The 57,671-nt window shown below is 47.0% G+C and carries 50 protein-coding genes, 1 tRNA gene and 1 pseudogene (2 of these 52 only partly in view); 28 read left to right on the top strand and 24 right to left on the bottom strand.

Features of this window, described 5'->3' with window-relative positions; translation table 11 throughout:
• A protein-coding gene (locus KDX31_16095; protein ID UTW02845.1) for a sodium ion-translocating decarboxylase subunit beta crosses the window boundary here: on the top strand, window positions 1–1,147 show its 3' portion. Its footprint begins 155 nt before the window's first position; only the last 1,147 of its 1,302 coding nucleotides appear in the window; its start codon lies off the left edge, out of view; its stop codon occupies window positions 1,145–1,147.
• A gap of 257 nt (window positions 1,148–1,404) precedes the next feature.
• Here KDX31_16095 and KDX31_16090 read toward each other — a convergent pair whose 3' ends face one another.
• On the bottom strand, window positions 1,405–2,328 hold the full coding sequence (locus KDX31_16090; GenBank protein UTW02844.1) for a histone deacetylase family protein: 924 nt from the start codon (window positions 2,326–2,328) through the stop codon (window positions 1,405–1,407).
• A 321-nt stretch (window positions 2,329–2,649) separates the two neighbouring features.
• Here KDX31_16090 and KDX31_16085 point away from each other — a divergent pair, with 321 nt between their 5' ends.
• Window positions 2,650–4,290, top strand: a complete 1,641-nt coding sequence (locus KDX31_16085; protein UTW02843.1) for a response regulator — start codon at window positions 2,650–2,652, stop codon at window positions 4,288–4,290.
• 19 nt (window positions 4,291–4,309) lie between these two features.
• Here KDX31_16085 and KDX31_16080 read toward each other — a convergent pair whose 3' ends face one another.
• Both KDX31_16080 and KDX31_16075 read right to left on the bottom strand, forming a co-directional pair.
• Complete coding sequence (locus KDX31_16080; GenBank protein ID UTW02842.1) at window positions 4,310–5,302, bottom strand: NAD(P)-binding protein; 993 nt, start codon at window positions 5,300–5,302, stop codon at window positions 4,310–4,312.
• A gap of 1 nt (window position 5,303) precedes the next feature.
• Window positions 5,304–5,606 (bottom strand): hypothetical protein, encoded by a 303-nt coding sequence (locus KDX31_16075; protein ID UTW02841.1) that lies wholly within the window; start codon window positions 5,604–5,606, stop codon window positions 5,304–5,306.
• 403 nt (window positions 5,607–6,009) lie between these two features.
• Between KDX31_16075 and KDX31_16070 the strand changes: the two genes are divergently transcribed.
• The 10 genes from KDX31_16070 to KDX31_16025 all read left to right on the top strand — a co-directional run bounded on the left by KDX31_16070 (window position 6,010) and on the right by KDX31_16025 (window position 14,094).
• Entirely contained in the window at window positions 6,010–6,933 is a 924-nt protein-coding gene (locus KDX31_16070) for a catechol 2,3-dioxygenase (protein UTW05421.1), read from the top strand.
• Between the two features lie 232 nt (window positions 6,934–7,165).
• Window positions 7,166–8,626 carry a 2-hydroxymuconic semialdehyde dehydrogenase gene (locus tag KDX31_16065; GenBank protein UTW02840.1) on the top strand — a complete coding sequence of 487 codons (1,461 nt, stop codon included), beginning with the start codon at window positions 7,166–7,168 and terminating at the stop codon, window positions 8,624–8,626.
• 7 nt (window positions 8,627–8,633) lie between these two features.
• Window positions 8,634–9,431: a 2-oxopent-4-enoate hydratase gene (gene dmpE / locus KDX31_16060; protein UTW02839.1), complete on the top strand. Its 798-nt coding sequence runs from the start codon at window positions 8,634–8,636 to the stop codon at window positions 9,429–9,431.
• On the top strand, window positions 9,428–10,225 hold the full coding sequence (gene dmpH / locus KDX31_16055; GenBank protein ID UTW02838.1) for a 2-oxo-3-hexenedioate decarboxylase: 798 nt from the start codon (window positions 9,428–9,430) through the stop codon (window positions 10,223–10,225). Before dmpE ends, dmpH begins: the two co-directional genes overlap by 4 nt.
• A gap of 9 nt (window positions 10,226–10,234) precedes the next feature.
• The gene (locus tag KDX31_16050; protein ID UTW02837.1) at window positions 10,235–10,462 is read left to right on the top strand and encodes a tautomerase family protein; all 228 of its coding nucleotides are present in this window, start codon (window positions 10,235–10,237) and stop codon (window positions 10,460–10,462) included.
• Window positions 10,456–11,373, top strand: coding sequence for an acetaldehyde dehydrogenase (acetylating) (locus tag KDX31_16045; GenBank protein ID UTW05420.1), 918 nt, complete (start codon window positions 10,456–10,458; stop codon window positions 11,371–11,373). The genes KDX31_16050 and KDX31_16045 overlap by 7 nt, the downstream gene beginning before the upstream one ends.
• Complete coding sequence (gene dmpG, locus KDX31_16040; protein ID UTW02836.1) at window positions 11,373–12,422, top strand: 4-hydroxy-2-oxovalerate aldolase; 1,050 nt, start codon at window positions 11,373–11,375, stop codon at window positions 12,420–12,422. The genes KDX31_16045 and dmpG overlap by 1 nt, the downstream gene beginning before the upstream one ends.
• Window positions 12,423–12,481: 59 nt before the next feature.
• A complete protein-coding gene (locus KDX31_16035) occupies window positions 12,482–13,258 on the top strand; it encodes an SDR family oxidoreductase (protein UTW02835.1) in 777 nt (258 codons plus the stop codon).
• A 94-nt stretch (window positions 13,259–13,352) separates the two neighbouring features.
• Window positions 13,353–13,778, top strand: coding sequence for a hypothetical protein (locus KDX31_16030; GenBank protein ID UTW02834.1), 426 nt, complete (start codon window positions 13,353–13,355; stop codon window positions 13,776–13,778).
• Window positions 13,771–14,094 (top strand): 2Fe-2S iron-sulfur cluster binding domain-containing protein, encoded by a 324-nt coding sequence (locus KDX31_16025; GenBank protein UTW02833.1) that lies wholly within the window; start codon window positions 13,771–13,773, stop codon window positions 14,092–14,094. Before KDX31_16030 ends, KDX31_16025 begins: the two co-directional genes overlap by 8 nt.
• A gap of 74 nt (window positions 14,095–14,168) precedes the next feature.
• Here KDX31_16025 and KDX31_16020 read toward each other — a convergent pair whose 3' ends face one another.
• Window positions 14,169–15,089 (bottom strand): LysR family transcriptional regulator, encoded by a 921-nt coding sequence (locus KDX31_16020; protein UTW02832.1) that lies wholly within the window; start codon window positions 15,087–15,089, stop codon window positions 14,169–14,171.
• Between the two features lie 153 nt (window positions 15,090–15,242).
• Here KDX31_16020 and KDX31_16015 point away from each other — a divergent pair, with 153 nt between their 5' ends.
• The 5 genes from KDX31_16015 (at window position 15,243) to KDX31_15995 (ending at window position 22,955) form a co-directional block, all read left to right on the top strand.
• Window positions 15,243–16,199: a glycosyl hydrolase gene (locus tag KDX31_16015; protein UTW02831.1), complete on the top strand. Its 957-nt coding sequence runs from the start codon at window positions 15,243–15,245 to the stop codon at window positions 16,197–16,199.
• Window positions 16,200–16,247: 48 nt separating this feature from the next.
• Window positions 16,248–18,695, top strand: a complete 2,448-nt coding sequence (locus KDX31_16010; GenBank protein UTW02830.1) for an MMPL family transporter — start codon at window positions 16,248–16,250, stop codon at window positions 18,693–18,695.
• Window positions 18,696–18,745: 50 nt separating this feature from the next.
• Window positions 18,746–20,338, top strand: coding sequence for a DUF1302 domain-containing protein (locus KDX31_16005; protein ID UTW05419.1), 1,593 nt, complete (start codon window positions 18,746–18,748; stop codon window positions 20,336–20,338).
• Between the two features lie 30 nt (window positions 20,339–20,368).
• Window positions 20,369–21,679 (top strand): DUF1329 domain-containing protein, encoded by a 1,311-nt coding sequence (locus KDX31_16000; GenBank protein UTW02829.1) that lies wholly within the window; start codon window positions 20,369–20,371, stop codon window positions 21,677–21,679.
• A 313-nt stretch (window positions 21,680–21,992) separates the two neighbouring features.
• Window positions 21,993–22,955, top strand: a complete 963-nt coding sequence (locus KDX31_15995; protein UTW02828.1) for an oxidoreductase — start codon at window positions 21,993–21,995, stop codon at window positions 22,953–22,955.
• Window positions 22,956–23,018: 63 nt separating this feature from the next.
• On the opposite strand, the gene KDX31_15990 is transcribed toward KDX31_15995, so the two are convergent.
• Both KDX31_15990 and KDX31_15985 read right to left on the bottom strand, forming a co-directional pair.
• Window positions 23,019–24,728, bottom strand: coding sequence for a sigma-54-dependent Fis family transcriptional regulator (locus tag KDX31_15990; GenBank protein UTW02827.1), 1,710 nt, complete (start codon window positions 24,726–24,728; stop codon window positions 23,019–23,021).
• Window positions 24,729–25,001: 273 nt separating this feature from the next.
• Window positions 25,002–26,072, bottom strand: coding sequence for an aromatic ring-hydroxylating dioxygenase subunit alpha (locus tag KDX31_15985; GenBank protein UTW02826.1), 1,071 nt, complete (start codon window positions 26,070–26,072; stop codon window positions 25,002–25,004).
• A gap of 381 nt (window positions 26,073–26,453) precedes the next feature.
• On the opposite strand from KDX31_15985, the gene KDX31_15980 reads away from it, so the two are divergent.
• Together KDX31_15980 and KDX31_15975 are read left to right on the top strand one after the other, a co-directional pair.
• Complete coding sequence (locus KDX31_15980) at window positions 26,454–26,633, top strand: hypothetical protein (GenBank protein UTW02825.1); 180 nt, start codon at window positions 26,454–26,456, stop codon at window positions 26,631–26,633.
• Between the two features lie 306 nt (window positions 26,634–26,939).
• Window positions 26,940–27,899 (top strand): diguanylate cyclase, encoded by a 960-nt coding sequence (locus KDX31_15975; protein ID UTW02824.1) that lies wholly within the window; start codon window positions 26,940–26,942, stop codon window positions 27,897–27,899.
• 300 nt (window positions 27,900–28,199) lie between these two features.
• Here the strand turns inward: KDX31_15975 and KDX31_15970 are convergent.
• From KDX31_15970 to KDX31_15955, 4 genes are all read right to left on the bottom strand, one after another.
• Window positions 28,200–28,276: transfer RNA gene (locus tag KDX31_15970), tRNA-Arg, on the bottom strand.
• A gap of 130 nt (window positions 28,277–28,406) precedes the next feature.
• Window positions 28,407–28,682, bottom strand: coding sequence for a hypothetical protein (locus tag KDX31_15965; protein UTW02823.1), 276 nt, complete (start codon window positions 28,680–28,682; stop codon window positions 28,407–28,409).
• 153 nt (window positions 28,683–28,835) lie between these two features.
• Complete coding sequence (locus tag KDX31_15960; GenBank protein ID UTW02822.1) at window positions 28,836–29,102, bottom strand: transposase; 267 nt, start codon at window positions 29,100–29,102, stop codon at window positions 28,836–28,838.
• A gap of 514 nt (window positions 29,103–29,616) precedes the next feature.
• Entirely contained in the window at window positions 29,617–29,865 is a 249-nt protein-coding gene (locus tag KDX31_15955; protein ID UTW02821.1) for a helix-turn-helix transcriptional regulator, read from the bottom strand.
• Between the two features lie 73 nt (window positions 29,866–29,938).
• On the opposite strand from KDX31_15955, the gene KDX31_15950 reads away from it, so the two are divergent.
• The 4 genes from KDX31_15950 to KDX31_15935 all read left to right on the top strand — a co-directional run bounded on the left by KDX31_15950 (window position 29,939) and on the right by KDX31_15935 (window position 32,897).
• On the top strand, window positions 29,939–30,604 hold the full coding sequence (locus KDX31_15950) for a hypothetical protein (protein UTW02820.1): 666 nt from the start codon (window positions 29,939–29,941) through the stop codon (window positions 30,602–30,604).
• Between the two features lie 98 nt (window positions 30,605–30,702).
• Window positions 30,703–30,996, top strand: a complete 294-nt coding sequence (locus KDX31_15945; GenBank protein ID UTW02819.1) for a hypothetical protein — start codon at window positions 30,703–30,705, stop codon at window positions 30,994–30,996.
• The gene (tnpB, locus tag KDX31_15940) at window positions 30,996–31,346 is read left to right on the top strand and encodes an IS66 family insertion sequence element accessory protein TnpB (GenBank protein UTW02818.1); all 351 of its coding nucleotides are present in this window, start codon (window positions 30,996–30,998) and stop codon (window positions 31,344–31,346) included. The genes KDX31_15945 and tnpB overlap by 1 nt, the downstream gene beginning before the upstream one ends.
• A gap of 24 nt (window positions 31,347–31,370) precedes the next feature.
• Window positions 31,371–32,897: an IS66 family transposase gene (locus KDX31_15935; protein UTW02817.1), complete on the top strand. Its 1,527-nt coding sequence runs from the start codon at window positions 31,371–31,373 to the stop codon at window positions 32,895–32,897.
• A 305-nt stretch (window positions 32,898–33,202) separates the two neighbouring features.
• Here the strand turns inward: KDX31_15935 and KDX31_15930 are convergent, their stop codons facing one another.
• The gene (locus KDX31_15930; GenBank protein UTW02816.1) at window positions 33,203–34,021 is read right to left on the bottom strand and encodes an ImmA/IrrE family metallo-endopeptidase; all 819 of its coding nucleotides are present in this window, start codon (window positions 34,019–34,021) and stop codon (window positions 33,203–33,205) included.
• Window positions 34,014–34,358, bottom strand: a complete 345-nt coding sequence (locus KDX31_15925; protein ID UTW02815.1) for a helix-turn-helix transcriptional regulator — start codon at window positions 34,356–34,358, stop codon at window positions 34,014–34,016. The genes KDX31_15930 and KDX31_15925 overlap by 8 nt, the downstream gene beginning before the upstream one ends.
• Window positions 34,359–34,648: 290 nt before the next feature.
• Here KDX31_15925 and KDX31_15920 point away from each other — a divergent pair, with 290 nt between their 5' ends.
• Window positions 34,649–36,340 carry a ThiF family adenylyltransferase gene (locus tag KDX31_15920; GenBank protein ID UTW02814.1) on the top strand — a complete coding sequence of 564 codons (1,692 nt, stop codon included), beginning with the start codon at window positions 34,649–34,651 and terminating at the stop codon, window positions 36,338–36,340.
• A 3-nt stretch (window positions 36,341–36,343) separates the two neighbouring features.
• Window positions 36,344–36,841, top strand: a complete 498-nt coding sequence (locus tag KDX31_15915; protein ID UTW02813.1) for a Mov34/MPN/PAD-1 family protein — start codon at window positions 36,344–36,346, stop codon at window positions 36,839–36,841.
• A gap of 115 nt (window positions 36,842–36,956) precedes the next feature.
• Here KDX31_15915 and KDX31_15910 read toward each other — a convergent pair whose 3' ends face one another.
• The 5 genes from KDX31_15910 to KDX31_15890 form a co-directional block, all read right to left on the bottom strand.
• Window positions 36,957–37,295 carry a hypothetical protein gene (locus KDX31_15910; GenBank protein UTW02812.1) on the bottom strand — a complete coding sequence of 113 codons (339 nt, stop codon included), beginning with the start codon at window positions 37,293–37,295 and terminating at the stop codon, window positions 36,957–36,959.
• Window positions 37,296–38,211: 916 nt separating this feature from the next.
• Window positions 38,212–40,413 carry a hypothetical protein gene (locus KDX31_15905; GenBank protein UTW02811.1) on the bottom strand — a complete coding sequence of 734 codons (2,202 nt, stop codon included), beginning with the start codon at window positions 40,411–40,413 and terminating at the stop codon, window positions 38,212–38,214.
• Between the two features lie 933 nt (window positions 40,414–41,346).
• Window positions 41,347–42,597 (bottom strand): type II toxin-antitoxin system HipA family toxin, encoded by a 1,251-nt coding sequence (locus KDX31_15900; protein UTW02810.1) that lies wholly within the window; start codon window positions 42,595–42,597, stop codon window positions 41,347–41,349.
• Window positions 42,584–42,838 carry a helix-turn-helix transcriptional regulator gene (locus tag KDX31_15895; GenBank protein ID UTW02809.1) on the bottom strand — a complete coding sequence of 85 codons (255 nt, stop codon included), beginning with the start codon at window positions 42,836–42,838 and terminating at the stop codon, window positions 42,584–42,586. The genes KDX31_15900 and KDX31_15895 overlap by 14 nt, the downstream gene beginning before the upstream one ends.
• Before the next feature lie 662 nt (window positions 42,839–43,500).
• On the bottom strand, window positions 43,501–43,863 hold the full coding sequence (locus tag KDX31_15890) for a hypothetical protein (GenBank protein ID UTW02808.1): 363 nt from the start codon (window positions 43,861–43,863) through the stop codon (window positions 43,501–43,503).
• Between the two features lie 148 nt (window positions 43,864–44,011).
• On the opposite strand from KDX31_15890, the gene KDX31_15885 reads away from it, so the two are divergent.
• Both KDX31_15885 and KDX31_15880 read left to right on the top strand, forming a co-directional pair.
• A protein-coding gene (locus tag KDX31_15885) for an IS3 family transposase (protein UTW02807.1) occupies window positions 44,012–45,171 on the top strand; the annotation gives its coding sequence in 2 pieces (ribosomal slippage) (window positions 44,012–44,276 and window positions 44,276–45,171; 1,161 coding nt in all).
• 3 nt (window positions 45,172–45,174) lie between these two features.
• Window positions 45,175–45,315, top strand: a pseudogene (locus tag KDX31_15880) (integrase core domain-containing protein).
• Window positions 45,316–45,500: 185 nt separating this feature from the next.
• Here KDX31_15880 and KDX31_15875 read toward each other — a convergent pair.
• The 7 genes from KDX31_15875 to hutC form a co-directional block, all read right to left on the bottom strand.
• Window positions 45,501–45,686 (bottom strand): hypothetical protein, encoded by a 186-nt coding sequence (locus tag KDX31_15875; GenBank protein UTW02806.1) that lies wholly within the window; start codon window positions 45,684–45,686, stop codon window positions 45,501–45,503.
• 42 nt (window positions 45,687–45,728) lie between these two features.
• Window positions 45,729–45,968 carry a hypothetical protein gene (locus tag KDX31_15870; GenBank protein ID UTW02805.1) on the bottom strand — a complete coding sequence of 80 codons (240 nt, stop codon included), beginning with the start codon at window positions 45,966–45,968 and terminating at the stop codon, window positions 45,729–45,731.
• 94 nt (window positions 45,969–46,062) lie between these two features.
• Window positions 46,063–50,901, bottom strand: coding sequence for an NAD-glutamate dehydrogenase (locus KDX31_15865; protein ID UTW02804.1), 4,839 nt, complete (start codon window positions 50,899–50,901; stop codon window positions 46,063–46,065).
• Between the two features lie 58 nt (window positions 50,902–50,959).
• The gene (gene hutU / locus KDX31_15860; GenBank protein ID UTW02803.1) at window positions 50,960–52,633 is read right to left on the bottom strand and encodes a urocanate hydratase; all 1,674 of its coding nucleotides are present in this window, start codon (window positions 52,631–52,633) and stop codon (window positions 50,960–50,962) included.
• Window positions 52,634–52,644: 11 nt separating this feature from the next.
• Window positions 52,645–53,586: a formimidoylglutamase gene (locus tag KDX31_15855; GenBank protein UTW02802.1), complete on the bottom strand. Its 942-nt coding sequence runs from the start codon at window positions 53,584–53,586 to the stop codon at window positions 52,645–52,647.
• Window positions 53,573–54,820: an imidazolonepropionase gene (gene hutI, locus KDX31_15850; protein ID UTW02801.1), complete on the bottom strand. Its 1,248-nt coding sequence runs from the start codon at window positions 54,818–54,820 to the stop codon at window positions 53,573–53,575. The genes KDX31_15855 and hutI overlap by 14 nt, the downstream gene beginning before the upstream one ends.
• 626 nt (window positions 54,821–55,446) lie before the next feature.
• Window positions 55,447–56,157 carry a histidine utilization repressor gene (gene hutC / locus KDX31_15845; protein UTW05418.1) on the bottom strand — a complete coding sequence of 237 codons (711 nt, stop codon included), beginning with the start codon at window positions 56,155–56,157 and terminating at the stop codon, window positions 55,447–55,449.
• A 283-nt stretch (window positions 56,158–56,440) separates the two neighbouring features.
• Here hutC and KDX31_15840 point away from each other — a divergent pair, with 283 nt between their 5' ends.
• Window positions 56,441–57,671, top strand: the 5' portion of a protein-coding gene (locus KDX31_15840; GenBank protein UTW02800.1) for a YjiH family protein. The gene runs 98 nt beyond the window's last position; the window shows 1,231 of its 1,329 coding nt (coding positions 1–1,231); the start codon lies at window positions 56,441–56,443; the stop codon falls past the right edge of the window.

Genomic DNA, 57,671 nt, shown 5'->3' with positions numbered 1-57,671 from the left:
TATGGCCAACATTCCGGAAGCGGGTCTTGCTTTCTCAGCCGTTGAGAATGCTCTGCATCTGGGTGGTCCGGAGATGCTCCAGGCGCTGGCTGCTGCATTAGATATCAGCAGTACAGAGCCTGAAGCCTTGAAGCATGCCTATCATGTGGCGGATTCAGCTTCTCATACAGCAGCTGTTTATGCCGCCAATGATCATGGCTTTAACAACGGTATGTTGTATAACTTCTATACCGTTGCGATTGCGTCTGGTGCAGCGCCACTGCTGATCTTCATGGGTGTTGGTGCTATGACCGATTTCGGTCCTCTGCTGGCTAACCCTAAGACTCTGTTCCTGGGTGCTGCTGCGCAGTTTGGTATCTTTGCTACGGTACTGGGTGCGGTCGGTCTGACCACTCTGGGATTGATGGATTTCACAATCCAGGACGCCGCGGCAATCGGTATTATTGGTGGTGCAGATGGTCCGACAGCGATCTATGTAGCTTCTCTGCTGGCTCCGGACTTATTAGGTGCGATTGCGGTCGCTGCATACTCCTATATGGCGCTGGTACCAATGATTCAGCCGCCGATTATGCGTGCGCTGACGACTGAGGCTGAGCGTAAGATCTCGATGGTTCAGCTGCGTCATGTGCCTAAGACTGAAAAGATCATGTTCCCGATCGTGTTGCTGATGTTGGTAGCCTTACTGCTGCCTGATGCGGCACCACTGCTGGGTATGTTCTGTTTCGGTAACCTGATGCGTGAATGTGGTGTGGTGGATCGCCTGAGTGATACTGCTCAGAATGCTCTGATCAACATCGTAACCATTTTCCTGGGTCTGTCTGTTGGCTCAAAACTGTCAGCGGACAAGTTCCTGGATCTGGAAACTCTGGGCATCTTGTTACTGGGTGTTGTCGCATTCGGTATCGGTACTGCCTGTGGTGTGCTGATGGCGAAGGTCATGAATAAAATGGCCGGTGGTGACTCCATCAACCCGCTGATTGGCTCTGCCGGTGTATCCGCAGTACCAATGGCCGCCCGTGTATCAAACAAGCTGGGTCTGGAGGCAAATTCCCAGAACTTCCTGCTGATGCATGCGATGGGACCCAACGTAGCCGGTGTAATCGGATCGGCGGTTGCTGCCGGTGTAATGATCAAGTTCGTAGGCTAAGCTAAGCGCTTCGACACTTAAAAAGGCTGCCGATTGGCAGCCTTTTTTGTGTCTGAAGCCAAGACCGGAAAGTAAGCTTTCCTCGTTAGACGCGACTACGTCGCTCGCTAGAACGCCGCTTTGCGGCTGCTAGTCGTTAGATTAAAAAAACCGCCATCAGGCGGTTTTTAGTTTTTTCTAGCAAGGAAAACGAAGTTTTCCGTCTAACCACTAGCAAGTCGCGTAGTGGCGTTCTGCTTTTATACGTTCTGCTTTTATTAATATCCTGCCAGTACTTCCAGATGTGCCTGTACGCTAAACGCCAGGGCTACCGGATTGTAACCCCCTTCAAGCACTGAGACGATACGTCCACCGCAGGTGGTGCGTGCGGCATCTGTCAGTAACTGCGTTGCCCAGCGGTAGTCCTCTTCGGTGAGGTTAAGATCGGCCATAGGATCCTCATGATGCGCGTCAAATCCAGCTGAGATAAAGAGGATATCAGGCTTATGTTTCTGGATGGCAGGGAGCCAGTGTTTTTCCAGCTGTTCTCTGAAAACAGTAGCCCGGGTGTGTGCTTCAATCGGGCAGTTGATGATGTTGTCACGCTGAATGTCGCTGTAGCGTTCCGGGTAATAGGGGTGCTGGAAAGTAGAGCACACCAGTACTTCAGGTTTATCTTTGAAAATATCGACGGTGCCGTTACAGTGATGCACATCGAAGTCAACGATGGCTACCCGGTTGACACTGGGTTGTTGCAACGCATGCATAGCGCCTATAGCGACGTTGTTAAAAAAGCAGAAACCCATGGCAGCGTTGTGCTCGGCGTGGTGCCCGGGTGGGCGAACAGCACAAAAGGCATTATCAACCTTTTCTGTTAGCACCTGATTGGTCGCCAGAATCGTCGAGCCCGCCGCCAGGCTAGCAGCATGAAGCGAATCAGGACAGAGAGCTGTATCTTCATCGGCGTAGAAGACACCCTCTTCCGGAACCTTCATTTCAAGTCTCTTCTGATGCAGGTTGGCATGCGCCAGTTGAACCTGTTCAGGGGTTACATGCACCGATTCCATCTGCTTCAGATGCTCAATCAGTCCTGTTTTTTGCAGCACCTTCTGGATTGCCAGAAGTCGGATCGGGCTTTCTGGATGTTCCGGACCCATATTGTGCAGGGTGCAGTCATGATGAGTAATAAATGCAGTAGTCATAGCTGATCTGATTCTTTTATTTATATTAAGTCTACTGGAATATCACTGTGGCAGCGCTTAGTCAAAAGTTGTAGGAAATTATAATTTAGTAAGTCGCTTAACAGTGAGACTGTTGACATGGATCATTATCTGTTTTGTCGAATGGCTATACTATGGTTCTCACAGCATAGAACTGTATTTAGCGCCGAGCGTTTCACCCTACACTCGGTGCTTTTTTTTGCCTGAAGAAAACTGATCCCGTTTTGTGATGTTTTTTCCTTTCTCCGCAGAGGCATGGCTCTTATACTTGATTGAATTAAGTTTTAAGGATAAGGCTGGCCTGTGACCGCTTTGCGCAACAACCCCATTGATGTTCAGATTGATTATTCGGATAAACATGTCCTGTTAATCGACAGCAGTGGTAATATGCGTGCCACAATCTATTACATGTTGCGGGAGCTGGGCATCGCTAACGTTAAAGCGATTACGATTAATGATAAGGTTATCCCGCTAATCGCACAAAACGATTTTGATGTTATCCTGCTGGGGCATAACGCCAGTGATAGCGTCACCGGTATCCAGATTCTTGAAGAAGCCCGTTTTCGTGGTTATATAAAGCCCAGTGCCGCCTGGATCTGTATGACCAGTGATTCATCGCAAGAGACTATTCTGCATGCCATAGATAGTCATCCTGATGACCTGATCTCAAAACCCTTCTCTATTGAAGAGCTCAAATATCGTCTCGATCATATCATGCGGCGTAAGTTAGCCTTACGTCCGGTAGATCTGGCCATAGAATCAGGTGCGCATCGTCAGGCGTTGCAGATCTGTGAGGCACTTATCGATCGCCAGCATCCTGAATATGATCACCTGCAGAAAGTCAGGGGAACTTTGCTGCTGGATCTGGGTGAATATGAAAGAGCTCGTGAACTACTGGACGGGATCTATTGGGAATCGCGGGACAAGGAAGCCGGGCTCTATCTTTGTCGCGCCTACGTTGGCCTGGATGATCTTGCGGCCGCGGAGCAGTTGCTGCAGGAGCTGATTACGGATAACCCTCTGTTGATCGCCGCATATGATCTGTTGGCAGAAGTTCATGAGCAGATGGGAGATCTTATTCAGGCCCGGGAAACACTGAAGGAAGCCACTACACGCGCCCCTCTGGGGATCCCCCGACAGATGGAGCTGGGACGGGTTGCCGTCCAGACCCGGGAGCTGGATCTGGCAAAGGGGGCGTATAGACGTTCAATTTCGCTTGGAAAGCACAGTTGTTATCACTCAGCCGAACCCTATCTTAAGCTTGCGAACCTCCGCCGGATGGAGGTGAAAACCAGTGACAAAGTGACTCGTGAGCAGATAGAGCATGAGATTGATGGGTTGCTTGTCAGTGCCCGGAAAAGTTTTTCCTCAGATCGGACGGCAGAGGTTAAGGCGTTTCTTATTCGTAGTCAGTTAGCTGAAGACCTTGGGGAAAACAGCGAAAAGGAGCGTTTTCTTCGCGATGCCAAGCTGGTGAACCGGGAGCTTGAAAGCCCTCTCGATATTGATCGTGAGCTGTTAGTGATGTCCGGTGAAGCGCTGCCTGTACTGGAAAAATCTCAGCAGGTACCTGACAGTAAAGCGAGTGAGGCAAAAACTAAGCAGCTTAACCCTGATATGAGTGATAAGGCTAACCGCCTGGGTATTAAGCATTATCTGTCAGGCAAAATCGGTCTGGCGATTAAGTCTTTCGGTGCCGCGGTCGATTTCGATTTTAATAATCACTCTGCGGTTCTGAATCTGGCTCAATTGTTTCTGGAAACTGCCCGTGATGATAAAGAGCGTCGTGAAGGCCGGTTAAAAATGGTTGATCGTTATCTGAATCTGGTTGAACGTGTGTCACTGAAACCGGAGTTAAATAATAAGAAGCTGTTGTTGAAACGGTATCGTGCTATGTCCCTTGATACGTTACCGCTATCCTCGCTGGGCCCGTTGTTGAAATAAGGTTGTTTCCTCTGGGCTATTATCGGCTCTCCTGAAGTATGGTATCGGCGAGTGCATTGGCACTCAGCCAGCTGGCTTCTAAAGCGTTTTCCTGCTTTAAGCCCGTATCGTTGAGCCAGTCGCCACATGCACCAATGCCTGTTTCTGAACTCCAGAGAAAAGGGATGGGATTTACCGAACTGTGTCGGGCCAGTAACCAGCGATGTGTCCGGCTGGAGACTATTTCGGGGGTCTGTTGCATAAGCTCACAGAATGCTGCGTACAGAACGTCGGATACAGCGGTCGAATCGACATCTGTATGATCAGCGCTCCATTGTTGAGTGGCTTCCAGTACCCAGACTTCACTGTTATCTTCAATTAGTCTTCCAGGTTTTGCGCTGTCTTTGCAGCAACGCAAGAGGATGGGATGGTCACCGTAAAATATATCCGTGCTGCCCAGCTGAGCTTTTATCCTTACCACGCAAACCCAGCAGGGATCACTACTAACGCTTTCAGCGTTGCTTGCTAATCCAGGTATCGCTTCAAGCAACACCCTTGCCTGCACCGCCGGAGCTGTGATTATGACAGTGTCAAAAAAACCAAGCCCTCTGGACCGGTCATCGCGTAAAACGATCCGGGTCGTTTGCTCAGTTTGCCAGGGTATCACTGATTCAACCCGACACTGCGTGATAAGTTTTGCTTTACTGGAGAGACGGCGGGTCAGAGCGCTTTGCTTTGGCTCAGTGACATAGAGGCGTTCAGATACAACCTGCTGATGATTAAAGTCAGATACCTGCGGCTGCCAGCGGCTTATTTCCGGCTGCTGTTCTAGCCACATACGGAACGCGTCGGTAGATGGGCGAAACCAGGGGGCTCCCAGGTCTGCTGAATAATCAGCCAGTCTGCAGGATGAGATTCTGCCACCTGAGCCTCTGCTTTTTTCAAACACAGTGATCTCAGCAAAGGCGCTCAGACGGTCAGCCAGCACCGCACCGGCGAAGCCTGCGCCAACAATGGCAATTTTTTTAGTCATCTCAGAAACGCACTATCATCGGATTATGCTGTCCGGAAAGAGTCTCTCCGGCACACGCTTCGTCGTGGGTCATAATTTGTACCAGTTCAGCCCTGTGAATACCGGCATCTCTACAGATGCAGTATGCCTGTTCCAGACATTTACAGGTGACAACTTCGGTGCCCCGGGTCAGGAGCGCGCGGTGCATCGCTTTATCTTTGATATATGAAAGCTCTATCACTATCGGACTACAACCTGATTCGATAAATTTTACAGCGGTTATCAGTTTCGATTGAGCATAGGATTTGAATTCAGAGATCTGCATAAGAGGCTCCTTTTCTGCAGGTTTACGCAAAGAGGATCTGCCTGGATCATTCAGAAAAAATATCCTCCTCGTTAAAATGATGCGGCTATCAAAACTGTGATGCAGGGCCAGCGTTTTGAAGGGGGCATTCATATGGAGCGCTTTGTCACCGCAGCCGATGGGCGTTGCTCAAACTGATCTGATTGAAATAAACAGATGCTTTTTTGCGGGTCGCTCAGGTCTGAATTATTCGATACTTAAAAGGTATCTATCAATGCATTAAACGGTATTAGACGGTATTTAGTGGCCCGCATACACTGGGAAGTACGGAAAAACATTACCCAACAGTATTTAGCAACATTGATGCATTGATGTGTCATGCTTTATAAAAATAAGATAAAAAACGGGAGCTTTTGTTATGGCAATGACGGGTGTATTAAGACCGGGACATGTGCAGATTCGTGTATTTGATCTGGAAGAGAGTGTGCGTTTTTATCGTGATGTACTGGGTTTGGTCGAGACTGGTCGTGATGATAAGGGACGCGTTTATTTTAAGTGTTGGGATGAACGTGATCATAACAGCTACATCATCCGACAGGCTGAAGAAGCGGGTATCGATTTCTTCGGCTTTAAAGTGCTCAATGTCGAAACGCTGGATAAGCTCGAAGCGGATCTGAATGAATACGGTATTGAAACCAGCCGTATGCCAGCGGGTGATATGTTAGCAACGGGTGAACGGGTACGCTTCACTCTGCCAACAGGCCATATTATGGAGCTGTATGCAGAGAAGAGCGCTGTTGGTAACGGGCTGACCAATGCTAACCCGGGTCCGTGGAATGCTGCCAGTGAACATGGTATTGCGCCGGTTCGACTGGATCATATGCTGCTGTACGGACCGAATGTGGCCGCCAATAAAAAGATTTTTGAAGAGGTGTTGGGATTCTTTCTGGTGGAGCGGGTACTGGCTGAAGACGGCGAGTTTGAAGCGGCATTATGGTTATCCTGTTCCCACAAAGTTCATGATATTGCCTTTGTTGAACATCCTGAACCAGGCAAGTTGCATCACTGTTCTTTCCTGATGGAAAGCTGGGAGAAGGTGCTGCGGGCCGGAGATATTATGTCGATGAATGAGGTGTCGGTTGATATTGGCCCGACCCGTCACGGCATTACCCGTGGTTGTACTATCTATGCCTGGGACCCTTCCGGTAACCGCTTTGAAACTTTTATGGGGGGTTATCAACCCTATCCTGATTATGAAACCATCACCTGGGACTGGGATCATTTCCCACAGGGGCTGGATTATCCGCAACGAAAACTACACGAGTCATTTCTGACCATCGTCACCTGATGATCAACTTAACTGCATAGCGAACCATCGCTATGCAGTCTTTAACCTTTTGAATCTTTCTTTAAATTTTTACAGGTTGCTGACTGCACCTTTCGGAAGGCTTTTAAGGTTAATTATCATACCTAATAGGTATTGCGGGTAGATAAAAACAGTATTAGACGGTATCTAAGTGGCTGCATAAACTGGATGGAATAGAACGATGCCAGCAGTAATCAAACAAAGGTGAGCAGCAATGCATCAAGTTAATAATTTTATAAATGGTGAGTTTGTTGAGGCTGAATCGGGGCGCCGGTTTGACAAGCGCTCACCTGTGGATAACAGCATCATTGCCAGTATCTCTGAGGCAGGCCGGGTCGATGTTGATCGGGCTGTCGCTGCTGCAAAAGCGGCAATGCAGGGCGAATGGGGTCAACTTACTGTTGATCAGCGGGTTGATCTTCTCTACGGCGTAGCCGATGAAATTACCCGCCGGTTTGATGATTTTGTCGCGGCCGAGATGGCCGATACCGGTCAGCCCCATCATGTGATGACCCATGCGTTTATTCCCCGGGGTGCTGCCAATTTCAAAGTGTTTGCCGACATTATTAAGAATGTGCCTACTGAAAGCTATCAGATGGCGACTCCCGATGGTCGTGGCGCCCTGAACTACGGGCTGCGGGTGCCGAAAGGTGTTATTGGTGTTATCTCCCCCTGGAATGCGCCCTTTCTGTTAATGACCTGGAAAGTGGGGCCAGCGCTGGCCTGTGGCAACACCGTGGTGGTTAAACCTTCCGAAGAAACACCGCTGACCACCACCCTGCTGGGTGAAGTAATGAACAGCGTTGGCATTCCTAAAGGTGTGTTTAACGTGGTGCATGGTTTCGGCCCCGACTCGGCCGGTGAGTTTCTGACGCAGAACCAGTCAGTGGATGCGATCACCTTTACCGGTGAAACCCGAACCGGCACTGCCATTATGAAAGCGGCGGCCGAAGGGTGTCGTGATGTGTCCTTTGAAATGGGCGGTAAGAATGCGGGTATCGTGTTTGCTGATGCAGATTTTGATGCCGCAGTCGATGGCATCTTTCGTTCCGCTTTTCTGAATACCGGGCAGGTATGCCTGGGCACCGAGAAGGTTTATGTTGAGCGACCCCTCTTTGAGCGTTTTGTCAGCGCATTAAAACAGAAAGCGGAAGCGGTGAAATATGGTCGCCCTGAAAATCATGGGTCCAACTATGGCCCGCTGATCAGCCGGGAACATCAGGATAAAGTGCTCTCTTATTATCGCAAAGCGGTAGAGGAGGGGGCGACTGTGGTCACCGGTGGTGGTATCCCCGAAATGGCTGGCGAGCTGGCTGAAGGTAACTGGGTACAACCCACTATCTGGACCGGGTTGCCGGAAACCGCCACCGTTATTCGCGAAGAGATCTTTGGCCCCTGCTGCCATATCTGCCCGTTTGATACCGAGTCAGAAGTGATTGGCTATGCCAATGCCAATGATTACGGACTTTCTACTACGATCTGGACCAATGATCTGACCCGCGCACATCGGATGGCCGCCGCGGTTGATGTCGGGGTGACCTGGATTAATAGCTGGTTCCTGCGGGATCTGAGAACGGCATTCGGTGGTGCCAAACAGTCCGGTATTGGCCGTGAAGGCGGTGTCCACTCTCTCGAGTTTTATACCGAGATGCGCAATGTTTGTATCAAACTGTGAGGTGGTTATGGATCAGGAAATAATTAACCAGTTGGGCGATGAGCTGTATGCCGCGTTTCGGTCACGCAGCACCATCAAGCCGTTTACTGAGCGGGATCTGGATATCACGCTGGAACAGGCCTATCAGATACAACAACGATTCATCGCCCGTCGGCTGGAGGCCGGGGAAACGGTTGTCGGTAAAAAGATCGGTGTCACCAGTAAACCGGTACAGCAGTTTCTGGGGGTGTATCAGCCTGATTTCGGCATTCTCACCTCAGATATGCTGATCAGTGGCGATAACGTCATCGATCTGGACGGTTTGATTCAGCCGAAAGCTGAGGCAGAGCTGGCCTTTGTTCTGAAACAAGACCTGAATGGCCCCGGTATTACCGCGATGGATGTTATCCGGGCGACCGACTATGTGATGCCCTGCTTTGAGATTGTCGATTCCCGTATTACTGATTGGAAAATCAAGATTGAGGATACCGTTGCGGATAATGCTTCCTGCGGTGTTTACGTGCTGGGTGATGTGAAAGGCGATCCGCGCAAACTGGATCTGACCCTGGCCGGTATGGTGCTGCATAAAAATGGCGAACTTAACTCAACCAGTGTTGGCGCCGCCGTTCAGGGTTCGCCTGTCAATGCCGTCGCCTGGCTGGCGAATACGCTGGGCGAGCTGGGCATCCCCTTTAAGGCCGGTGAAGTGATTTTGTCGGGCTCCCAGTCTGAGCTGGTGGCGGTGCAACACGGTGACGAACTTGAGTGCAACGTGGGAGGGCTTGGCCGCTGCAAGGTTAAATTTTCAGGGAGGAGCGCAGTATGAAAGCAAGCCTTAACAGAGAAACGGTAGTACGCCTGTGTGAACGGGTCGAAGGTGCTCAGACCCGGGCTTATGCCATCCCTAAACTGACGGATGAATATCCGGAGATGAGCATGGCTGATGGTTATGCGATTCAGACTGAGCTGCGTAAACGTTTTATTGAGCAGGGCCATAAACTGATCGGTTGGAAAGCTGGTTTAACCTCCCGGGCGAAGATGAAGCAGATGGGGGTGGATCAGCCATCGATTGGCTTTCTGACAGACCGGATGTCACGGCCGGAAAATTCCGTAATCTCCACAGCTGATCTGGTGCATCCGCGGGTGGAGTGTGAGATCGCCTTTGTCACCCGCGAACGTCTTGCCGGTCCAAACTGTACAGCCGCCGATGTGCTGCAGGCTACGGACTATGTTCTGCCTGCCATAGAGGTGATTGATTCGCGCTTTTCAGGGTTTAAATTTGATCTGGAAAGTGTGGTTGCAGACAACGGGTCTTCGGCGCGTTTTGTGGGGGGCGGGCGTCCCCGATATGTGGACGAACTGGATCTGCCAACCATCGGTGCGGTACTGGAAAAAAATGGTGAGATTGTTGAGATGGGTGCAGCAGCTGCAGTGATGGACCATCCGGCAGAAGCGGTGGCAATGCTGGTCAATATTCTTGCTGAGATGGGCGAGGAGCTGCCGGCTGGTAGCTTTGTCATGAGTGGCGGGATCACTGCAGCCGTTGCTGTGTCTCCCGGGGATCATGTGATCGCCCGGTTTCAGGAGCTGGGCTCCATCTCTATTCGGTTTGGTGAGTGAGGAATATTTATGCCAATTATAGAAGTTCATATTTTGGAAGGGCGCAGCTCGGAGATTAAAGCGCGTGCAGCGGCAGCGATTACTGAAGCGGCCGCCGAAGGTTTTGGTGTTAGCAAAGATACCGTCAGGATTCTGGTAACCGAACACAAAAAAGATGAGTTTTATGTGGGAGGGCGCGCCGGTCGCGCGTCCGATCAGGCTCGTTTAGCCTCCCTCGCCGAGGAAGATGAATCATGAAAAAAATCAGATGCGCTCTGATCGGGTCAGGCAATATTGGCACCGACCTGATCTATAAAATTCAACGCAGTGAAGTGTTGGAGCCGGTTTGGATGGTGGGTATTGACCCGGAGTCGGAAGGGCTGGCGCGGGCCGCCGCTATGGGACTGAAAACCACAGCCGACGGCATTGATGGATTGCTTCCCCATGTTCTGGACGATGAGATTCAGATCGCCTTCGATGCTACCAGCGCGTATGTCCACGCGGAAAATAGCCGTAAGTTAAATGAGCTGGGTGTGATGATGATCGACCTGACTCCGGCCGCTATCGGTCCGCTGTGTGTGCCGCCGGTAAATCTGAAGCAGCACGCTGAGAAAGTGGAGATGAACGTTAATATGATCTCCTGTGCGGGGCAGGCAACAATTCCGATTGTCAGCGCGGTCTCTAAGGTGCAGGGTGTTGAATATGCAGAGATTATTGCCAGTCTCTCCTCTAAATCTATCGGCCCCGGCACCCGGGCTAACCTTGATGAATTTACCTACACCACCTCAAACGCCATCGAAGTGGTGGGCGGTGCGAAAAAAGGTAAGGCGCTGGCGATTATCAACCCGGCAGAACCTCCGATGATTATGCGTAACACCATCTACTGTCTCACCGAAGAGGAGCCGGATGAAGTCGCGATTACCGAGTCGGTATTGGCGATGATCGCTGAGGTACAGAAATATGTACCGGGTTATAAACTGGTGAACGGACCGAGCTTCGAGGGTAATAAGGTTGCAGTGTTTATGGAGGTTGAGGGACTGGGCGATTATCTGCCTAAGTATGCCGGTAATCTCGACATTATGACCGCTGCGGCAACCCGGACTGCGGAGATGTTTGCTGAAGAAATACTGGCCGGGCAAATTGAGCTGAATCCTGTGGAGGTAGCGTAATGAGTGATCTGAACGGACGTAAAGTTATTCTGCATGATATGTGTCTGCGTGACGGGATGCATGCCAAGCGAGAGCAAATTTCGGTAGAGCAGATGGTCCGGGTGGCAACTGCGTTGGATGATGCCGGTATGCCCTATATTCAGGTGACTCATGGTGCCGGGCTGGGAGGCAACTCGCTGCAGCATGGTTTTGCGCTGGCCAGCAATGAAGCGTATATCGAAGCGGTTTCATCGCACATGAAACAGGCCATTGTGTCCGTCCTGCTGTTACCGGGACTGGGGACCATGAAAGAGCTGAGATCTGCCTATGAGTCAGGTGCCCGCAGCGTACATGTGGCAACCCACTGTACTGAAGCGGATACCTCGCCGCAGCATATTGCCTATGCCCGTGAACTGGGGATGGATACCACCGGCTTTCTGATGATGTCCCATCTGTCCGATGCCGCTTCGCTGGCGCAGGAAGCTAAAAAGATGGAGTCCTACGGCGCTAATACTGTTTATATCACCGACTCTGCTGGTTTTATGTTGCCGGAAGATGTTACTCAACGTGTCACCGCGCTTCGGGATGTTCTGGAACCGGAGACTGAGATCGGTTTCCATGGTCATCACAATATGGGGCTTGGAATCTCTAACTCAATCGCCGCCATTGCGGCAGGTGCCTCACGTATTGATGGCTCAGTGGCAGGGCTGGGTGCCGGGGCGGGGAATACGCCGCTTGAGGTGTTTATCGCTGTCTGCGAGCGGATGGGAATCGAGACCGGTGTCGACCTGTTTAAAACCATGGATATTGCTGACGAGATTATCTTCCCGATGATGGATCACATTGTTCGGGTCGATAAAGATTCACTGACCCTCGGTTATGCGGGAGTCTATTCGACCTTCCTGCTGCATGCTAAACGTGCTGCAGAGCGGTTCGGGGTTCCTGCCCGGGATATTCTGGTTGAGTTGGGGCGCAAGAAGATGATCGGCGGTCAGGAAGATATGATTCAGGATACCGCAATGACCATGGCGAAGCAGCGGGGCTTATTGCAAGAGAGAGTGCCTGGGTAACTGTTGTGTCTGCACAGGATAGTAGCGTTATTTAACCGGTCGACTGAAAGGTTATTAAGATGAAAACAGATTTTAAGGGTGAAACGGCGATTGTCGTCGGCGCTACCGGCGCTTTTGGCCAGTCGATAGTGGAGCGGTTACTGAACCGGGGACTGAAAGTGGTCGCTGTTGCCCGCTCAGAAGCCAGTTTACAAACCCTGTCAGAAACCCATGAGGACGTTATCCCCTGCGTGGCTGACATCAGCGATGACAGTTCAATAGACGCTATACGCGCGGTTCTGGATGGCGCTGTTCCGAATAGCACTGTCAGGGCCGTGGTGCATGGCCCGGGGGTGGGGGTCGCCGGCGGTATTCTGGAGGCGCCAACCGCCACCATGGTGGATGCGGTGAATATTAAAGTGGGCGGACTACTGCGTCTGAGTCGGGCTGCCGATGGTTTTCTGACCGAGGGCAGCCGGCTGATCTCTATTGGCGGACATTACGGTCTTGAGCCGACCGCGTATGCAGCGTCTGCCGGTGTGGCTAATGCGGCGCTGTTTAATGTTTCACGACAATTGAGTCTGGCCTACGGTGATCGGGGGGTGACTGCTCATGTGATCGCGCCGGGCCCGGCCGATACGGAACGGCTGAGAAACGTTGCAGTGGCACGGGCAGAGATGCGTGGTTGTTCGGTCGACGAGGTACTGGACGATATGAAGGCCGAGTCCTCTATCAGTGCCTTCACTACACCCGGGCAGGTCGCCTGGGCGGTGGATATGCTGATCGATCCGGAAGCCACCGCAATGACCGGTTCAACACTGATGCTGGATTCTGGACGTCGCAGAGGTTTGCCATAGAGCGTTTCTATGAAGCGCTCTGCATCCTGTGAGCTTTTCTATAATCAACACTTAAGAGTGCATAACAGTCATAACAATAACAGGACGCTGAACTATGCCGGTAGCCAAATTCCATCTGTCTGAAGAGCTCATCACCAAAGAGTCCGCCAGGCAGATATTACAACAGGCCAGTGCCATCTATGCCGATGTGCTGGACAGTCCGATTGAAAGGACGCGGGTTTTTATCAATAGTTATAACCCGGACTATGTCGCCGTTGGCGGTGAAGTGTGTGCCGATTCAGCGAATGTGGTGGCATTCTTCGAGTTCATCGTGCTGGATGGCCGCACTCAGGAACAGCGAACGGCCATTGGCGAGCAGTTTACTCTGTTGCTGTGTGACATTCTGGGGGTGGATCGTTCGCTGATAAGAGGCTATTGCAGCTTAGTCAGGCCGGAGGACTGGTATATTTCCGGAAATCCCGCCAGCGCTGTCAGAAAAGCGGAAGTTGATGCGCGCCGGCAGGAACAGGGCAATGGCTAGTTTTCGGGTACAGCTCTCGGAGCAGGATGACGCTTATGATTGCAGAGAGAATGAATCTGTTCTGCATGGTATGGCACGGCTGGGCAAAAAAGGGATTCCGCTGGGGTGTCGGGGGGGCGGCTGCGGCATTTGCAAAGTTCAGGTGTTGTCGGGGCAATACAGCAGCCAGGTGATGAGTCGCTGTCATATCAGTGAAACCGATCTGGAGAATAACTGTGTACTGGCCTGCCGCACCTTTCCTGAGAGCGATCTTGAGATTGCGGTGATCGGTAAAATGGCAAAAAATATTCTCGCAAGATCCGATCCGTCCAAATAGCCGCTCTGGCTGCTCCTTTTTTCTGTCTGAGCGCACCTGACCGCCATGGTGCTTCAGACAGTATCAGCTTTCGTTTAGCAAAGTTCATCCAGACTGCGGTTATCCTTAATGGTACGAAACTCTCTCAGGGTTTCGAGAAAAGCCTTGAGTAGCGGGGACTCATCATCATTTCTATAGATGCAACTCAGATCGACCTCCGCCTCTTCCGGTGTCTCCGATAGCGGTTTATAAACCACTCCGGGGATACTAAGAACGGTGGCTGATTCAGGCACCAGACAGGCGCCAAAGCCACTGGCAACAAGGGCCACACCGGTGACTGCATCGCCGACTTCCTGTGAGATATCGGGGGTAAATCCGGCTAACTGACATAATCTGATAGTCTTATCGATAAAGTTAGGACGGCCCGCGGTCGGGTACATAATCAGAGGAAACTCTTTGATGGCACTAAACGGGATAGAATCCTGTGACGCCATCGGGTGTTTAGTGCTGATCGCCAGTTTGAGTTTTTCCATGCTGACAAGCTCTGAGTTGATGTCCGCCAGCGGCGCCAGTAAGCGGTTAAAGCCGACACTGATCCGTTTCTGCCTCAGCGCTTTTATCTGCTCTCCCTTGCCCATGGTATGCAGCACGATATTGACTTCGGGATAGCGTTCTTTGAAGAACAGTAACATCTTGGGAATATCGCCCATGATGCCAGAACCGAATATGGCAATATCCATTCTGCCCAGTCGTCCCTGGCCAGCTTTCTGGGTGCGCTCAGTTGCCTGTTCAATCAGACTGAAAATATTCCTCACCTCTTCTCTGAGCAGCACTCCGGCATCGGTCAGTTCCATACCTTTGGGGTTGCGGTTGAAAAGGGTGACACCTAACTCTTCCTCGAGTTGCTGGATCTGTCGGGTGAGCGGGGGCTGTGAGATATGCAGTACTTTGGCGGCTCTGCCTATATGTTTCTCATCCGCCACCACCTTGAAATACCTGAGTTTACGCAGATCCATCACTCGCCCGCCTGTTTGGTTTGAATAATTTAATACCTTAAAAGTATTAAGGTGCAATATCAATAGTATTGGATGGTAATGAGTTGCCTGCGTTATTTTGTATGTCAGGAGTGAGAATTCTCCAAATATTAGTAAACAGTGCAGGCGTAAGTCATGTTTATAAAAATAAGAAATAATCACTATCTCAGATCAACCTTAATGTTTGCTCTGATAACTTTTCTGGCAGGATGCGAGGCTCCCCTGAATCTTGAGGGGGTTGAAAAAGAGATGAGTAAAGCGGTGCACCGCACCGATCAGTTGCTGGGTGTGGCGGTGAGCCAGGATCAGGTGGTTGTGGTCGGCTCTGATGGCGTTGTGCTGACCAGTCCGGTGAGCGAGCTTAAATGGCAGCGCCAACAGCTGAGCAATAATCCCAATTTTGTTGATATCGAACTGTGTCCCGATACATCGCTGATCGCCCTGAGTATGGAGCATCAGCTGTGGATCAGTGACGATCAGGGGCAACACTGGCGTAGCAGTGACATCCCTACCCAGGAAAGCCTGACATCAGTGACCTGTGGACCGGACAACAGCTATTGGGCCACGGGCAGCTTCAGCACCCTGGTGAGCAGTCATGATAAGGGTGCCAGCTGGAATGAGCTGAGCCTTAATGAAGATGCCGCGATTTCCTCGGTGCAGTTTTTCGATAGTCGGAATCTGATCGCTACCGGTGAGTTCGGGCTGTTAGCCCGCTCCGGGGACGGCGGTGCAAGCTGGACTATGTTCGATCCGATCCCCAATGAATTTTTCCCTATGACCAGCCATTTCAGTGATCCTTCCACCGGCTGGGTCGCCGGACTGGGCGGCATCATTCTTTATACCGCCGACGGTGGTCAGAGCTGGCAGTCCCAGGAGACTCCGACCGATTCTCCGATCTATAACTTTTACGCCCGGGATGGCCGGTTGTTCGCCTTTGGTGATCACGGCACGGTTCTGGAGCAGCAGCGCAACAGCTGGCGCAAGCTGGATACCCCCAAGATTCCGGTCTATCTGCGGGACGGCAAACTGCTGGATGACAAACGACTGCTGGTCTCCGGCGGCTGGGGTGTCCTCTTTACGGTTGATATCTGAGCCTTTAACAGGCTGATTTAAATAATAATAATTTCTGGAAGTACGGATATGTCTGATAAAGCATCTGCACAATCCCATAAGATCACTCATCTTCTGCATAACCTGGATGAGCGGATTTTTAACAGCCCTAAAATTGTGCTGGGGCTGATCCTGATGGTCACACTGTTTTTTGCCAGCCAGATTCCCGGCGTCAAAATGTATTCTGATTTTGCCGATCTGCTGCCTCAGGAACACCCCTATATCGTTTTGCATAACGAGATTAAGGAGTCGTTTGGCGGCGCGAACGTGGTGATTGTCGGTGTTGAGGTTGAAAACGGTGATATCTTCAGCAACGAAGCGCTGTCGAGGATTCACCGCATCACTCAGGCTGTGGATAACCTGCCGGGAATCAACCACAACCTGGTTGCCAGTATTACCCATCGCAACTCCCGCAAGGTATGGATGACACCGGAGGGTAACGTAAATTCCGAGTCTTACTATGATCCTCAGGGCAGTGAGATGAGCGCGGCTGAGCTGGAGGTGCTGCGTCAGGATGTCGTCGCTAACCCCCGTGTTTATGGCCCGCTGGTCAGCCCTGATATGAAGATGGCGCTGGTGAAAGCGCAGCTTAACGAGGGGCAGCTGGATTACGTTAAAACCTTTGATGCGATTCAGCAGATGCGCACCGATGAGGGCGCTGAAGGTTTTAAGATTCATGTGACCGGACAGCCGATGCTGGTGGGCTGGGCTTATCAGTATCTGGGTCAGATTATTCAGATCTTTATGTTTACCGCGCTGATCATGATTGCGCTGCTGGTGTTCTATTTCCGTAAAGCCTATGGCGTGTTGATCCCTTTGGCTGCCGTGGTGGTGTCTACGATCTGGGGACTGGGAATTATCTCCCTGTTTGGCTACAACCTTGACCCACTGGGACTGGTGATTCCCTTCCTGATCTCAGCCCGGGCGATGTCTCACGGTATTCAGATTGTCGAACGTTACTATCTGGAACTGAATGAGCACGCAGATCATCACAAAGCGGCGCAGCAGACTTTTGAAAATCTGTTCCGTCCGGGCAGCCTGGGGGTGGTGTCCGATGCGATCGGTTTACTGCTGATAGCAATCGGATCCATACCGTTGAATACCAAGCTGGCACACTATGCCTCTCTGTGGGCTCTGTCGATCATCATTACCGTACTGCTGGCGGTGCCGATGCTGTTGTCGGTGTTACCAAAGCCGAAAAATTATGCAGTGAAACATAACCTATTTCGTAACGTTGGTTATATCTGTGCGGATCTGATCAGTACCCGTAAGGCGGCCAAAAATGCACTGCTGATCGGCGCACTGCTGTTGGTTGGTGGCTGGTACGCTTCTTCTAAGGTGGTGATCGGTGAATCTGAGCCCGGTTCCCCGATTCTCTACCAGGATCACGACTATAACGTTTCCTCCGGTGCGATTAATGACAGTTTTCCGGGTTCGGAAGAGCTGTATATCGTCGCGGAAACCCGCGAAAAAGGTGGCATAAAACGCCCGGAAGTGCTGAAAGCGCTGGCGGACCTGGAACGTCACATGCTCATGGATCCTGATGTCGGCGGGGCTAAAGGGATACCCGATCTGGTTAAACAGGTGAACCGTCTGCTGCACAACGATGATCCCCGCTGGATGCAGATCCCCGGTGATGCCCAGTATGTCGGTGGTCTGATGTTTACCTACATGATGTCCAGCCCGATCCCCGGTGCCCTGAATGAGTTTGTCGATACCGATGAGCGGATCGCCAATCTGGTGTTCTATTACAAAGACCATCAGGGCGAGACCATCCGCCGGGCGATCCATACCGCTAAACAGTGGATTGACGCTAACGAGGGCAGGGTGGATGGACTGACGATCCGCCTGGCGGGCGGCACTATCGGTGTCACCGCCGCCATGAATGAAGCCGCCTATGAAACCAACCTCTGGGTGCTGCCGCTGGTATTCCTGCTGATCTTCGCCATGGTGATGTTCTTCTACACCTCACTGCAGGCCGGCATGATGATGTTTATGGCGATGATGTTCGCCACCACACTGACTTATGCCTATATGGGCGTCACCGGGATGGGGATCAATATCAACACCGTGCCGATCATCGCTGTCGGGGTCGGGGTGGGAATTGACTACTCAATCTACATGATGGATCGAATCCGCTCGGAGATGGTGCTGCAACACAACCTCAGCTCTGCGGTGCGTACCGCCATCCGGACCACCGGTCTGGCGGTGAGTTTCACCGCGATTACGCTGATTGCCGGAATCGTGATGTGGGTGGTGCTTTCGGATCTGCGTTTCCAGTCTGATGCTGCGCTGCTATTGAGTGTGATGGTGATACTCAATGGTGCCGCAGCCATGTTACTGGTACCTGCCTGGGTGCTGGTGTTCAAACCAAAATTTATCTGTGCAGCCTATGAAGATGAGGATGGTGTGATCCACGCGGATGTTCTGGGTGGTGATGATCGTTCACATGAAAGCGTTAAGACACCAGTTTGTTAAAAACCAATACCTGAAAGGGGTTAAAAATGTCGAAAACAATAATAATGACGATGAATAAGGTGGCTGCCGGCGTGGCTATGGGAGTCACCGCCATGTCGCTGGGGTTCAGTACAACAGCGGTTGCGGCTGATACTGAATGGGCAGGCTTCGTGGAAAATGCGACCTATGTCCGCGATGGCGTAGGCCTGTCTAAGTTCCGCAATACCGCTCAGGCAGAGTTTTCCAAACAGCTGGAAACCGATAGCTGGGACAATGTTTCAATCAACGGTACGCTGCGCGCCACCTATGATGGTGTTTACGATCTCAACAGTGACGAGTTCAGTAAAGATGCTCAGGCAAACTATCTGGGTGAAAACTGGCATGGTCAGGACACCTCAACCGCGATTCTGGCGCCCGGAACGCCATTCCCGTGTGACAATGATCCACAGCTGTGTAACAACCTTGATGGCTATATGGATCAGTCGGAAGATGATGCCCGTTATCCTGATTTTAATGATCAGCTGGACTTTATTCGCGAGTTTTATATCAGTGCCGATAAGCAGCTGGACAGCGGTACCATTCTGAATCTGAGTTTTGGTAAGCAACAGGTTGTCTGGGGTAAGACCGATCTGTTCCGTGTCCTGGATGTCATTAATCCGGTGGATTATTCCCGCCATAATATCTATGACGAGCTGGAAGATATTCGTATTCCCCAGTGGATGCTCACCGCTGAGTGGCGGATGGGACCGGATCAGGTGTTTGATGATTCCAACTTCTCGCTGGTGTGGAATATCGATAAATTCCGTCCGAGTAATTTAGGCACCTGTGGTCAGCCCTACGCCATTCTTGATGGTGGTTGTTTCTTTGCTTCGCGCATTAATGGTGGTGGACCTTACGTTATCAATGATGTGGTTGACTATGACTGGTCGCTGAGAAACAGTCAGTTTGGTGCCAAGTGGGAGGGTGTTTATGGTGATACCACCTTCTCCCTGAACGCACTGCACTATCGTCAACAGTTGCCTTCAATCCATGCCTTAGGTGGACCGGGCAGCAACTTCGGCTTGTTTGATATCCACTTCCCTGAGGTCAACCTGCTGGGTGGTTCGATCGATTATTATTCGATGGATCAGGATGCGGTTTGGCGACTTGAGGTGGCCTACACCGAGGGCGAAGAGTTAGCCCGCGATACCGATGGTTACAAGGAAACCGATATGCTGCGCTATGTGGTCGGTTTTGATAAAAACATCATCATCCCTGCACTTGGAACCAGTAGTGCGTTCCTGTTATCCACTCAGTTGTTCGGTGAACATATATTGGATCACGAAAGAGATATGCCCAACAAGAAGGATAACTGGATAGCAACGCTGTTATTCAAGGGTTTTTATATGAATAACCGTCTCAGCCCGCAGATCATTATTGCCCATGACTTCGCGGCTGAAGCCACAGCAATTGCCCCCAGTATTGACTATCTGATCAATGATAACTGGAAGATTAATGCGGCCTTCAATATTAAAGAGGGTGGCAAGAAAACCTTCCCATGGTCTGTAGCAGGCGGAGCCGCAGCGGGTGGCCAGACAGAGCCTCTGGCGCGTTTCCTCAATGGTCCGATTGGTGTTGCCAATCAGGAAGATGAATTTCAGCTGACACTCCGTTACAGCTTCTAAACAAAAATAACGATAAGAAGGTAAGTCATTATGTTTAATAAAACCTTTATCTCTCTGGCGCTGACGACGGCTGTGTCTGCTTCAGCAATGGCTGCGACTGAGCAGGATGTGCAAAATACATTTAACCCCTACAAGAATGGTGTGCCAACCCACCAGGGCTTGAGCGCAGGGATGATCATCAATCAGGGTAATGTCGATCAGTTTAAAGAGATTGTTGATCCGGCGATGTATGATTTTATCAAATCCGGAGATACCGAAATAAAAGTGGGAGCGACCAGCTCATTCGATCTGAATAACAGTTATGTCGAAGCGACCCGCAAGTATATGAACGATGTCAGGCTGGGCGATAAGGTCGGTGAAATCAGCGGTTCGGTGGCTGGCCGCCCGTTCCCTCAGGAGCCATCCATGGATGATCCTCGTGCGGGTGAAAAGCTTGCGTGGAACTTCAAGTATGGCTACAACTGGGGCGATTCAGCGGCGATCTGGCCGTTTTACTGGACCTTCAGGGATATGAACAGCGGCAAGGCTGAGCGGACGCTGAAGTTTAACTTTAACTTCCTGAACTTCACCCACCGTACCCAGCAGGAGCCGGCTCCGGCGATCACGCCAAACCCATCAAATCTGTTCCGGGCAACCTATCTTCAGGTGCTCGAACCGTTTGATGTGAAAAACACTCAGCTACTGATTCAGCGCTTTGAGGATGACCTTAAGCGTGATAACGCCTACCTCTATCTCGGCTTTCAGCGTCGCGTTCGTCGTCTGTCAACCGGCCAGGTAACCGATGCCTTCCTGGGCTCGGATATCATGATTGAAGACTTCGAGGGGTATAACGGCCGTATCTCGGATAACAAGTGGACTTATAAAGGTACCCGCAACATGTTGCTGCCGATGTATAACCACAACGATATGCCACTGGATGCTGACATTCATCAGGACGATGATGGCTATCAGATGATTTCGTTTGGCGGTAAGGGGGGCTGCTTCCAGAATGTGACCTGGCAGCTGCGTAAAGTGTATCAGCTTGAAGGCGAACCACTTGATCCCAACCATCCGATCAGTAAACGTCAGCACTTCATTGATGCGCAGACATTTACCATTCCACGTACGGTAACCTACGACAGAAATGGGTCAATCTGGAAGAGCTTTAGTATTGGTCAGGCGCATCCGGATCATCACCTGCCGCAGAACAAGGGTAGTGGTGTCTCGATTGATGACTCCTTTACGATGATTGATATGCAGGCGCAACACTGCACTACGGGGCAGTTTAAAGGAATCATTGATCCTGAGCTAACACCCGAGAGCAAGATGACCGTGCAGAACCTGCGAGCTTCCGGTCGGTAAGAACCTGGTCCACTAAGCGGGGCTCTGGATAGCTCCGCTTCTTTACAGTCAAAATAGAGTGGTAGTTGGAAAGAGGGTTTGGCTCATTAGCCGCTACAACGCTCTCAGACACATGTACTTTGCTGTATCCGTTCGGGTGCAATCCGGCAAGGTCTGCCATCACAATTTATGATTCCCTTAGTGCTTATCAGCACTCAGCTTGAGCACTCTTTTGCCAGGGATGGTATTTTTTAGAGGGGTGAATCAAAGCGATATCAGTTCAGACGGGTTTGTGTCACCGGACGCAGGACGTCATTAATCTATGGGGTGAAAAATGGCTGAGACAATGATCTCTGTAAAGGTCGCTGCCAAAATATTGGAAGCGGATAATATCTACTCATTCAAGCTGATCAGTCTGGATGATGAAGCTCTGCCGTCTTTCAGTGCCGGTTCACATATCGATGTTGAAATAAAACCGGGACTGATTCGTCAGTACTCCCTGTGTAATGAGCCTTCTGAGAGTCATTTCTATCAGATCGCGGTATTGCGTGATCCGCAATCGCGTGGGGGATCTATTGCTATCCATGATGAAGTAGAGGTTGGCTCGATCCTCAGGATCAGTGCCCCTAAAAATCATTTTGAGCTGGCTCATGAAGCTCATAACAGTGTTCTGTTTGCCGGCGGTATCGGCATAACCCCTATATTATGTATGGCTGAGCGGCTCTCGATTGCCGGGTCTGAGTTCAAATTACACTATTGTGCCCGGGCTGAATCAGCCGCGGCGTTTACCGGGCGAATGCGTGATAGTCAGTTTGCTGATCGGGTGGTGTTTCACTTTGATGATAGTAACAAAGATCAGAAACTCGATATCCATGCCATATTTGAAACATTAGAACGGCATGCTCATATCTACGTCTGTGGGCCAAAAGGGTTTATTGACTTCGTTGCTTCTACCGCTGAACAGTATGGTCTGCCTTCAGAGCAGATTCACTTTGAACATTTTGGCGCGGATCCGGCTTCAGCTTCGGGTGAAGCGTTCGATATTTTACTATCAAGCTCCGGAAAAGTTATCCATGTTGCCGAAGAGCAAACGGCTTTAGAAGCATTGGCCGATGCCGGTATAGAGCTTGATTATTCCTGTGAGCAGGGAGTTTGTGGTACCTGTATTACCCGTATATTGGAGGGGGTTCCGGATCATCGGGATCTGTATTTCAATGATGAGGAACGCAGCAAGAATGATCAGTTTTTGCCCTGTTGCTCACGATCCAGGTCGCCCCGACTGGTGTTAGATCTGTAGGCTCTCGATTGGATACCTGAACGGAAAGATAGCTTTCCTTAAATACCAGAAAACCGGGCGGTACTAGCTATCGCTCTGTTTGTTTCTTGCCATCCGGTATTGCATTTTACCCCTGCCAATTCCCAGTTGTTTTGCTGCAGCAGTGACTTTGCCATTATGTCGAATCAGAGCGGCGTCGATAATAGCCTGTTCTATATCGGCAAATGTCTCCCCCTGATCGAGGAGCTTATTGACTAATTCATTGGTATTATCAGCACCCTCAATGGGTTGCTCACTATTGGGCTTATCCTGCTGAAGTGGCTGGATTCTAAGGTCAGGCAGCTCCTCTGAGGTAAACAGATGGTGGATATCGATTGGCTCATTATCATTGGCCAGAATAACTGCTCGTTCTATAAAGTTCTCCAGCTCTCTGACATTGCCGGGCCAGTCATAGTGCCACAGAGCATCCAGTGCCTGTTGAGTGATTCCCCTGATCGATTTGTTACTTCGCTGAGTAAAGCGGGCAACGAACACATTGAGCAATAACGGAATATCATCTCTCCTGTCTCTTAGCGGTGGAATACGCACAGGAAAAACATTCAGGCGGTAGTACAAATCGGCCCTGAAACTCCCCTCTTTGACAGCCTGACGGAGGTCTTCATTAGTTGCAGTGACGACGCGTACATCAATATGTTTTGTTTCAGTGCCTCCGATTCTTTCAATTTCTCTTTCCTGTAAAACCCGTAATAATTTGCCTTGGGCATGAAACGGCAAACTACCAATTTCATCCAGGAACAGAGTGCCACCATTGGCTCGTTCAAAGCGTCCGGGGCGAGATGCAGTTGCGCCGGTAAAGGCTCCTTTTTCAACGCCGAACAGTTCTGATTCGATCAGATTATCGGGAATAGCGGCACAGTTAATTGATATGAACGGCTGCTGGGATCTGGGGCCAATTGCGTGCAGAGCACGGGAAAAACGCTCTTTACCGACACCACTTTCACCCAGAAATAGCACGGTTGTTTCTGTCTGAGCAACCCGTTTCAACAGGTAGATTACTGAGTTAAATGCGGCAGAGGCACCCACCAGTTCTTTATCTTCCACCGGAGGTGTAAAGGGAATATGGGTTTTGCTTTTTTGGGTACCGCTGCGGTTGGTGATTGGTGGATCTACAAAATCTTCTACCTGAAAGAACGCCAGATCCTCGAATGTATCCTCCCACTCATCTAAAGGCTTCATAATAGCCCGGCAATGCGAGTGACCCATGGCGATACATTCGGTTTCTCTGGCCAGTACAGGTTTACCGAAGATACCGGTGGCATAAGCTGAGGCATAACCCACGTTCATCCAGCAGGCCGATACAGCGCTTGATTCGAACTGATCAATATGAGATCGGGCTTCCCAGGAATTTAACCAGGTGAAGTCGCCGTAGAATTCCCCTTTCTCCTGATCAATATGGATCTCCATCGCATCACTGACAACATAACCCTCAAGCCCCCTCAAAGCGGGACCAAGCGTTACATTCAGATAGGGGTCATCGCCATACAGTGCTCTGACACGGTTGTAATCTTCGATCCCCTGTTGATAGCCCAGTCGCGTGAAGACTGATCTGGCTGTGGTCATCCCCAGTCTTTCTATGATCTCTTTTCTCAATTCGGAGAGGGAAAAGCCATGCATGAGTAGCATGCGCTGGTTAAACAGGGTGATATGCCCACTATCGGGAGAGAGCCGTAAGTGTTCAGTAAGCTTCTTTGCCGCTGTATGGCGTGCCGCGGATCTTTTCTGTTTTCTGGACATAGTGCTTCCGATGAGCTGATGATCTTCAATCAAAGCGATTCAACATTATTGTTATTGCATGATATCAATCAAATAGCTAATTCTCCGGTAAAGAGGGGTTGAATGAGATGCAGCAGAGTGGAAACTGGTTGAGTGATAAGTGCTCACAGAGTCTTGGAGCTGTTTACAGCGATAATATAGCGGGCGCAGATATTCAGATCTCAGACAGGAGATGTGATATTAAAACGGGCTTTAACTCACATTAAAGCCAGTTAGTGAACAGTGCAATAATGGCTATGAGGCCAGAGTCAGTTTAGTTTTATGCTCCTCTTCAATCAGTGCTTTCAGGGTTCTGCGAACCCGGACAGGGGCTGCATCGCTACTGATCAGAACCGGATCGAGGCTGAGAAAATCCGGAGTCTCCATTGCTTCTTCAACCGCATTCAGTATCGGACCATCCTCTAACTCAAATGCGGCATGCATATTCTGGATTTTGATCTGATTATATTCGGCATCCTCGACATGATGATTGCGTCGGGTGACAAAAAAGTAGTGGGTCGAGTTTTCGCTCTCGGGGGTACAGACGTGGAGATCGTACTGTGAGACCGACTCTTCGCTTTCAAAAGTGATCGGCTGGTTTCCCTGACTACAACCGATCGATAATTGAATATTGGCCGGTTTTGCCCAGGTCACCGTTACCCGATGGGAAGCTTCTTTGCCTGGCTCCGGTAAAAAATCGTTAAAAATCAGCATGGGTGGCGTCTGTTTCCACTCCCATGAGGCTGCAAGCTGGCCGGCATTCTCTTCCAGTTTAGGTATCTGTGGAGAAAGTTGGCCACGGGTAGTGATGATCTCTCCGTGTAGGTGATCTACATGGCTCAGATCCATGACATTATCGATAATGAGTTCGTAATGACAGGGCCATTTCATGTAGGTGTAAGCGATTGCATTGTCGTGACCTGTGTCCAGTGTCGTGTAATCAGGGAGCTGATTTTCGTCCGCAACTTCATCACCCATCCATATCCAGATAAACCCATGTTTTTCCATCAGGGGGAATGATGGGACTTTAGCTTTGGTGGGGATGCGCTTATTGCCATGGGGGTTGCTGGTGCAGTTTCCTTCTGAGTTGAACGCCAGGCCATGGTATGGACATACAACATCATTGCCACATTGTTTACCCATACTCAGTGGGGCAAAACGGTGCGGGCATCGATCAAGTAGTGCTACCGGAGTCCCATCCTCTTTGCGATAGAAAACAATTTTTGTATCCAGTAATACACGGGATAGCAAATCTTTATCAAGTTCAGTTGAAAGTGCAGCGACGTACCAGGTGTTTTTCAGATATGGAGTGTTCTGATCAGACATAGAGTCTCTCCTTTAAAAAATTATTTTTATTGTGAAAAGGTGCAATATATTTTTGAATGCAAAAACCGCTATGCGTTATTTACGTTCAGCATTGATAGCCTGGTATAGAATGCATGAACTGTTCCTTTTTGTGTAAGTGTTTGATTGCAAATAATAATCTTACTTAGGTAGGAAGTTGGTCAGATGTTTTTGATTGTAATCGTTCATTATTGATTGGGCTGCATTAGTGGATGCATCATTTCAATCATTATGAGCGTGTCGTATTGTCAATAAACGATTTATTCGTTATTGCCGTATGTAGCGTAATGAGCAGAACGCTTGCGCGGTATGTTTTTTGTTTATAAGGTAACGGGCTGGCTTGAGTGACTGAAAGGTTTGGGTATGCTGCTTCATAATCGCAATATTATACGTGTCATTAAGGATGGCCAGGTGGCCAACTGTATTATTCTGAAAATGTGTTATGACTACGCATTGGTTAAATATGAGGAGAAAGAGTATCGCATCCCTTATGCTGTTATCGATGAAGTGGTGGGACATGAGTTACTGATGAGTAATGAGTAGCGCCTTTCCTCACGCGATCAACGCCTAGGGTCATTAACTGCTGTAGATTATTAATATTTTAACTGACTGATCTTTAGGTCCCCTTTAATGGGCATTCTTGCAATCACATTTTAGCTTTATAGTGAGTCATCGGGATACGGCTCAGTCGTCCCTACAGGGGCAGCCAGTGTTGACCTAAGGTACAATTGGCGTCTTTATATTCTTTCTTTATACTTCTTCGATGAATCAAAATTGGACTAACAATCAAAGTTTTTGAATGCTCGATTCTGTATTCAACGTTGTAATTTGAATGAGAGCAATCTGTCTGTGTCAAAAAAAAAATTAGATGGAATCGGTGTCAAAGATCTGCTTGATAACATTCCGATTCCGGCCTTCATTATCGATAATGATCACGTTATCACCCATTGGAACGTTTCGCTCGAGATCGCTTCTGGATTGAGTAGTCGTGATGTCGTCGGTACTCAGGACCAGTGGCGGCCTTTTTATAAGAGTAAACGACCTACTATGGCAGACCTGATTGTCGACGGTGTGCAAACACCAGACCTTGATCAGTTCTACGCAGCTAAATATCACCCTTCCGATGTGCTTCAGGGCGCTATTATGGCGGAGGACTTCTTTCCTGATATTGGTAAAGGGGGCGAGTGGTTATCCTTTACAGCTTCTCCAATCAAAGACGCAAATGATGATCTTATTGGTGCTATCGAAACCCTGGTGGTGATAACAGATCGTAAGAAAGCTGAATTTGAGTTAACCGAGCGTGAGAAACGCTATCGTGAACTGAGTCAGGTTGATGACTTAACACAGCTGTATAACTCACGACATTTCTATAACGAGCTAGGAACAGAGCTGGAACGGTCGCGTCGTTATAAGCAGCCTCTGTCTCTTTGTATGCTCGATCTGGACTTTTTTAAGCGTCTGAACGATAACTTCGGGCATCCGTTTGGCGATCAGGTTCTGCGAAAATTAGGATTTTTAATCAAATTACATCTGCGTTCCGTAGATAGTGCATATCGCTATGGTGGTGAGGAGTTCGCTATCATAATGCCGCAAGTAGAGCTGCAGGATGCATTCACGGCAGTGGAACGGCTTCGGTTAGAATTATCAGAAGTGGTTTTCAGAACCGCCACGGGTCAGGTTGTTAATGTGAGCCTGAGTGCCGGGGTGGCGTACGCCGAGGGCAGTGATAGTACAGGATCTCTGGTTTCAAAAGCGGACAAGGCGCTCTATAAGGCTAAGCGCAGTGGCAGAAACCGTACCTGCTATTAGCGGGGAGCGTTCTTCAGGAATCATTCGTATTCGTTGATAGCTCAAAGGCCAGGATCAGGAACTGGCCTCCCCGAAGGGACTCGAACCCCTATCTAAGCCTTAGGAGGGGATTGTTATATAAAAGTAAAAATAATAAAATTCAATAAATACAACGCCTTAAGTGGCGTGTTTGTTTTAGTAGTATTAAAAATAGTATTTTTTTAGAGTCAGGATCATTGTAAAAAACAGATAATGGGTGGTAAGTACCGTGGATTCTTAATGAAACGGATATTTGAACAGCGGGCAGTGAAGGGTGTTGGATGGCGTCCCTGGCAGGAGTTGAACCTGCGACCTTTCGCTTAGGAGGCAAACGCTCTATCCAACTGAGCTACAGGGACACGTGGCGAGAGTGTGTCAAACCTTGGGGCCGTTGTCAAAGCCTTGTACTAGCTCATTACGCTTGTAAAAGGATTCGTAAGAGTCTGGCTTGGGGGCACTTCTGCGGGTGTCCGAGGAATGTGATTGTAATCACTTTCTTTCCGTTTTAAGCCTTCCCTCCGCTTGCTCAGAAAGCATTTTCATATACTGCGGGTCACGCTTCAGCAGCTTAAACATCGCAAGAATAATCGGGATCACGAGCAGATTCACTTCACTGAAGTAACCTCCAAAAGTTTTTAAGCCTCTCAGGGTTGCGGTGTAATACTCAGGTTCATGGCCGTTCAGTTTTGCTAACTGGATTAAACTCATAATATTAGCTGCACGCTTACCGCTGAGTAGGATCCCGCGAAAAGACAGTTTTACCAACCCAGTACCCTGCGGCGGATCAAATTCTCTACCCGATTGGTTGTCGGTTGGTATGGCCCCATCGTCCAGATAACGCGTTGTGCGGTTTAGTACTTCTGGCAGTAGTCAGTGCTTTTGCCGTCGCCGTGCCGTTCGGAGTCTTCTGTCCATGTCCTACATCCACTGATGCAGGACATCGGCGATGGGACGCGATCGAGCTTGACGCAGATGCCATTGGGTTTCAGGCGTTAGAGATCGGGCTTCTCGTTCGACCTCATAGAGCTGCTCTATATTCTCCACGGCTCGATCGGCGATCTGACTCTTGTTAGCGACATGATGGTCGACGAGCTTGCGTCGGGCGTGGGCTATGCAGTTGATATCCGTAATGTCTTTGGCGAAACCCTGCTTGCAGCCGCTGTAATTATCGATGATAGCTTTCAACGTGGTCGCATAGGCCCAGTTATAAGCCTTGTGGTGCCCAGTGCCAACGTCGGGACAGGGGGCTCATCGGTATCTAGATGTGATCTTTCACAAAATCCTCGCGCAGGGCATCGATCAGTGGTTGTAGCTGAACGTCGCGGGTTTTGATCTATTCGACTAGGTTTGAGCGGCGACCCTCCATACCGACACCGGCACGGAATCTTGATTCGAATTCGTTCTGCGCTATGATAGGTAGATGGCACTGGTAATGTTGGCAGCGGATCAAAGTAGGCTGGTCTGATGTTCCTGACGCCAAGTGTTGCGGATCCATTTGTAGACTAGGATAGTGTTGAGGGTGTTCGCAAGGACAATGCGCGCACGAAGATCCGGGTTACTGGCTGGCTGCAATGGTCCGATGGGATCAGCGGAGGCGTACGTACAAATGCTATAGATTCTCGCCCGAAATTATCCTATAAGGCGTCTGGCCTTATCATAGATTCAATCTGGACTCTCGAAATATTTAAGGCCGTTTCCGCTAATCTTCAGCAGTTCCCATTATTTTTAAACCTTCTGACGGATCAAGGTTTAATGCCCGGCAGTACTGCCAATATTCAAAAACATTCAGCTTTCGCTGCCTCGTTTCTATCTTGCTTACAAATTGAAAGGGTTCATCTATTAAGGCTGCCAGCTGGCGCGCAGTCAGCTTCTGCTCTTTACGTGCAGTAATTAGCCATTCAACAAGCGCTTTGTACTTCGGATGATGGACATGTTTTATCATTGTCATTGATATGGGGACGTGATACTTTGTCCCCGAATTGGGGACAAGTTTGGGTTGGATGCTTCCGAGGTGGAATAAAATGTTTTTTAGCTCTATAAGGCAAAAACCGAAAGAATTAGTCGATATCCAAGAGCTTATTATCGATCGAAATCCTTCGCATAGTGATCAACTTCCTACAGTATGCTTGGATTTAGATAACACGCTCTTATATGTTGTAAATAAAAGATCACACATGCGGAAAGGTGGACCTGCGAATATAAAACCTGAGTGGCTCGGAAGATGTATTGATGTTGCCATTGATGATCGTGATCCGACAATGCAGTTTTCCATTCTGGCTAGACCTGGTTCAATAGAGCTATTGGTTCAATTACATAGGTATGCAAACCCAGTAATTTATTCAAGTGTAACTGAAGAGTTTATTGAATCGTTATTGCTTACGTTGTCTATTGCACAGGGAGATCCTGATGCTGAAGACTATAGTGATAAACGTGCAGAAGGGGCAGGGGTCTGCATGGATTTGTATTCTTGGTCTAGAAAGCAGTGCATTCAAACACAGAAAGGTTATAAAAAATCACTTGGGCATTTTTGTGAGCACAATGATTTGGGTATAAATAACGTTTGGATGATTACTGCAAAACCAGAGTTGGTAGACATTACCAATCGGACGGTGGCAGTCCCACCTTACTATGGTGATCCTGATGATAGGGCTTTATTTAAGTTAATGGATGATATTTTCATTAATTGATATTGCAGCAAACGATCGTAAGCGGTCGATAAACCCCATCTAAAAACTTTGCGATTTGCCCGCTAACCTGCACTCTCACAATAATAGAGGGCAATTCCATGACGACTGAACAAAAACGCACCTTTTGGCAAAAGCACATCGATGGCTGGCAGCAGAGCGGACTTTCTCAGCCAGAGTACTGCAAACAACATGATCTGAAACTCGCCAATTTCGGCTACTGGCGCACCCGCCTGAGCAAACCCAAGCGGAGCAATAAATTCATCCCGGTCGATCTGGGGCCAAACGTCCAGGCCAGGGTGTCATTGCCCAACGGCGTCCGCCTGGAAGTACCTATTCATGCCCTGGCTGATGTGCTGCCGTTGCTGAATCGAGTAGCACGGGAGGACCTCTGATGCTTCGCCCCTCTGACAGCATACAGGTCTACCTGTACGCTGAGCCCGTGGATATGCGTAAATCCATCGATGGCTTATCCGTACTGGTTGAGCAGGAAATGACGCTGTCTCCCAGCATGGAAGCCCTGTTTGTGTTCTGCAATCGCGGTCGCGATAAAATCAAGCTGCTGTGCTGGGAGCGCAACGGCTTTATTGTCTGGTACAAGCGACTGGAGAAACAGCGTTTCCGCTGGCCCAAGTCTGATGACACGCTCAGCCTTACCGGTCAGGAGCTGAACTGGTTATTGGATGGCTTCGATATTTTTAACAATCGTCCCCATCAATCCCTGTATTTTGACTCGGTCAGCTGACCGTTCAGTGTTAAAATCCGCGCTATGAGCGCGGCAAACAAACAGCTTCCAAACGACCCGGAGGCCCTCAAACGGATCATTGAGCAGCAGGCGAATCGTATCGCCGCGCTTGAAGAATCCCTGCGCCTGCAAAAACTCAAGAAGTTTGGTGCCAGCAGCGAAAAGTCTCCCGACCAGCAGGAGATGTTCAATGAAGCTGAACTGTCTATGGTGGTTGAGGAATACCTTACCGAAAGTGAGGCGGAGCAAGCACAAACTGAACTCAAAACACCGAAGGCTAAACCTGGCCGCAAACCGCTGCCAGCAGGCCTACCACGCGTACGCATCGAACATGATCTATCCGAGCTTGAAAAACAGTGCCCCTGCGGTCATGAGCGCACCGAGATCGGAGAAACCACAAGCGAGCAACTGGACATTATCCCGGCGCAGATCCGGGTGCTGGTCAACGTACGTAAAAAGTACGCCTGTCCTACCTGTGAAGACGGCGTCCAAACGGCGCTACTGCCGCCGCAACCCATTCCCAAAAGCAACGCCAGCCCTGGATTATTAGCTCACATTGTGACCGCCAAATACCAGGATGCACTGCCGCTGTATCGCCAAGAGGCGATACTGAACCGTTCCGGTATCGAGATACCCCGCAACACTCTGGCCAGCTGGATGATCAAGGCGGGTGAACTGACCCAGCCGCTACTTAACTTGTTGGAAGACAGCATGCTGGCTTATCCGGTACTGCATTGCGATGAAACCAGCGTGCAGGTCCTGAAGGAGCCCGATAAAGACGCCGCCAGCAAATCCTATATGTGGGTGCGGGTCGGCGGGCCACCCACGCAACCGGTACGGCTCTTTCATTATGCGGACAGCCGTAGGGGTGAGGTCGCCAGTCAATTACTGGCGGGGTATGAAGGCTACCTGCAAACCGACGACTACGCCGGCTACAATGCCGTGGGCGCGAACGGAGTCATCACGCAATTAGGGTGCTGGGCGCACGCCCGTCGTAAGTTTATCGAAGCGCAGAAAGCGACTGCCGGCAAAAATAAAAAAGCGGGCAAGGCCGATATGGCCGTCAGCTTGATTGGCAAACTGTACGCCATCGAGAAAAAGATCAAAGCCGAAAGTACGGAGGTCCGGTATCAAGTCCGCCAACAGGAGGCTGTGCCGCAGCTTCAGAAGATCCGGACCTGGCTGGATAATACCTTGCACAGCACGTTACCCAAGGGGTTACTCGGCAAAGCGCTGTCATATCTGGATAAAAACTGGGATAAGCTCACCGTTTACACGGAAGACGGCCGTCTGGCCATTGATAATAATCCGGCGGAAAATGCGATCCGCCCCTTCGTGGTTGGCCGTAAAAACTGGCTCTTCAGCGCCACGGTGCCGGGGGCTAAATCCAGCGCCAACCTCTACAGTCTGATCGAAACGGCGAAAGCCAATCAGCTGGAGCCTTACCAATACCTCCGCTATATCTTTGAGCAGCTGCCTAAAGCGAAGCGCATCGATCAAATCGAGGTACTGCTACCCTGGAATGTGACTTTGCAAGACGCTGTTAACTGACCGCTTACAAACGATCCAGGTTCAGATTTCAAAAGAGTGGACTATTCGAAGGCTGTGATCCTTTATTACCCTATGGCTTAATCTACACCGAAGGTGTGTCTATGCATTCTGCGTAGAATGCTAGTCATGCTTATGGAGAAAATATCTATTGTCAGGCCCGGTATGCTAGCTGGAAAATAGCGAGGTGAGGTTAAGCCGGGACGCATTCGTGGATCCAGTATGCGCATTGCTCATTGATGGAATTAAACCTCATAAATAATTGTGAGTTTTTTTAGTAGATCAATGCCTAATAGATAATCTGAATGCTAAAATTTAGGAGCATCCCATTCAGACTCATCATCTTCTTCAAATTCAAGCAAAGTGATTAAGGTCATTCTTCGGTTGTACTCCCTGTTAAATATAGAGCTATAGGACAGCATACCACCTTGATTCCCGGAGGAATCAATCAACTCATTGAGTAGACAGGTATCCAAATGTTCGGGGAATTTATTCGTATCATCATAGGTTATCAATGGGGGCAGTACCTCTAGCGAGTTGATATAAAGAGGAAAACTCCTACTTTTGACTGGGGTCCACATCTTTCCATCTTTATGGATGACTAATGCGGTCCTATCATAGGACGAATTAACAAGCCTTCTAGCTGTCGCTTCAAGTGAGGTAGAACATTTGTTAGCAACTTCCTCAACAAGGCTCCAGGTAATATCATTACGTCTCACAATAGGAATGATGTAAGACGACGGCAAGAGTAGTGATGAGGCAAAATTGTTAGCCTCTCTTTCATACTTTAATGTGTTTTGATTTTTACAATTAATATCGGATTCTGTGCATTCGAAGCTTGAGTTTTTGCCGGTTTGAATGTGTAAAATTACATGACCAATCTCATGAGCTGAAGTAAAAAGTTTTCTACCATTATTACTTATATTCTTGTTTACAATTATTTTTGTTTCTTTTGTACCACCAATAGAAATGCCACATATATTCTGACTTGTAAAATCAACTTCACTATATGTAACAGGATGTTTAGCAGTAGAAATACTGTCACAAACACTAATTGGGCATACAGGCAAGTCAAGTGCAAAGTCTTCAAATAACGATTCAGCTTCAACCTCAGCTTTGTTAGGCATTTTTTTTATCCTTCATACTATTGATGATTTCCAATATCAGCTTTTGATCTCGCTCCTCTAGACTTTTTAGATCTCCAAATTTCCTAAAAAAAGCCTGAGCCTCTTCATTTACTTCTTCTGATGGTGGGGATTCATCGCCTGTTAGCTCGCCAACTGATACCTTTAGGGCATCTGCAATTTTTCGAGTAACAGTCATAGATGGGATTCTACCGCCTTGCTCAATTTTGCTTATTGCTGCGCTGGTTACCCCTGACTGTCTTGCCAACTCCGACTGCGACCATGAAATAGAGGTTCTTAAATCCTTTATTTTCTGTGCAATGTAGTTTGCTTTGTTCATTGTATTATCCCTACAACTAGAGTTTAAGATGATCTTAAACTTGGGTTTACAAGCTTGTTATTTTACGTTAAATTATAACAACTGGATCAGGAATCCTCAAACTCTTGTTTCAGGTCTTTGTTCTAACTGAATATAAGGAATTTAAAATGAGCGGTAATAACCATAGCGGTCAGGGTAAGCCTGACAATCCAGGCCAAGGGCATGGGAAGCCTGAAAATCCAGGTCATGGCCATGGACATGGCCGACCTGACGTCCCACCTCAGCCACCTCAGCGGCCAGTAGGATAGAAAATGACTTGGTACATCGATAACCCTTCTGTATTTGAAGATGAGATTGAATCGCTTAATCAACATGCTTTTGACTACGAAATTGATGAACCTATGAAAAGCCAAGGACGGCTGATTATACTGGTGAAGTACGTGGCTGAAGGTGAGGTACTTAATTTAAGATGCGAGTATCCACCTAACTACCCGTATTTCTCAGTAAAAGTCTCTTGTGAGAATTTTCCTCCAGGTAGGCATTTGCATCCTGTTGATAAAGGATTATGCCTCTTTGCTGATGAACAGTCTAAATGGCACCCATCAGATAAACTAGCAACTACTATCGCTCAACAAATCCCCAAGATTCTTGAAATACACAATAATCCCACAACGATGTCTGATGAAGAAATAGACGAGGGCTATCAGATTAGTGGGCAAATGATATATGAACCAAATTCTGTGATATTTGTAGAGGATGTTGAATTACCTTGCGATGAAATCTCAGGATTAGCCACTTTAGGAGTAAATCAAAGCATTAAGCCCAGTCAAACCATTCCAGCAATTAGAGGGTTATTGTCATTAGACAAATCACCTAAAAAAGCAAACGAAGCTCAATCAGGTCATTCAATAGAGAAATTTTTCCCCAAAAAGTTGAGTATCCGATGGCTGAATCTTGAAAAAACACCAAGTGTTGCAACAGCAGATGAATTATTAGAATTTGCAGTCAGTAAGCTTCCAGCACTGAAAACACCGAATTATGGCAGCCATGGCGTTGACATCATTGCTCTTGCTTTTCCGGAAGAAACTTCTCGCGATAAAGTAGAAACAAACTGGGCATTCATTGTCAGAAGAAGAATCAAAAAAACCAAGAAAAAATATGAGTTATTGACTAGTTTGGTACGTGCTGACTTTTACACGAAAAACAACCTTAACTCTCGTGTGCCAAGACTTAATGGGATTGATGGCAAATCAGTTTTACTAATTGGTGTTGGAGCGATCGGGTCTCAAGTCGCACTTCAACTGGCTAGAGCCGGAATAAAGAAGCTGACAGTCATAGATTGCGACATACTACAAGCTGGTAATTTATCAAGATGGGTGCCAGCATTCGAATTTATTGGTTTCCACAAAGCGGAAGCAATAAGGAAATTGATATTTAGAGCTTTTCCTTATGTCGAATGTCATCCGGTAAATATGAAAATTGGCGTCACACCCTACGTTAATACATCAGAGCATGAAAAAATTGATAGTCATGACTTCTTAGTAGATATGATAAAGGATGCTGATATTGTGGTCGATTGCGCGGCAGAAACAAATGTCAGCCTTTATTTGTCAGAAGTATGTGCAAGACTAAATAAGTCATATATGTGGGCAACAGCGACTGATGGAGCCTGGGGTGGCATTGTGGGAAAACAGTCTTCAGAAAATAAACGAGACGTTTGGAAAAAGTTTTCGTATAAAATACATGCTAATGAAATAAAATCGCCCCCTGGAGAAAAGAATGCCGAAGTACAACCTAAGGGGTGCTTCAGCCCTACCTTTACAGGTACAGGGTTTGATTTAGATAATATTTCGTTGATGGCATCTAGAGTTTGCATATCTATGCTCTTAGCTGATGAGTCGAATGCTTATCCAGAGTTCGAATGGGATGTTGCAGTTCTTAATCTTTGGGACGAGAAGACAAATCTTCCTTTAGCGCCAAATTGGATAACATACAACATTTAAATAATGGAATATTCCCCGAATAAGTTGTGGCTACCTAAAGAACTCCATGACGAAATTATAAGTGAAATTGAACACTGGCATCCTTATGAAACAGGCGGTGTTCTTATGGGATATACTGGATCTAATGGTGATGTTGTTGTTACCTACCTTATACCTTGTGGAGAAAATTCAGTTCACAAAAGAATGAGTTTTGAGCCGGATCAAGAGTTTCAATTACAAAAAATATCAAAAATTTATACAGAATCATCTGGTAACATCACATATCTTGGTGATTGGCATTCACATCCAAAGTCAACATCCGAACTAAGCTCTGCTGACAAACGAACCTTAACGAAAGTAGCTCTAACTAAAGCATCAAAATGCCCTTATCCTGTTATGATGATATTTGCTGAAATACCATCAAGATGGACGGTCAATGTAGTTAGGTTTGTAAAAGGTCGACGTTCAATTTGGCCTTTCTCATATTGTAATTATGAAAAAATTGACTGTGTCATCGATTGAATATTTATGCCCGATTAACAGTCAATGATATGACCTGAAGGTTTGGCGGAGCTTGGAAGCAGAAAGCTTCCCAAATCCAATTGGCACTTTCTACTCAGTTTATCTGAATCTACTATTACTGCCCTGATTCGATTTCGATCTTGTAGCCTTGGCGTCTAAAGTCCTCATAAACCTGCCACTCCTCCGGGCTGACACCCTGCCTTAGCTCAATCAGGGCTTTGACTGGTAGACTTATTTCATCGCCCAAGCCTTGGGTGGTATAGCAGGTGTTTTTCGTAATGAATATCTTATCGTCGGTCTGGTCTATTACTAACGAGCTGCACACCCAGGACCCCGGCTTAAGTCCTCGTGAATCAGTTTCGATAATACCCCAGAGTACCCGGTTTTTGGGAGGCGGCGCATCGGTAAAAGAAATAAGGTACCACCCTCGCAGGGTAGTTTCATTCATGCTCATTGGGATTCCTATACAGTGTAAGCAGATTTTGTAGTGTGGACATGTAATGCTCAGTTGAGGTGAATAGATTTCCACTAATTATCCATTGTTGGAACTCCATGCTGTGTTCTTTGCACATAAGCATTGCGTCTTGTTCCCTTGACCAACACGAGCAGGCCAGTTTTAGGGGCCTGGGCGGATATGTGCTTAGGGTTTTCAAATAGACTTTCTCCAACCGTATCCGAATAGTGCTCATCTTCGTGTTCATCACTAAGGGTGGTGCGTTCCAGAGAATTACCGCAGGTCGGACATCGGGGCTGAAGCATATTCTGAGCCTTCTTTTATGAAAGTTAGACTGTAGACCGAGGGTAAACAGAATCAATGAGATGGTTTTCCATCCCCTTTTCTCTCTCTCTATGTGATCGGTATTCACTTTTCAACTCCCCCATTGCCTCTTCATGGCAAAGAAACTAACTCCAAGTTGTTACTAGTGTAGATTAAGATTTAAGTCTGTAAAGTTATTTTATTTCAATGACTTAGTTGGCTTTTGATATTAAGTATTATGACTGTTACAGCTTGTGCAGTATCGATGGATGGATTACTCGGCCAAGGGGAGTAGGGGATTTATGATACCTGAGATCAATATTACTCAAACTGAGGCTGCGACTTACAAGAGGCCTTTGGGGCCATTATTGTTTTTTGGTGTGTTCTCGATGATTGGAAAACACATAAGATCCGATGACATGTTCTAAGAAGGAATGATGATTTCGCCGCTCCTAGTGATACCAGCGGTGCTGGCAGGAATCTTGGCTAAGGGAATTCGTGCTCGAAGTGAAAATTAGTAAATCAAGCTTAATGTGATAGACACTTATACATACGAATGGACGGAAGAACACTTGGTAAGTTTTGCCCGGCAGCGCCGGACGGTCGTTCAAAATCAGTAGGTAAAGTCTGATCCAACCTGCTCGGATTCCGCAACTCTACGCATTGCTTTAGATCGATTACGATCCCCGTAGGTTTTTATTATTTGTTCGGGGTCATCGTTCAATTTAGCCGCCGCACCAACAAAATCCCCCGGAAATTCATCGAGATGAGTTTCAGCAACGAGGTGTCGCAGTCCGTGAATGTTGATACCCTGCTGCTTCTCTTCAGGGGCTGTATGAACGTAGGCTTGGTATGTGATACTTCTAAAAGAGTCACCGAGTTTGGCTGGTACCTCGATAAACAACCGTCTCAGTGAAGCGATTTCTGGGTTGTTGATCGACTCATCACGGATACTGCGCCATGGGAAGAAAAATTCCATATCCACGGGGTTACTCAATCCGCCGAATGGAATCAGATCCAGGGTGATGTACTGTTCCCGGATTTTTAAATATTTTTTTATCAGGGGAGTTAGGTTTTCTGGCAGCTCAATATCAATGTCCACTGCATTTTTTGCTTCAGCATTTTTTAGGACACGATACGTCTTGCCGTTATCGGGATTGATAATCGATGCACCATGGCAGGGAATGTAAAGCCGGAAACGGTTGCGCTGTCGCAGCCAGGTGAGGCTTGAAAATCGCTCGTTTTGCGAACGAGCATAAGGGTAGTACTTAAGCTCGGTGAGATTCCCCTCACGAGGGATATTGCAAAACGCCATCTCTTGGATCAAGGCTGCACGGGAGTATGTTAGAGCCTTCCGGATCTTGGCTGCTGCGCTTTTTTTCAGCTTTTCTGCATGAACAGAGCCTTTGGCATCCTTTGTCAGTTCGGCTTTATGCTTTGCTTCCAATGCAAATGACTCAGCCCTTTGCATTAACCAGCAGCTGGCATCGTACATAGCTTTTCTGCGATCCATGAAAGGCATTTTAAGCAAGAACTGAACGTTCTTTTTACCTTTCATGCCTGCTTTACCGCGTTGACCGACCGATTTTTTGGTGGAATCTAGCCATGCTGGGTACTCCTCCAGAATGTAATCAAGGCAATCAGCAAACTGATCCATGGAGCGCTCACCTCGATCGGCGCAAAATCTCAGATATCCCTGTTTTTCGCAGCCGCGCTTAATAAAATTCAGGATTCTGCCGTATTTGCTGCCACCGGTTTCCAATGTAGATGCATATTCAGACATTCTCGACAAAAGATGAGGGTCGGTGAGGTGTTTGCTGCCGACCGCCTCAAACGGAGTATTCTCGTTGTGAATGCAATAATCCTGGAAGCCAAGCAGCTCAGTATGAAATGCTCTTGCAGAGCCAGATAGCTCTTTTGAGTTTTTCGTCCAAACCTCGCTGCGCTTATTGTTTTCACGCACCTTGGCTCTCTGCTCAAAGAACTCGCTTTTGCGCAAGGAGTCTGGGATGTTAGCAAGCACTGGTTGTGCCCCATGGATCTTATAGGCGCAGTATTCATCAAAGACTTTATGAAGATCTGCACTCAGCTTAGTGTATTTATATTTCTTGCGATTGACTGCCGAAAGATCTTTTTCTGACTTGCTCAGTCCGCGATTATTGTGGTCTACCTTCCGTAAGATCTTGTTTAATAGGGTGTTATGAGGGAGGTGAAAGAAACCCTCTATAAAGTGGATCCGGATGTCAGGAACCCTCTCCGCAGGGATCGATTCGCCTGTGAGATAGTCTCGCAGCACTTTAGATGCGCTTCCGAACGGGCCGGGCGGATTGGTTGTAGATTTAACATTTACCCAGGCTTCGGGGCATGAAGCAATAGCTGCGCTGATAATTTCCCTAGCGACTTCACGATAAGTGATGTAAGCCGTTTTGATCTTTTTCTGGGTTTCAGGGGTGATTGGCCCAGTCCACAGGCGATCGCCATACTTTCTTTTTGCTGCTGCTTGGAGGGTCTCCGTGAACGACAGTGCATCCACATTGATGTTGCTTATAGCGGAGTAAAATTCAGCTAAACGGCGAACACGGGTCAGAGGGCTGCGCGTATCACTCTTGCCTTCACTTTCTAGCTTGGCTCGCAAGTTGAAAAGGGTATTGTTCAGGTCTGAAGTCAGCGCCAGAGTGAGATCGGCTTCACTCACAATCTGCTTTTTAAGCAGGATGTTAAGAGCGGTGCGGTGGTGTGTAAATCGACCGCGCTCAGTTTTTTCTTTGCTCTGAAGACCCTCTTCAATTCGGGCTTTAAGCAGCTCGATGCTCATGGTAAATACCCCATAAAATTACAACTGTCAAAGTTTGTTATTATTGTAGTTCTAATTTTATCATTTGGTTATACCTAATCCTACATCTCTATAGATAAAAACTAAAAATACCTGGAACTACTTATAAAATAAGAGATGTAAAGCTATTATCGCCCATGAATGCTGGGTTTATTTCAATATCTAAAGTAGACAATATATAAAAGATTGATTATGTTACAACGCATTTATATTTTTAAATATTAAAAATTACAACATTAATATTATGTTCAGTATTGGCGGGTATCTTAGAGGGATTGAAGATTTTTAATTTGGTAAGACCGAGGTTGTCTCTCTTTATAATGTTGTAAAAATAGATCGGAATATATGAAAACAATAATATATTGTTGTAAAATTTTGAAGCATCGTAAACTCTGCAATATAATAAAAAGGTGTCAATAAATCAATGGCTTGAAAGTTACTGTGAGTGTTGTGTTTTTAGTTTTTTACAACATAACCATAACTTAATGCATATTTTACAACTCTAACTAAGAATTTTTATTGGTCAACTCGTCAGCTCTTAGCTGTTGTAACTTCACAAATTGCGATCAACAATAATTCATAACAAAAAAAATCCTCTTGGTCATATCTATGACGCTGCTGCCTTCTGTGGTCATTGTCAGCTCACAATATAGTTTGTGACTAGCTGAATAAAGTTTGTGACCGTAATTTAGTTTGTGACTAGTAAATAAAGCAAACGGGGCTTCTAGCCCGTTTTTTATTAGGCTGGTGATCACGGCTATTTAAGTTGTGAAATGAAAGGTCACTGATGAAGCAAGCCAGATGGCATCTGGGGTGCATATTGGTTTTACCTAACATCCTGAAAGCCTTAATCTATGTATGTATACGCAAGATCGAGGCTTTTTTATCGCTACGCAAATATTTGAAGTAGGAAGCTTAAGGTTCAAAATCAAACTTCTTTTTCTTCTTATGCCGATAACCTTTCGGATTGTAAGCTACGCCTTTAACGGCCATTACATTCGTCTGAATGGATTTCTTTAACCCAGTAAAGGCATCAATCTCAGCAGAGTTCTCAATGCTTTCCATGATGCCATCAGCCAGTAAATTAATGATCACTTCTGGATGATAGATCTCATAACCCGGAACAGCAGAAGCAAGCTTAATGAGTGCTTTCTTATCAGGGAACGCTTTATCGTTATCCAGCTTTAAAGCCAACTTTTTATCAAGCGTAGGATAGATCTGCGTATGGGTAATATCGTAAGGCGGTGTTAAGCGGATATCGCTCAGATCGGCATTATATTGAAGGGCAAAGTTCTTCAGGTGAGCATCACCATTACCGATCAGGCAATTGAAGACGATATAGCGATACGCCAACTCAAACTGCTCTTTACTGTGTGTAATGCCTGCAACGACTTTAAGTAGGTTTTCATAGGAGCCTGTGTACTTAGCATCAAATGAATCGCCTTTCTTAAGCAGGGTGGTGAAATCCTCAAAGCCAATCTTTTTCCCCGCTTCATCATAATCAAAGCGATCTATGACGAAGTTCTCTAAATTCTCAGACAGATAGAAATTTGGAGGATTCAGGCCACAATGTTTGGCGGCTGACATACAAACAAACTCATTAACGGTCAGCAGATCCAATTCTTCATCAAAGGATTTAACGATGAAGTCCTTTTGATGAACGGAAGCCCTCTCTGAGTTAATCAATACTTTAGGCTGCACACCGGAAAGCATACCTTTTAAGTAATGTTTTTCTAATAATTGAGGAAAGAGGTCTTCCTGACTATCCCACTTTAGAATCTCGCTTAAAGTCGTTTCTTGAATGGTAGGTAGTTGGATCTCTGATTGGTAATTTAATTGGCCAATGCCGTTATCCATCTGTAGGGCCAACAGAAACATATCATCGACTTTAATATTTCTATTTAAACGAAAGAGTTTTTCATGAATGTAATGCCGCACATAGCCCTCAGGCAGATTCTGGCGAAAGATAGGGTGTAGAGCACCGTACGTGATCACGCCCATCTTATCTTCTGAGCGTGCCATTGTCAGAGAGATGGCCGGACTCTCAACATCATCATAATTAAACTCGTGTCTGGCCGATTTTTTCAGAATACCTGAATGGGTGTCGCCAACCTGTACATCAATTCGGCTCACTTTTTCAGGAAAGTAATAATCAGTCTTCTCCATAAAGCCCCTCTATCTCATCGAAACGTGGCAATACGCGCTTTTTAGGTGAGATATCCAGCTCAAAGTCGAGCGCATCCAGATAATCTTCAAAGATGCGCAATGAACCATTAAACCGGCCATTTTCTATCTTCGAGATGATGGCCTGATCCAAACCGGACGATTCTGATATTTGTGATTGCGTGAATCCTTTCTCTTTTCGAGCCTTTGAAAGCTGTTTCCCTATTACTTTTCTGCCAGACATTTTATGACCATATATTCATACTTTTTTAAATCATAGTTAAATATGATTATATAGTCAACTTTAATGATTGTTGATATTAAAATATGTACCCCAGATGCCATCGGCTTGCTGATGAAGTGACCTTTTTTGTACTTAATCCGAATGCTTCTGAAACTGCGGTATGGCCTCTACCGGCACACTGGAGACTATGATGATTGGTTAGCGTACCCCTCCCCCGGAAACCACATTTCCCCATAGCAGACATCAGGGTTGGGGATATCTGAGCTTCAGCTTCCGGCAGGAAAGTGCCAAAAGCGGACTATGTAGGCGCTGGCCCAACTTGCAAACCCTGCTGGTCAATAGTGACACCCGAAACCGGAAAAGTGTGCAGGCGCTGCTGGTTAAAATGACAGTTTGTGAGATAAAAAAAAGGCCCGCATGGCTGACCTTTTCGAAGTAAAGTTATTAACAGCAAGCTTAGTTAACTTTAAGGTATTTATGCATAACTGGATAATAGCAAATCATTATTATGATCTTTGTTACTATCGAGTATTCACCAAATAAAACAAAATCATACTTTTCCCCAATCGTTGAGATAATAAGCAGGCCTAACAATATTGACGTTCCGATTGAGGCAGCAATGCATGCAAAAATAACAGCACCTATCCTTTTCATTGACAACCTCACCTTTCTTCCCATTTAACATCCATAACAGTTGAAGTTCCAACCGTTAATGACCAACTTGCATCCCAACCAAAATCAATTTTACCATGAGCTATACTCCACGCATCTCCCAATTGGGTAACACCTGAACCATAGCCTGCCCATAGTACAGCCCAGCCAACTTGGTCTGAGATAAACCTTCCATTAAACAGGTCAGGTTTTATAAATTCCAGAGGTTCATTGAATGCAACACAACTCCTAGCTGTGGTAACGTCAGCCCCAACACCCAGTGCTGGCCCTACACCAATCACGGTAACAGTCGCTCTTTTTCCGTCTACCCATTCGGATGTTAGCTCATATTTTGTAGCCGTGGCCCCAACCACACCAACAACACCAACGCTGGTAGCAGATCCCGTCCAGCGTAATAAACCAAGTGGGTCACTATAACTTAACGGATTCCCCCCTGTAATGGTCTAATGACACCGGACACTTTAATAAGAGACTATAAACGTCAAACATTGAGGTGTAGGAATGGGACAGAAACGTAGTTATAAGCAATACCCGAAAGAATTCAAAGAAGAAGCTGTTGCGCTGGTCGTTGACCAGGGTTACTCAGTGCCTGAAGCCGCTAAATCACTGGGTATTGCGACTAATATGCTCTATCGCTGGAAACAGCAATTTGAAGAGCAGCAACAAGGACAGACGCTGGCCGAGGATGAACGAGAAGAGCTAAAACGCCTGCGCAAGGAAAATAAAGAGCTTCGTATGGAGAAGGAGATTTTAAAAAAGGCTTCAGCCTTCTTCGCGAAAGAAATGAAGTAAAGTATCGCTTCGTTCAGCGGCAGGCCGCGATTTATCCAGTACGTGTTCTGTGCCGTGTCATGAGAGTGAGCAGCTCAGCATATTACAGCTGGTGTAAACGGCCAGCCAAGGTCATCAGCGCTGATACTCTGCACTTGTATCGCAGAGCCAAAGAGTTGTTTAGGGCTAGCCGAGACAGCCTGGGCAGTCGAGAGCTGGCGAAAAAGCTACGTGAAGAAGGCTTTAGAATTGGACGTTATCGCACCCGTACACTCATGCGACAACTGAAATTAAAGGTTAGGCAACGTATCGCTTACAAGGTGACGACTAAGCGCCGACATAGTGATCAGGTGGCTGACAACCTGCTGAACCAGAATTTTAATCCGGTTGCTCAGAATGAGGTTTGGGCTGGCGATATCACGTACCTCAGAACCGCAGAGGGCTGGATGTATCTTGCGGTCGTGATGGACTTGTACTCACGTCGTATAGTGGGCTGGCATATTGATAAACGCATGAGTGCTGACTTGGTTTGCAGAGCATTGATGAAAGCCGTTAATCTCCGTCAGCCGAAAAAGGGCTTGGTCTTCCACAGTGACCGAGGTTCACAATATACCAGCAAGCAATATAGGCGTTTACTGAAAAGCTACGACCTCCGCTCATCGATGGGTGACGTTGGAGCCTGCTGGGACAATGCCGTCGTTGAGCGTTTCTTTGGTAGCTTGAAGCATGACTGGATACTGAAGGTTTACCAGCCAACGCGAGAGCATATGAGGCAAGATGTGGCTAAGTACATGAGATATTACAATCTGGAAAGGCTGCACTCTGCGAATGGGGATTTATCGCCAATCAACTTGGAAAATTCACAAAAAAATGTGTCCGGCTGGGGTTGACCAGTACAGTACAGCTGGGTGAGCAAACACCTCTTTGAAACATTGGATGAAGTACAGGACTATGCAACAAGCTGGTTATGGTTTTACAATCATGAGCGACCACATAAAGCCAATGGTGGCAAACCACCGTTGATGGTCGCTTAACTTCTACTTTTAGCACCTACTAAAAAGGGGAGGATTACCTAGTCATGCATAAATTCTAGACATTAGTTATATAAAGATATTTCTTGTAAAGAAGTGGAAAACAAGCCGACTTTTACTTCAATCTTAAGTTGAGCATTGTATTATAGCAATTTAATGGTTGAAATTATTTATCCCATTTTAGACAATCAATTTGACGATCTAACAAAACAGCGCTCATCTTCTTCAAAAGAAATATAAACCTCTCGACTTCGATCGTCATAACTTACAGAACTATTGATTTCACAATCAAATAAATTTTGAGATTCTTCTTCCTCAAAAACTGATAAATCACAAAGGAACTTTCTTTTATTTTTCTTCTTATAAAAAGGCATAAACAGTTATCCTGTTGATTCTAAACATCGTTACAAACTTTATTAGGCATCGACACTAAATTTTAGATTATTAATCGAATAGTATGAGAATTTCTGATGACTAATCCAGGTTTCAGCATCGGTAAATGTGCGTGAAAAATATACAACACGGCCGTAAGGCAAGGGGGTCCCATCAATTCCGAGGGTGCGCCTAATCACCCACCAGCTATTTTCATTTTTTTTCTGAATATTGTGGACGATGCTTCTAACTGGGAAGCAATCAATATAAACGACATCAGACATATGTATCACCATGCTTTTTAACAACCCATAAAACAAGGGCTTGCATCACTCTAAAAAGGGTTCAGCAAGCCCGAATGACATGCCTATTGAAAAGTTAAGCAACCATCTTGAGTTCACTTACAGCAACACTCAGCATCGCTAAGCTTGGAGCCCCCAATGCACGAACATTTGCTAGTGTATTCTGGTAACTGTCAATAGAATCTGTGCTCTGTTTTTTCCAATCAGTTAACGCTTCACTGATATCATCCCGATCTTTAGTAAACTCTATGAAGTTAGCAACAACTCGTCTGAAAGAGCTATCAAGCTCTTTAACTAATGATGCCCGAACTTTCTTATTCCAAAGATCATCTTCTGGCAGAGATAAAATATTAAGCCGTAACATGTGGATGCCTAGATTCATGTCCAGCCCCAAATATCCTTTCATAACTGTAGATAGATCCTCACTAGTAGATTCACTCAGCCAGATCATATCCAATGCATTGCACGACCAAACAAGATGGGAGACCTTATTTGCAAGACCATCTAAGACACCATCATCAATCAACAACTGAATCCGTTCTTTATGACTATTCAGTGCGTCCCCTGTCAGTAAAGCATCAATGTCATCAATTATTGACTTCATACCAGGACGAAAACGCTTAATTAGTAGATTGATATCGATATGAGACTTACATCGAGTTAGCAACCATAACGTGGCTTGCTCGAGGCTATGATTGACAATTTGATGCATCAACAACTGGGACTTATATGGCACCCAGTTATCAAGGTCTTCGATTGCCGAAACTAAACTATGAGTCCCCAACAATTCTTGAGCCACTATAAAAGCACGAACTACATCTGCATATGTTGCTTGAGATTGCTCTAACATCGCATGGCAAAACGTTGCGCCCATTCGGTTTGTAATATGATTTGTTAACTGTGTTGCTACTATTTCATGACGCAACGGGTGTTCGTCAATAATAGACTGATAGCGTTTCTGCAATGCTTTAGGGAAGTACTCACGAAGTTGCATCTGTAAATAAGAGTCCCTCGCAAGCTCTGACTGTACTAACTCCTCATACAGCTTGTTCTTGCTATAGGCTAACAATACAGACATCTCAGGACGACAGAGCCCTTCATTTTTCTGAAACCTTTCTGTCAGTACTTCTTCCTGAGGGATAAACTCCAACTCAGGATTCAGCCTTCCTTCACGAACCAGTTTTTGGATCAGATGTTTATCTTCATTCAAACGATCAAAGGCTGTACTTTCTGAAAAGCTTAGCTGTGCACTTTGTTGATAGTTCTGTCGAATCACAAGGCTTGCCACTTCGTCAGACATCGATGCCAAAAGCTTATTGCGCTCAGAATCTTTCAGTTCTCCTGCGCTTTGAGCCTGGTTTAATAGGATCTTTATGTTTACTTCATGGTCAGAGCAATCTACGCCGCCTGAGTTATCGATTGCATCGGTGTTGATCAACCCACCATTTCTTGCATATTCAATGCGTCCCTGCTGTGTAAAACCTAAGTTTCCTCCTTCACCAACAACACCACAGCGAAGTTCATTTGCATTGATACGCACATTATCATTTGCTCGGTCAGCCACTTCGTCATTAGATTCTCCAGAGGACTTTACATAAGTTCCGATACCGCCATTCCAAAGCAGGTCGACAGGAGCTTTAAGGAGGCTGCGGATCAAATCATTTGGGCTTAACTGCTCAAGCTTCTCATCAATACCCAATACCTGATGCATCTCTTTAGTAATCTGGATACGCTTCGCCGAACGACTGAAAATACCGCCACCATGGGAGATTAACTGCTCATCATAATCAGCCCAACTTGAACTAGGCAGGTTAAACATCCTTTGCCGTTCAATATATGCTGCCTCATTATTAGGATTAGGATCAAAAAAGATATGTTGATGGTTAAAAGCGGCTACTAGGCGACTGTGTCTTGATAGCAACATGCCGTTACCGAATACATCTCCTGACATATCTCCAATACCGACCACCGTGAACTCTTCGCTTTGAGTATCTATTGATTTCTCCATAAATAGTCGGCGAACAGATTCCCAAGCACCTTTAGCAGTGATTCCCATCTTTTTGTGGTCATAACCGTTCTTTCCACCTGAAGCGAAAGCATCTCCGAGCCAAAAGCCATACTGATTTGCAATACCATTAGCTATATCAGAAAAAGTAGCTGTTCCCTTATCCGCGGCTACCACCAGATATGGATCATCATCGTCATAGCGAACAACGCCATTTGGCGGCACAACTTTGTCATTCTCTAAGTTATCGGTAAGATCGAGCAGGCCACGAATAAAGGTCTTATAACAACTCACACCTTCTGCCTGAATTGCATCGCGTGAGCCATTTACAGGTAGCTTTTTACATACGAAGCCTCCCTTCGAGCCGGCGGGGACAATGACGGCATTTTTAACCATCTGCGCTTTAACCAATCCAAGTACTTCGGTACGGTAATCCTCTCGTCTATCCGACCAGCGTAAACCACCCCGAGCAACCTTCCCGCCCCGTAGATGGACCCCTTCCACTTCTGAGGAAAATACGAAAATCTCATACTTTGGACAAGGTAACGGTATCCCTGGGATTTTCTCCGGGTCCAGCTTGAAAGATAAGTACTCTTTATTTCCTCCATCAGCCTCAAGCGTATAGTGGTTAGTACGTAAGATAGCCAATATTACGGCATGGAAACCTCGCAAGATCCGGTCTTCATCGAGACTGTTTACATCATCAAGTTCTTGAAGAATACTGGCAGATATATCAGCCACAGCCTGCGAATTTTCAGATAAATCCGGATCAAATCGCTGATGAAACAACTTAACTAAGGAGGCTGTGATTGCAGGATTGTTAGCCAGCGTAGTTTCCAAGTAGGACTGGGAAAAAGGTATTTGAAGCTGTGCAAGATATTTCCCTATCGCCCTAATAATTATGACTTCTCGCCATTCAAGCTCCGCAGCAACGACTAGTTGATTATATCCGTCATTATCTGCCTCCCCGGTGTAAACACGGGTGAAGGACTCCTGAAAAAACTCTTTAACCAATGCCCGTTTAGGAATATTTCCTTGAACAAATGCGATATCAAACTCAAGAATCCAAGCTTTACCCTCGACTGAAGAGTTCAGTAGGTAAGAACTACCATTAATAACCTTTACCCCCATGTTATCCAGAATTGGTAACACGTCGGAAAGCGCTTTCCCTGTACCTTTGCCGTACAACTTAAAACGAGCTGGGTGATCAGTTTTTCCTGAATCAAAATATAGTGATGTTGCTATAGGGGATTGAGTGCTTAATGTTTCCAGTTTGCTAATATCCTGTGCAGCAATTACTGCTTCTACATCAGCTTTATAACTACCGGGTAATACATCATGATAACGCTCGTAAAGGTCTCTTCCTCGCTCTTCACCATTAATATCGACAAGCAGTTCTGACAATAAGTCTTCCCATGATAGTAAAGATTCAGCAACCTTCGCCTCAAGCATGTCACTATCAATCTCTAACTGGTGAGCATCCTGAGCGTGAATATTGAATTGCAACATTGCCAGTAAGCCTTCAGTCCAGTGCGCTTGGAATTCAGCATCTGAACCACCTAACCCATCAACAAGAATCTGCTCAATTCGCTTTCGGACTTTATCGTTGAATTGTTCTTTAGGCACTAAAATTAAAACTGTTACAAACCGGCCATATGCATCAGTTCTGGTAAATAGCTGCAACTGAGGACAGTCATAAGCTTCAAGTACTCCTCGGACAATAGTTTCAAGATCATCTTGTGAAGATTGCAACATTTCATCTCGAGGGTACTGAGCAAGGATGTGCTCCAGCGATCGTCCTCTATGCCCTTGAGGTTTAACACGTAAACTGTCCTTTAATTTCTTTACCTTTAACCTTAACAGGGGAATATCAGTAACGTCACTGGTATAAACTATGTGATTAAATAAACCCAAAAAACGATACTCTCCTACTACATTACCATTTTGATCAAACCGTTTTACCCCAAGGTAATCTAGATGATCGGCGCGATGAATAGGTGATCTGTAAATTGATTTTGTGATAATCAAAGGAGACGCATTCATCTCCAATTGTGATAAATAGGGTGAAAGAGGGATATATTTTTTTTCTTCAGGAAAGTGGCGATCAAAACGTAAAATACCTAAACGACTGCTTTCATCCAGAACTAAATTACAACGGTCATCTCCACTTCTGATCAAGTCATAGTAAGCAAAGCCAATATTGGTAAATCGATCAGCAGTAAGCCAACGTAAATACTTTACTGTTTCATCCAAAGTGGCATTATCCAAGTCAACCCGCTGCCGAACAGACTCCATTGCAATAATCGACTCATCCAGCATGGTCTTCATAGATATTTCGTCTGCAACGGTAACATTTACATCTTCAACTACTTGCAGAAGAAGCTGTTCCATAGTCGGTAACTCAACAGGATCTTCCAAGCTACCAATAGTTAACCGAATTACAGCTTCTTTATTGCGTGATTCGGCAGGCTGCTGCTCTTCAGCGGAAATATCAAATAGTTGACCGTCATCATCCCTTCCTACTGAAAGTACCGGATGAATCGCCTGAAGAATCCTTTTACCTTTTTCTTGAAGCACCATACAAACAGATGAGACTAGAAATGGCATATCTTCAGTCACGATCTCGATTATAGTGTGATCAGAATGCCAACCATGAGTTTCGTAAGTGGGATTGAACACCCGAACACGTGTCTGATTCGGTCGTCGATAAGCGATAAATTCCCATGTACTATGCATTGCTGCATACAACTGATCGATATCTGTTTTTTCAAAAACTTTGTAGCAGACTTCTCTGTAAAACAGCTTAGTCAAAGCCACCATTTGCTCTTGCTCTGCTTCTACTAACTGATCTCCACACTTATGGAGGACTTGTTCAATCCGTTTATGCTTTTTATTCTGGATATTCTGCATTGTTTTATACTCATCAAAATGAGGCCGGCACCTCTGCCAGCCTCATGAATAATTTCGCTTATGCCTCCAGCATTGGTAAATCCAGTCTCTGTTCTTTAGCGCAGTTAATCGCAATATCGTAGCCCGCATCAGCATGGCGCATAACACCGGTACCTGGATCGTTACGTAATACACGTCCCAAGCGTTTTGCTGCTGCCTCAGTACCATCTGCAACAATGACTACACCAGAATGTTGGCTAAAGCCCATGCCCACACCACCACCATGGTGAAGAGAAACCCAGGTTGCTCCACCAGCAGTATTAAGCAGCGCATTAAGTAACGGCCAATCAGATACAGCATCTGAACCATCCAGCATCGCTTCTGTCTCACGGTTCGGACTGGCAACTGATCCTGAATCCAGGTGATCACGCCCAATAACTATCGGAGCTTTCAGCTCGCCATTCTTCACCATCTCGTTAAAAGCCAGGGCCAGACGTGCACGATCCTTAAGACCTACCCAGCAGATACGAGCGGGTAGCCCCTGAAACTCAATACGTTCACGGGCCATATCTAACCAATTATGAAGATGAGGATCATTAGGGATCAGATCCTTCACTTTTTGATCTGTCTTATAGATATCTTCAGGATCACCGGAAAGAGCAACCCAACGGAATGGACCAATACCTTCACAGAACAGCGGACGGATATAAGCAGGTACAAAACCAGGGAAATCGAAAGCGTTTTTCACCCCTTTTTCTAGAGCCATCTGGCGAATATTGTTACCGTAATCTGTAGTTGCTGCACCACGAGACTGTAGCACCAGCATAGCCCTTACCTGCACGGCCATCGACTCTTTAGCTGCATCAACTACGGCAGCTTCATCCTTCTGTCGCATTTCTGCTGCATGTTCCATCGTCCAACCTTGCGGGAGATAACCGTTCAGCGGATCATGAGCACTAGTCTGGTCGGTTACAACATCCGGCGTAATACCTCTCTCGACCAGTTCAGGGAAGATATCTGCACAGTTCCCCAAAAGACCAACAGAAATAGCCTCTCCATTAGCACGGGCTTCATCAATCATACCCAGCGCCTCATCAAGGCTACGTGCTTTTTTATCGACATAGCGGGTACGAAGACGGAAGTCGATGCGAGTTTCATCACATTCAACAGTGATACAAGAGAATCCTGCCATTGTTGCAGCTAGTGGCTGAGCACCACCCATACCACCAAGCCCACCTGTAAGAACCCACTTACCTGATGCATCACCATCAAAGTGCTTTTTGGCCATAGCGACGAATGTTTCATACGTGCCTTGAACGATGCCCTGTGAGCCAATATAGATCCATGAGCCAGCAGTCATTTGGCCATACATCATCAGACCTTTTTTATCCAGCTCGTTAAAGTGCTCCCAGTTACCCCATTCAGGCACAAGATTGGAGTTCGCAATCAGCACTCGAGGGGCGTCGGGATGCGTTTTATATACCCCAACAGGTTTACCGGACTGAATAAGCAGAGACTCATCATCTTCAAGGCGATGCAGCACCTCAATAATTTTGTCATAGCACTCCCAGTTACGGGCAGCTCGACCAATACCACCGTAAACAACCAAATCTTCAGGCCTTTCTGCCACATCAGGATGAAGGTTATTCATCAGCATTCGCATTGGGGCTTCGGTCAACCAGCTTTTACAGGTGATATTCGAGCCAGTTGGCGCTTTAATTACACGACTAGGATCATGACGAGTATTTGTCATTTTTGTTTTCCTCACTTAACAATGTTGTAAAAAAGACGCGCTGCGACTCGAGCGGTCCTGTTATCGATATCGAATACGGGGTTGTATTCAGCAATATCAGCTAATTTTAGTTTTCCGGAGCTTTTTATGGTTTCTATCAAAGGCTCCAACACTTCAAGACCAACACCTCTCGATGCTGGCGCGCTGACGCCGGGAGCTTCACTGGCGGGTAATACATCTAGGTCGATTGTTAAATACAAGACATCACAATCATCAATAAACTGCTCTAGCTGATTAGTGATCTCATCTAGAGCAGTTACACCCATATCAGAATCTTTTCGATAGCTAACGCCTAGCAAATCAGCTCGATTAAACAGTGCCAAGCTATTTGCAACCTCACTTACACCGAAGCAACTATATTTAAATGGATACTTTTTTTGCTCACACTGTTTAGCAATCTGGTAGAAGGGAGTGCCTGAACTACAACCATTCCTATCAAGACGTAAGTCAAAATGAGCATCAAAATTTATTATCCCGATGAGTGGCACACTCTCTTGAGATTCAAAATGTTGCACCAGACCAAGCCAGTTTCCATAAGCAACTTCATGACCACCACCGAGAACAAAAGTGAAATGCCCTCCAGCAAGACAATCACTCACACGATTGGCTAAATCCTCATGCGCCTGCTCTAGTTGATCATCCTCACAGATAATATTTCCAGCATCATATGCCTGGCGGTTTGATGACCACGGAAGGTTAGCTAAAGCTCGACGTAATTGGTCTGGAGCATTTCGAGCACCTTTACGCCCTTTATTACGACTAACTCCCTCATCAGAACAAAAACCAACTATAGCCAAGCCTTCTTCACCACGACTGAATGGCACAATTACTTGGTGCAATCGTGTTGCCAGCTCCTCAGCTTCTTCGGAGTCGGTACGACCTGACCAAATAGCTTTAAATTTAGTCCCAGACATTACTCACCTCTCCATTAAATATTCTTTGCTTTATTGGATTTACGCCAAACTGGTAAGAAAGCTCCGCAGGTGTGTCTATATCCCAAAGGATCATATCAGCACGCATCCCCACTTCTAGTCGACCAAGCTTGGAACCTAGACCAAGCGCACGAGCAGCGTTACTTGTAACACCAGCTAAGCTTTCTTCAGGTGTGAGATGGAATAGAGTACAGGCCATGTTCATAGCTAAACGCAGAGACGCTAGAGGCGATGAGCCCGGATTAAGATCTGTCGCAATTGCGATCGGAATTCCATGCTTACGAATTAATTCGATTGGTGGGACCTTAGTCTCACGCAGAAAATAGAAAGCACCGGGCAGCAGCGTCGCCACTGTGCCTGATTCAGCTACGGCCTTAGCACCAGCTTCATCAAGCCATTCAATATGATCAACCGACCAGGCGTTATACCTCGCGGCCAATTCTGCACCATGTAAGTTGGATAGCTGCTCTACATGTGCTTTAACTCCCAAGCCATGTACTTTTGCAGCCTGAAAAACCCGCTCACATTGTTCAGGGGTGAATGCAATGCCTTCACAAAAAACATCAACAGCATCCACCAGATCTTCCTGAACAGCTGCCGGAATAAGCTCATTACAAACCAAGTCGATGTAGCTATTAGAATTTCCTTGATATTCCGGCGGTAGCGCATGAGCCCCCAGCAGTGACGTAGAAACCCGTACCGGATTACGTTCAGCCAGGGACTTTGCGGCACGCAACATCTTAAGTTCTGACTCGACGCTTAGACCGTACCCTGATTTTATTTCAATGGTCGTAACTCCCTCAGCCATCAAGGCCTTAAGGCGGGGCTCTGACAAATTAACAAGCTCCTCAATACTGGCTTGGCGAGTGGCCTTGACGGTGGAGAGAATTCCACCTCCCTGGCAGGCAATATCTTCATATGTGACTCCTAGCAAGCGCTGCTCGAACTCATGCGCCCTATTGCCGGCAAACACAAGATGACTGTGAGCATCTATCAGGCCCGGCGTCATCCAGCCGTTTTTGCAGTCGATGACTTCACCAAGCAGCTGCACATGAGCCAACTCAGCCATGGGAGCGATTGCGGCAATACGACCTTGCCGAACACCCAAAGCTTGGTTCGACAATCTGCCGTAAGGGTTTGTAGCGAGTGGTGTGATCGTCGCTAAGTTGACGTTGGTCCAAATTCGTTCACAGGCTTCAAACAAGTTAATCACCATACTTCTTGTTGAGTTGTATATACATATATATACCACTTAAAAAACAAAGATCAAACTATTTCTGTAAGTTTCATTAAATTCTTGTCAGTTCAGGCGAGGTGACTCTCCGTGCAACCATTGTTTCCCCATCCATAGCTGACAAATGCCATGAAGTTGATTTATATAAATTAATTGCATTATTGAGTTTTTTTGAAAATCACTGTTCATCGACAAATAAACATCGAAGCTTCCTATTCATCTAGAAAGATCACGATGCAGATCTATGATCCGGCGGGTCGCTATGACGTATTACCGGTGTATATTTTCTGTCAGTGATATATACCTAGACAGGGAATGGTAAACAAATGAAGACTGATAACTAGCATCGCCAGTCGTAATGCTACTGAAAACAGTCATTGCCGGAGGTATAGGAGGTTTTGGCGATACCAATCAGTTTGCTGATTGTTGAATGCAGTCAGGAAAAAGCGGTGCGGGCTTTCAATTTTGCGCAATAGGCAATAGGCAACTTATCAATAAAGCCTGCGAGGAAGGCAGTCATGTCTGCCTCTCGTAGTGCACTCGTAGTATCACCAAAAACAGTAGGCCAGTTGTGCCACAGCAGGCTGTGAAAGAAATTGACCGACGGTTCAATCTCCGCGCGATGCTATTGATCTTAGCTTGTATCGAGTTCCCGGATGAGTCAGGCACGCATAGCTAACCAAGCGACCATCTGACCAGGTGCGCCGATTTACGAGAAGGCACGCTGTATTAGGTTCTATATCCAGGTGCCGCTGCACTTTCTCATCCGGAAGTATCGCTTCTACAATATGCTCAACACTAGAAATAGGGCATGTTTTCGACAAATATTCGTTGGGAGTCAATGCTGTGAAGTCTTGCTCAAGATAACCTGGAACAAGGCTCACGATAACGTACCGATTTTCTAACTGGATCGGCAGATCGTCCTCCAGGTGCACGATAACCGAACGGAAAACTGGCGTACCGATTGGAACGCCCATCTGCATGGCTATCGCTTCGTGAGCAACGGTATCCTCCAGCTTAACCACCCTACAGCTATAAGCATGCCCCCGTTGACGGACCTCCTCAGCAATATTTTTAATATCAGTAAGCGGTGATTCTGCCTTTGCGTCAGAAACAAAGGTCCCTACTCCGGGGTGACGAATCAAAACATTTTCCTGAACCAGGTCTCTGATGGCCTTGTTGACCGTCATGCGACTGACACCAAACTGATCTGCCAACTGAATCTCGGTTGGTATCTTACTACCGGGCTGGTAATCCTGCTGCATGACACCATTGAGGATGAAGCTCTTTATCTGCTGATAACGTGGACCTGTACTCACTCGAGACTCCGGGAAAACATCAAATTCTAATTGTATATACTCCCCAATATACACACAACACAAATCCTGCATGAGGAATGTGGCATCTGCAAGCCAGAAAGCCATGGACTTCAAGTTTACCTCCGCCCAGAAGGGAGTTTACATTTACCAACGAGTAGTATATACATATATAGACATCTTAGATTGCATGGCTTCATGGGTGTCATGCCTTGCATGCGGTCTTGTTGTGACGGCTGAGCATAATTCAGTTTTCGCTATAAAATTATAAATATAGGGTACTCAAATGAATAAAAATGAGACGGCGAGCATGATATCCTTCAACCCCATATCAATCGCAAAACTGGCAATATATAGCTTTGTTGGCATATTCTTCTTTTTTATCCCCATAGAATTCGCAGGAAAAACCACAATCCCTCTTGATCATATTGTGTCTTGGATTAGAGGAAATCAGGCTGATGGGGCCGCAATCTACGCGCTTTTGATGATCATAGCCGGCGGCCTTTTCCCTTTTTACAAAGGCACATGGAGAACAAATTACACACAAATTGTGTTCTCGCTTCTAAAGCTCGGCGGTATTGCCGCAGGCGTGATGGCTTACTTTTCATTCGGGCCAGAGATTCTGTTTGAAAAAGACATGCTGCCTTTTCTATTCAACAAATTAGTGATCCCGGTCGGCCTGATTGTACCGATAGGTGCAATCTTTCTTGCCTTCCTTATAAGCTACGGACTGCTGGAGTTTATTGGTGTTATCTTACAGCCGGTTATGCGACCGTTATTTAAGACTCCCGGCAAATCAGCAATTGATGCTGTCGCTTCATTTGTTGGCAGTTATTCAATCGGCCTGCTGATCACCAACCGCGTCTATAAGTCAGGGCAATACTCTGCCAAAGAAGCGGCGATCATAGCTACAGGCTTTTCGACGGTATCGGCAACATTCATGGTTATTGTTGCTAAGACCTTGGGCCTAATGGATATCTGGAATTTGTTTTTCTGGTCTACGCTGATTATCACATTCGTTGTTACCGCCATCACCGTGCGCTTATTCCCTCTGTGCAAAATGGACGACAAGTCTTCCGCGCCGCAGCACGAAACATTTGAGCATTCGCGGCTCAAGCATGCTGTGATTGAAGGCCTTTCAGTTACTAACCAGGCACCATCAATGCTTGTGAATATTCGTCAAAACCTGACCGAAGGCCTACTTATGGCAATGAGCATTCTTCCCTCAATCATGTCAGTAGGCCTACTCGGCTTGCTGCTAGCAAAATACACGCCGCTGTTTGATTGGGTGGGTTACCTGTTCTACCCCTTCACTGCACTAGCACAACTTCCTGACCCTCTTCTCGTTGCTAAAGCCTCAGCAACCGGACTGGCAGAGATGTTCCTACCTGCACTGCTAATGGCAAATAGTGCTGTAGCCGCCAAGTTCGTTGCCGGAACGGTCGCTATTTCATCCATTTTGTTTTTCTCGGCTTCTATTCCTTGCATCCTTTCAACTGAGATTCCATTAACGATCA

Origin of the sequence: Amphritea atlantica (genome assembly GCA_024397875.1) — a bacterium.
Classification (GTDB): domain Bacteria; phylum Pseudomonadota; class Gammaproteobacteria; order Pseudomonadales; family Balneatricaceae; genus Amphritea; species Amphritea atlantica_B.
Note: the sequence above shows the minus strand (reverse complement) of the source record. Positions and strands in the feature narration are given on the sequence as shown.

Coding starts and splice junctions, on each gene's coding strand:
- KDX31_16090 (UTW02844.1), bottom strand. CDS start 2,328: ATGACTACTGCATTTATTACTCATCATGACTGCACCCTGCACAATATG.
- KDX31_16080 (UTW02842.1), bottom strand. CDS start 5,302: ATGACTAAAAAAATTGCCATTGTTGGCGCAGGCTTCGCCGGTGCGGTG.
- KDX31_16075 (UTW02841.1), bottom strand. CDS start 5,606: ATGCAGATCTCTGAATTCAAATCCTATGCTCAATCGAAACTGATAACC.
- KDX31_16070 (UTW05421.1), top strand. CDS start 6,010: ATGACGGGTGTATTAAGACCGGGACATGTGCAGATTCGTGTATTTGAT.
- KDX31_16065 (UTW02840.1), top strand. CDS start 7,166: ATGCATCAAGTTAATAATTTTATAAATGGTGAGTTTGTTGAGGCTGAA.
- dmpE (UTW02839.1), top strand. CDS start 8,634: ATGGATCAGGAAATAATTAACCAGTTGGGCGATGAGCTGTATGCCGCG.
- dmpH (UTW02838.1), top strand. CDS start 9,428: ATGAAAGCAAGCCTTAACAGAGAAACGGTAGTACGCCTGTGTGAACGG.
- KDX31_16050 (UTW02837.1), top strand. CDS start 10,235: ATGCCAATTATAGAAGTTCATATTTTGGAAGGGCGCAGCTCGGAGATT.
- dmpG (UTW02836.1), top strand. CDS start 11,373: ATGAGTGATCTGAACGGACGTAAAGTTATTCTGCATGATATGTGTCTG.
- KDX31_16035 (UTW02835.1), top strand. CDS start 12,482: ATGAAAACAGATTTTAAGGGTGAAACGGCGATTGTCGTCGGCGCTACC.
- KDX31_16030 (UTW02834.1), top strand. CDS start 13,353: ATGCCGGTAGCCAAATTCCATCTGTCTGAAGAGCTCATCACCAAAGAG.
- KDX31_16025 (UTW02833.1), top strand. CDS start 13,771: ATGGCTAGTTTTCGGGTACAGCTCTCGGAGCAGGATGACGCTTATGAT.
- KDX31_16020 (UTW02832.1), bottom strand. CDS start 15,089: ATGGATCTGCGTAAACTCAGGTATTTCAAGGTGGTGGCGGATGAGAAA.
- KDX31_16015 (UTW02831.1), top strand. CDS start 15,243: ATGTTTATAAAAATAAGAAATAATCACTATCTCAGATCAACCTTAATG.
- KDX31_16010 (UTW02830.1), top strand. CDS start 16,248: ATGTCTGATAAAGCATCTGCACAATCCCATAAGATCACTCATCTTCTG.
- KDX31_16005 (UTW05419.1), top strand. CDS start 18,746: ATGAATAAGGTGGCTGCCGGCGTGGCTATGGGAGTCACCGCCATGTCG.
- KDX31_16000 (UTW02829.1), top strand. CDS start 20,369: ATGTTTAATAAAACCTTTATCTCTCTGGCGCTGACGACGGCTGTGTCT.
- KDX31_15995 (UTW02828.1), top strand. CDS start 21,993: ATGGCTGAGACAATGATCTCTGTAAAGGTCGCTGCCAAAATATTGGAA.
- KDX31_15990 (UTW02827.1), bottom strand. CDS start 24,728: ATGTCCAGAAAACAGAAAAGATCCGCGGCACGCCATACAGCGGCAAAG.
- KDX31_15985 (UTW02826.1), bottom strand. CDS start 26,072: ATGTCTGATCAGAACACTCCATATCTGAAAAACACCTGGTACGTCGCT.
- KDX31_15980 (UTW02825.1), top strand. CDS start 26,454: ATGCTGCTTCATAATCGCAATATTATACGTGTCATTAAGGATGGCCAG.
- KDX31_15955 (UTW02821.1), bottom strand. CDS start 29,865: ATGACAATGATAAAACATGTCCATCATCCGAAGTACAAAGCGCTTGTT.
- KDX31_15950 (UTW02820.1), top strand. CDS start 29,939: ATGTTTTTTAGCTCTATAAGGCAAAAACCGAAAGAATTAGTCGATATC.
- KDX31_15945 (UTW02819.1), top strand. CDS start 30,703: ATGACGACTGAACAAAAACGCACCTTTTGGCAAAAGCACATCGATGGC.
- tnpB (UTW02818.1), top strand. CDS start 30,996: ATGCTTCGCCCCTCTGACAGCATACAGGTCTACCTGTACGCTGAGCCC.
- KDX31_15935 (UTW02817.1), top strand. CDS start 31,371: ATGAGCGCGGCAAACAAACAGCTTCCAAACGACCCGGAGGCCCTCAAA.
- KDX31_15930 (UTW02816.1), bottom strand. CDS start 34,021: ATGCCTAACAAAGCTGAGGTTGAAGCTGAATCGTTATTTGAAGACTTT.
- KDX31_15925 (UTW02815.1), bottom strand. CDS start 34,358: ATGAACAAAGCAAACTACATTGCACAGAAAATAAAGGATTTAAGAACC.
- KDX31_15920 (UTW02814.1), top strand. CDS start 34,649: ATGACTTGGTACATCGATAACCCTTCTGTATTTGAAGATGAGATTGAA.
- KDX31_15915 (UTW02813.1), top strand. CDS start 36,344: ATGGAATATTCCCCGAATAAGTTGTGGCTACCTAAAGAACTCCATGAC.
- KDX31_15910 (UTW02812.1), bottom strand. CDS start 37,295: ATGAGCATGAATGAAACTACCCTGCGAGGGTGGTACCTTATTTCTTTT.
- KDX31_15905 (UTW02811.1), bottom strand. CDS start 40,413: ATGAGCATCGAGCTGCTTAAAGCCCGAATTGAAGAGGGTCTTCAGAGC.
- KDX31_15900 (UTW02810.1), bottom strand. CDS start 42,597: ATGGAGAAGACTGATTATTACTTTCCTGAAAAAGTGAGCCGAATTGAT.
- KDX31_15895 (UTW02809.1), bottom strand. CDS start 42,838: ATGTCTGGCAGAAAAGTAATAGGGAAACAGCTTTCAAAGGCTCGAAAA.
- KDX31_15875 (UTW02806.1), bottom strand. CDS start 45,686: ATGCCTTTTTATAAGAAGAAAAATAAAAGAAAGTTCCTTTGTGATTTA.
- KDX31_15870 (UTW02805.1), bottom strand. CDS start 45,968: ATGTCTGATGTCGTTTATATTGATTGCTTCCCAGTTAGAAGCATCGTC.
- KDX31_15865 (UTW02804.1), bottom strand. CDS start 50,901: ATGCAGAATATCCAGAATAAAAAGCATAAACGGATTGAACAAGTCCTC.
- hutU (UTW02803.1), bottom strand. CDS start 52,633: ATGACAAATACTCGTCATGATCCTAGTCGTGTAATTAAAGCGCCAACT.
- KDX31_15855 (UTW02802.1), bottom strand. CDS start 53,586: ATGTCTGGGACTAAATTTAAAGCTATTTGGTCAGGTCGTACCGACTCC.
- hutI (UTW02801.1), bottom strand. CDS start 54,820: ATGGTGATTAACTTGTTTGAAGCCTGTGAACGAATTTGGACCAACGTC.